Here is a 57,671-nt window from a genome sequence, read left to right as displayed (position 1 = left end):
GTGGCGCCGCCCAACAAGGTATTACCGTCAAACACACGCACGGTGGCGCCTGCCTCGCCAGTGCCGCTGAGCGTAAATGTGGTGGGCTGGTCGCCGCTGACCGCATTCACCACCGGTGCCTGTACTAGCGTATCGTAGTTCACCGTTTGCACCGCACTCAGGGCGCTACTGTTGCCAGCCACATCTACCTGGCTGGCGCGCACGTTATACACTTTGTTCGCTACCAGGGCATTGCTGCCAGCACCGGTATTGATACTCCAGACACCACTGGCGTTGGCGGTGGTGGTGAAAGTCTTGCTCACACCATCGTCACTGGTCGCCACCAGGGTGACAGTGGCGTTGGCTTCTGCTTTGCCTGTCACTAGCGGGGCAGATTTAACATAGCTGGCGATGGTATTCACTACCGGCGCAGCTGCCACGGTATCGATCACCAGGGCGTATGGGTCTGAGGTTTTCACCACCGTCACACCATCGGTGCCCAGCTCTTTAGCCACGATCCTATGCGCGACTGGAGCCAAAGGCATGGCGGCAGGAACCGTGAACGTCCACTGGCCATTCGCATCGGCAGTCACCTGCCCCAGCATGCTGCTGCCATCAAAGATCACCAGCTTGGCATTCGCAGTCGCGCCTGTGCCTTTCAGGGTCGGCGTGGTGTTACTGGTGATAGCATCGCCTTTCTGACCGCTGTCGCTAGACGTATCCAGCCCCGGCGCGCGCAGTTTGCTGGTATCTATGGTGAATTGATAAGGGGCAGAAGCCGCACTCACATTGCCCGCCACATCGGTCTGCTTCACCGTGATACTGTGGCTGGCATTGGTAGTCATGCCACTGGTCTGAAAGCTCCATGAACCATCGCCCTTCACCTGGGTGGTGCCCAGGCTTTTCTCACCTTCAAACAGTTCGACTGTGCTGCCTGGCTCGCCCAGGCCAGTTAGCAGCGGGTCAGCACTCAAGACCGGGGTTTGATCACCCACTGGTTTGCTGGGTTTGATGGTGGTGGTGTAAGCAGGTGTGGGCCCTGTCGTGCCCAGATGCACCGCACCACTTTCACCTGCTGTGAGCTGGGCATAGGTCAAGCTACTCAATGGCGTTTCGGAGACAAATACATCGATTTGAGAAGTCGCTGCAAGGTAATCACCCACGTTTGTATAAGCGGAGATCTTGATTTCCTCAATAGCGTAATAGCTGCCCAGATCTACCATTACCCAGTCATCAGTGGTTATACCTGTTGAAAGGTAGGCGTTATTAGTGTTATCCGCCAAATTACCATCCGTGACCCCGGATGCCGTAGAGCCCAAGACGAGGGCTAGTCCAGACCTACCTCCTGTGGCTGGTTTATTCAATGCGACATTGGTGCCGTTTGCATAGACTTCCACTTCGTTAACATACATTCTACCCGCCCTCTCGCCGTTTTGTTTTAACAGCACATAGCGGGCACGGGCGGTGACAGGTTGAACAATAGCAGGCGCACTCACGCTGGTATCCACAGTGATTGCCGCTGCCACACTGGCAGCACTCTCATTGCCGGCTGCATCCAATTGTTTGGCGGTAAAGCTGTATTTACCATCCGCCAGTGCAGCGGGGACTTTCAGGCTCCAGTTGCCGCTGGCATCGGCCTGGGCATTACCCACCAGAGTATCGCCTTGATATACATTGACCTGCGCTTGGGCATCCGCCTTGCCACTCAGGGTAGGCATGGCCACTTTGGTGATAGCATCCGTGGCACTGGCGCCACTGTCGCTCGCAGTGGTTAATGACAAGCTAGGCGCACTACCAGGCGCGGTGGTGTCTATGGTCAGCGCTGTTGGCTTGGAAGTACGGCCGGCACTGCCGTCAGCGGCTATTTCTTTGGTCACATAGCTGTGGCTGCCTTCTGCCTGGACAGTCAGGGTCAGGCTCCAGTTGCCTTTGCTGTCTGCAGTCGCAGTGCCGACTTTGATGCTGCTGCCGTTAAAGGTATCCCACACCTCAACCTTAGCCCCGGCTGCTGCAGTTCCAATAAAGCCAGGTCTGGTGACATTGGTGATGCCATCACCCTTGATGCCACTATCCGTAGCCACTGTTAGCACCGGGGCTGCAAGCAGTGTGATGTCTACAGTCACCGCTGTGCTGGTCTGGGTGCTCTGGTTACCCGCCCGGTCTATCTGCTCGGCCTTCAAGCTGTGTGCGCCGTTAGTTAAGCCCTGCACCACAAAGCCCCACTGGCCCTGCGCGTTGACCGTCGTGCTGCCCAGCAAGGTTTCACCGTCATACACACGCACGCTGGCGCCAACCTCGCCAGTGCCGGTAAGACTAAAGGTAGGGGCCTGGTCGCCGGTGACCGCATTCACCACTGGTGCCAGAGCAACCGTATCGTAGTTCACCGTTTGCACCGCACTCTGTGCGCTGCTGTTGCCTGATGCATCGACCTGGCTGGCGCGCACGCTATACACTTTGTTCGCTACCAGTGCATTGCTGCCAGCACCGGTATTGATACTCCAGGCACCACTGGCGCTGGCGGTGGTGGTGAAGGTCTTGCTCACACCATCGTCACTGGTCGCCACCAGCGTGACCGTGGCGTTCGCTTCTGCTGTGCCCGTCACTAGCGGGGCAGATTTAACATAGCTGGTGATGGTATTCACCACCGGCGCATATGCGAAGGTATCGATCACCAGGCTGTATATGTCTGAGGTTTTCGCCACCGAGCCATCCGCAGCCAGCTCTTTAGCCACGATATTATGCATGCCTGAGGCCAGAGGCTGGTCGGCAGGCACGGTGAACGCCCAGCGTCCGTTCGCATCGGCAGTCACCTGACCCAGCTTGCTGCTGCCAGCAAAGATATCCAGCTTGGCATTCGCCGTCGCGCCTGTGCCTTTCACGGTCGGGGTAGTGTGACTGGTGGCAGCGTCGCCTTTCACGCCGCTATCGCTAGACGTATCCAGCACCGGCGCGCTCATCTTGCTGGTATCTATGCTGAAGCTGTAAGGGGCGGAAGCCGTACTCACATTGCCCGCCACATCGGTCTGCTTGACCGTGATGGTATGGCTGCCATTGGTGATGCCACTGGTCTGGAAGTTCCATGAACCATCGGCCTTTACCTTGGTGGTGCCCAGGCTGGTAGTGCCATCGAACACTTCTATGGTGTTGCCTACCTCGCCCAGGCCGGTTAACAGCGGATCAGGACTCAAGGCCGGGTTATCATTAGCCAGTGGTTTGGTGGGTTTGGGCGTGGTGGTGATATAAGCAGGTGATGGCCCTGTAGTGCCCACAGCAACTGCACCACTGCCAACTGCCTTGAGCTTGTCAATGGTCAAGTCACTCAATGGCGTTGCAGTGACAAATATATCAATATTGGCACTATTTACAATATCTGCAGCCGCGTCTGACAAAGCGTAGACCTTGATCTGGTCTATGGTGTAAAAGCCACCCAGATCAACCATGATCCAGTTATCGTTGGTGGCTGTCTTTGCCGCGTAGCTGTTGTTATTGTTGCGTGCCAAATTACCATTGGTCACCGCGGCTAACGGGTGACCATCCCAGACGTCAGTCACCTTTGCGGTGACTGGTTTATTCAGTGCGACATTGACGCCGTTTGAATAGACTTCCACTTCGTTAAGCCACATCGTGTTCGTAGTATTGCCGTTTTGTTTTAACAGCACATAGCGGGCGCCGACAGCTTGAACGATAGAAGGCGCACTCACGCTGGTATCTATCGTCAACGGCAGCGCTGTAGAAGTGTTGCTGACAGTGCCGTCAGCCGCTAATTCTTTGGCCACATAGCTGTGATTGCCTTCTGCCTGGGCAGTCAGGGCCAACTTCCAGCCACCTTTACTGTCAGCGGTCGCAGTACCCACCTTGGTGCTGCTGCCGTTAATGGTGTCCCATATTTCAACCTGAGCCCCGGCTGCCACCACCCCGATAAAGGTCGGGGTGCTGACGTTGGTGATGCCGTCACCCTTGACGCCACTATCACTCTCAGTGGCCAATGCCAGCGCAGTGGTGACCACCCCTAAATCGAAGGTTTGTGTCACTGACAGGCCAGCTTTATCTGTCGCCTTGATCGTCACACTGACGGGGTCTTTATCCGCACCAGGCGTACCGCTGATCACGCCGGTGGTGGTGTTTAAGCTCAAGCCCGCAGGCAGCGTGCCCGAGGTGACCGCATAGGTGAGCACATCCCCTGCATCCATATCCTTAAAGAAAGGGGCGGCATCTAAACTGAAAGCTAAGTTCTTGATCGCCGTTTGGGCAGGGATGCTCCCTTTGGCGACCGGCGCTTCGTTGACGTCAGTCACATTCACTGTAAATGCTGCACTGTCCACGCCGCCCGCAGTCACTGTGGTTGTCAACGATTTGGTGTCACTCTCAAAATCAAGTACCACGCCGCTTTTAAGCCATAGCTCATATCTGCCGTTTACTACTTTCACCTCAAAATGGCTGGCGTCGCTCACCGTAGGCACAGTCCCTGCATAGCCATCAAGATCGACAATGACGATATCTGCCACTTTTTTACCGCCGGTGATGGTTGCTTCACCCAGGCTAGTCACAGTATTGCTAAAATTGATGGCAGTTGGCGGATCATCTGTCTTGTTCACATACACATAACGCTCAGTTAAAGCTGGGCTAGCAAAAGTGCTGCCAGCCAGTTTTACCTGAAACCTTTTACGCCATCGCTGAGGGCATTCAATTCGCTCGCTTCTGCGGCAGTCAGCGTGTAGGTAGCGGTATTAGTGGACGCATCAATGGTGATGGTGCCAGCCCCTTTGGTAGAGGCGCCAGGTAACCACATTTCAAAATCTCCGGCCAGCTTGCCTGGCGGCACTTTAAAAGTGATCTCTGAACCCAGCTTGAATTCGGGATCAACGGCATTGATGATGTTGTCACCGGCGATCTTATTGATACTGTAGCCATCACTGCTATTGGCTGCATTTAATAGATTCGACACTACATCGATAACACCCACTGGTAATAAGTCCAGCTTAACATAAGCCGCGGCCGCCCCCAGCATAAGCGCCTCAGCCAGGATACTTTTTTCAAGTCGGCCGCCCACTGTTTTGACCAGAGCATCTATCGTGGCCTGCATGCCGCCGTAGATAGCATCCATGCCGGAAAGTGCAGCCAGAACCGCACCAGCATCGTTAGGCGTTTGAAGACTACCATTCTTATCGACTGCCGTCGTCACATCCAGTTTGGTGACATCACCGCCCAAACCAAACGCTTTGGCAACCTCAGCATTTTTATCATTGACCTTGCTAGCATCAAATTTGGTGAAATCCAGCTTGTCATTCACCACCTCCAGACCCATCATTTTGGCGGCAATGGCTGTCAGCGGGTTGATACTCATTTTGTTAACACCACTGGCGATATTGATGACGGCAAGGATATTTGCATTCAGATTGGTAGGTACACCACTGACTTCATCCTGGTAATCAGCAGCGCCGCCTTTACCATCCACGCGCACAATAGCCAGGCCGGTATAACTGCCAAGGTCCATATTGAATGTGCCATCATCAAGCATCTTGGTACTTTTAATCAGATTGCCATCCTTGTCATAAATCGACACTTCCATATTCTGGCCGGCGACGGCGGGGCCTGCGGCAAATGCACCTAGCACGGTGTTTCCCGCTGGCGGCGTTGCGCCGCCGCTACCCGCACTGCTGCCACCGCCACCGCCTCCGCCACCAAAGGCCAGTGCCGCAACACCTATACCACCCGCAATCGCCAATGGCATGGCGTAGCTAGGCCATCCACCGGCAGTTGTATCTCCGCCGGCAGCAGGGCCCAGGGCTCCGGCATGGCCCATATAACTGGCCGATTGTCCTGGCAGCAGCGTATGCATGGCGTAAGCATCCGCGCTGCTAAACAGTAGCTGGCCACTGGGGCCTACAAACTCAACATCGGTCAGCCCTGAGTTAAAGTAACCATCCAGCACAAATTGCTGGGTACTATCATTAGCCGCTGCAACGGTTAAAGCCTGACCCTCGCGCGTAACCTTGATATTCTCGATCACTTCACCATCTGTAGTCTCCAGACAGAGACGGTCACCATCGGCCACCGACACCCGGGTGGCCTTGCCGGCCACCGCGTGATCAACTGATGAAAAGATTTCAACTTCACCATTTTTTTTGATTTTTACCAGACGTGTTTTTTTTGCAATTTCAGTCTTTGCCATTTCTATTGCCTTTCAGATTGACAGAATTCAGATTTAAAGATCGAGAATAACCACCCCAAATATGCATTTATTCTCATGCGCCTGAGGGCTACTAAGCTGACAATGACTGATAGGAAGATGAATTTTCTTGAAACTCCTTTCTCACGCAAGCCTCACGATCGCATGCAGGGCAATACCCAGCTCAAAGTCGCACTTACGCTGTCAGAAAAAAGTTCTGAGAAAAACTTATGAATTTGCAGCACTTAAGCAATACACCGGTCAGAAACATCAGCACTGCGTTGAACGAAGTGACAAAGGTGGTCACTTTTTGTAAGGGTCTGTCAGAAACCTGCGGGGTCTATAAAAATGATTTCACCAAGCAGGTTTTGATAAGCGACGATTACCTGATCGGAGCCCAGGTGCTGAAAAGCGAAAATAAACGGTTTTTGACGCGATTTTTTGATGCGTCGCCACTCGGGCGGCGGACTGGATGCCAGCGAGTTTGCCGACGTAAAATGGCGTATCAACTGAGAAACCGGGCCCGATTGCATGTCCGGCATACACTCATTCACTACATCATTTAAAACACTGTGTAGACTATCTGGCGTTAGATCCTGCTGCATAGCACACTCTCGATAAAAGCTTGCACACGCATGTGTGCAAAGGCATTTATTATGCGAGGGGATACGAGGCTAAACTGATATTTGCTGACAGATTGTAAGTGTTCATGCCAGAAACGGCTTATCATCCTAAATCAATTTAATCTTATTTAACTAAAACACAAAAAAGATTGAAATCAGACTTGCAAAATACTTGGTTACACTTTTCAACCACATGCTGCCAGAAGAATGAATATGAGCCAGGAACAGTAACTAACGAGGGTCAGGTCTTGCAAAATTGCCTTACCTCAAAGTTCAACTCGCGTCCTTACCGTTATTACCCTGGCTATCATTCAAATGAGATTTTGCAAGACCTGACCCCATCATTTGGGTGCTGAATTAGTTTCCTCAGAACTCGAACCTGGCGTTGGCGAATGCGCCGATGCGGTCACCACTGCCTGAATGCTCGCTATCGAGATTAAAGCCCACGGTGACGCGCTTATTCAAACTGGCGTTGACGCCGACAATCATCAGCGCACTGTTGCGGTTGGCCTCGGCACCAGTGACTTTGAAGCCAGCACCAGGAAGCCCGATTAGGCTTGCACTCAGGTCGGCATCGCGCTGAAAATAATGCGCCCAGGCCACCCGGGCAAACCCGGTGATAGGCAGGCCATCGAAAGGACTATCGGCATCGAGCTGAACCCCGAGTTCACCACGCGAGTTCGTCTCACTACGGCTTTTCAAAGTGAGTGCACCGGCTCCGTTCGCCTCGTTCACGTGCGGGCTGTACGCCCGAGTTGCCTGTAGCGCGACCAGTGGCGAGAGGCTCAGCCCGTTCCAGCTGGCAGCCTCGACGCTGCCCTGCAAACGTCCACTCCAAGCCGTAGTCACGTAAGATGAGGACAGGTTGGAGCCGAGCACCGGGATGGCGCGGCTAACATCGTTGTCGAGTCGAGCATAGCTGCCTGCCGCACCGAGCCGGACCTTGCCTAGCTGTGTTGTGCCGTAAAGGCCGGCCTGGAAGACGTCAGCGTCTATCTTGCCACCGGATCCGGCCAGCGAGGCGTGCGCGCTGCCGCCAGAGACTGCAAGGCCGACGATGGTGCCCGGCTTGATCTGGACATCGACGCCGGAAGCGATATAGGTGTCGCTGATCGTACGTCTAGCCGAGCCTACCGTGCTATCGCCGCTATTGCGACCATCGGAGCCGAAGGCCGAAGCCCAGATTGAATAGACAGGCTTGTCAAACACCGGCTGCTGGTTGATGCCTAGCCGCCCTGCTGCCATGGGATTAAGCATTGCACGCAGAAACTGATCGGAGGCACGATAGGCCAGCGCTGGCGCGGCGGTGTGGAGTTCGCCGGAGAGCTGATTGACTGACGCCGGGATCGCCGCCGCCGGCTGGTTGAAAATCGCGAACAGCGAGGACGGATCGCCCCCGTCCGTGACCGCACGGTCGATCGCCGAGGCGATGATAATGCCATTGTGCGGGGCGTCGTCCGTAACGAAGGTCGTCAGCTTACCCGGCGTCAGGGTCAGCAGCACGTCATTGCCGGTATAACTCACCTCGCTGTTGACAGCACCGCCGAAGGTTCCGGCAGTATCGATCTTGTTGAAAGTTCCGCTTCGCCCGCCGGCCGCAGAAAGCAGCGTGTATGGGCTTTTAAAAACATAGGGCGCGCCGCGCGGGATGAGCTTGAGCGTGCCAGCGAGTGTAGCAGTGCCAGCAACGTTGATGCGATCCGCCATCGCACCCCGCACCCTGGCCTCATAGACCGAGTCAGCACTCATGGTCAAGTTTCCGCTGATCCCGAGCGACGTCCCCGGCACGCCGTACAACGCCATAGTGCCGTTCATCACAAGCGCAGGCATACGGCCTGAACCAGTCAGCACTGCCCCTGGTGCAATTGTCACCCTTGAGGACGAATCGATCGAGCCGTCGACCTGCAAAGTACCCTCAGCGATGATGGTTGAACCGGTATAGGTATTCATCCCGGACAAGGTCACGACCCCCGAGCCGGCCTTGACTACGTCACCGGTGCCGGAAATGACCCCGCTGAACGTAATGTTGTCCGAACGATTGAAGATCAGGGCACCATTGTTGTTTACGTCACCAACGATGGAACCTGTCGTTCCACCATTGCCAACTTGCAGCGCACCAGACGAAATATTCGTTCCGCCCGTATAGGTGTTGGCGCCCGTGAGAGCCGTAACGCCAAAGTCTGATCCAATCTTATTTACGCTGCCATTTCCCGTAATCGGACTATTAAAATTTAGAAAATCTGTGTGATTAAAATTCACCTTAGCCATGTCATTAAGGCTGACTTCTGGAACATCGAGAATCCCAGCCTTGCCGCCCACCCCTACATTCAGGACGCCCGCTTTTCCTTCGTTACTACCGAGATAAATCCCTTTAGCCTTGATCTTCCCTCCTTCGGAAACTGAAACGCTTGCACCATAACTGATAAGGTTAGCCGTACTCACCTCCACTACAGACAAAGGCCCCGAAACATTCAAGCTTGTTTGACCGTAAAGTTCAAAAAAAGTAGCAACACTTAGAGAGCCGCCATTTCTTATATCTAAGGACGATTCTCCCGTCCCAGACAGAAAATGAGTAGTCATTTTCGACCCGGAGCCATCTATCAGCAATTGGCCGTAGCCTGATCGAAAGCCGGCAGCCGCGTTCAACTGCCCACCATTAGTGATATTTATTATGCCCAATCCACCAAATCGGCCGCTGTTAAGTTCTCCAGCAATATTGACCGACGAACCTATGCCGTCGACAGTAAGCACTGTTTTTGAATTAAGACCAGAGCCTAAAATCACATTATTACTAGAATTCCAAGTACCGCCATTTGTTATATCCATGCGACTATCGTTAGGCCCAGGCGCTCCCCGCCCGAATTGGGCGACGCCAGGTGTATTCAAAGTCGAACCAGCACCGTCGATTTTCCAACGATACACTCCGATAGGCTCCGTCAGAATTGACCATGGTCTGTTCAACCCACCCGGCCCCAGCGGCTGCGTCTTACCATAGGTAAGTTGAGCACCGTTTAGAACTTCATAAGTTGAAGGAGCCTGGGGAATTGCGGGAAGCTCTTGAGAGACTTCCAGAGTATAAGACGGCCCATAATCAACCCCATTGATAATCACCTGCGCCCCTGCCATGGACGGCACCAACCCCCACGCAATGCACAGCAGCGCGCTTCCGATCCGCAACGAAAACTGTCGCGTTTGAGCCGTCGGGCGGGGCCTATAATGAACACTCATACTATAGCCAAATGTATGCATACTGTAGCCTTTCAGATTTCAAGATTGAGAAACAACATCAAAATATGCATGCATTCTCATGTGCCTGAAGGCTATTAAGCTGACAAATACTTATAACTGCAGGGTCTATAAAGAGGATTTCGCCAGTCAGGTTTTGATAAGCGACGATCACCTGCTCAGAGCCCAGGTGCTGAAAAGCGACAATAAACAGTTTTTGGCGGGATTTTTGATGCGTCGCCACTAGTGCGGCGCACTGGATTTCAGCGTATTTGCCGACATGAAATGGCGTATCAAAAAGCTTGCACACGCAGCTGCCTTAATTTTTACCGGATGCAGAATGAAATCGCATTCCTGGTGTCACATCTGCATGTTCAATCATCAAGATGAGTTATGGATCTAGTTATCGCGCGCCCGGAGGGCTTGTATTGCCCGCCTGGCGATTTTTATATAGACCCCTGGCGCCAGGTGGAGCGGGCGGTGATCACGCACGGGCATGGCGATCATGCACGCACTGGCCACAGCCATTACCTGGCAGCGGCAGCTGGTGAAGGCATATTGCGCAAGCGCCTGGGTGAAGATATCAATCTGCTGACACTGGAATATGGCGAAACGATCAACCATCATGGGGTGAAGCTTAGCCTGCACCCGGCCGGCCATGTGCTGGGTTCTGCCCAGGTGCGCCTGGAATACCAGGGGGAGGTGTGGGTGGCATCTGGTGATTATAAGGTGGAGCCTGACGGCACCTGCGCGGCGTTTGAGAGTGTGCGTTGCCACACGTTTATCACCGAATCGACTTTTGGCCTGCCCATTTACCGCTGGCAGCCGCAGGACGAGATTTTTGCCGATATCAACCAGTGGTGGCAGGCTAATGCGGATAACAATCGTGCCAGCGTGCTGTTTTGCTATGCTTTTGGTAAAGCGCAGCGCTTATTGTCCGGGCTGGATCCGCGTATCGGGCCTATCCTGGTGCACGGTGCAGTGGAGCCGCTCAACCAGGTCTACCGCGACGCCGGCGTACACTTGCCTGCCACGCAGTATGTCAGCGAGATGCAGGATAAATCGCAGATAGGCAAAAGCATAGTGCTGGCGCCCCCTTCGGCGCAAGGCACGCCGTGGATAAAACGTTTTGGCGATTATTCGGATGCGTTTGCCAGCGGCTGGATGCAGCTGCGCGGCACACGCAGACGCCGTGGGGTAGACCGTGGTTTTATCATGTCCGACCATGCCGACTGGCCAGGTTTGCAGAGTGCGATACAGGCCACAGGTGCCCAGCGCGTGTTTGTCACGCACGGGCAGGTGCACCCCATGGTGCGCTGGTTGTGCGAGCAAGGCCTGGATGCACAGGCATTTGTCACCGAATACGGTGAAGAATCGGCCGAAGCCGAGACCGGCCTGGCCGCTGACGCTGAGCCACCAGCACCGGTAGCCGAGCTTCCGCCTGAAACCGAAGGCAGCGAGCAGATGACCATGGCAAAGGTGACCGTTTGAAAGCTTTTGCCGACCTTTATAGCCGGCTGGACGCGACCACCAGCAGCAATGCCAAGCTGGCTGCGTTGCGCGATTATTTTTTCGCCGCCAGCCCTGAAGATGCCGCCTGGGCGGTGTATTTTCTGGCCGGTGGGCGGCCGCGCCAGTTAGTGCCCAGCAAATTATTGCGCGAGCTGACACTCACGCTAGCCAGCCTGCCGCCATGGTTGTTTGAAGAGAGTTACCACGCCGTGGGCGACCTGGCGGAAACCATGGCCTTGCTGTTGCCGCAAGCCAGCCATACTTCAGAAGATGGGCTGGCGACCTGGGTAGAAGATAAATTACTGCCCTTGCGCGGCCTTGCCCCTGACGTATTGCCGCTGCAACTGACCCCCTTGTTACAGCAACTGGATCAGCGCAGCAAACTGGTGTGTATCAAGCTGATCACCGGCAGTTTCCGCGTCGGCGTCTCGCGCCTGCTGGTCACGCGCGCGCTGGCTGCAGTGGCGGGCATAGACGCCAAACGCATCGCCCAGCGCCTGGTCGGTTATACCGACCTTGCTGCCCGCCCGACTGCGGCGGATTACCTGAAACTGATCGCACCGGTGACGGAAGCGGGTGACGAACGTAGCGAAGGCCAGCCCTACCCGTTTTTTCTTGCCCACCCTTTGCAACTGCCTACTGATGAGCTAGCCGCAGCCATAGGCAGCCCTGAGCAATGGCAGGTGGAGTGGAAATGGGATGGCATACGCGCGCAACTGGTCAAGCGTGACGGCCAGCTGTGGCTATGGTCACGCGGCGAAGAACTGGTGACAGAACGCTTTCCCGAATTACAGGTGCTGGCGCAATCATTGCCGGACGGCACGGTGATAGATGGCGAGCTGGTGGTGTGGAAACATGCGCCTGCGCCTGAAACTGCGGTGGACCCAGACTCGATAAAAGACCAGACCAGCCACGCAACCGCGCGCGAAAAAACAATTCGGTCAGCAAAAATGCAGGGAGAAGTGCAGCCGTTTGCCCTGCTGCAACAACGTATAGGCCGCAAGACCTTAACCGCCAAGATACTGCAAAACCTGCCGGTGGTGATACTGGCTTATGACCTGCTGGAATGGCAGGGGGAGGATTGGCGGCAACAGCCGCAATCTGCGCGGCGTGCACAACTGGAAAACATTGTTGAGCAGTGCATGCAGCCGCAGCTGCAGATATCACCCTTGCTCAGCGGCGAAAGCTGGCAAGCGCTGGACCACCAGCGCGCCGCCTCACGCAGCCTGGGCGTGGAAGGCTTTATGCTCAAGCGCAAAGACGCACTGTATGGCGTGGGCCGCACTAAAGATGTGGGCGTGTGGTGGAAGTGGAAGATAGAACCCTACACGGCAGATGCGGTGCTGATCTACGCGCAAACCGGCCACGGCCGCCGCGCCAGCCTGTATACCGACTACACCTTTGCGGTGTGGGATAGTGCAGCAGATAACCCTGAGCGCAAACTGGTGCCATTCGCCAAAGCCTACTCTGGTTTGACCGATGCTGAAATGCGCGCAGTGGATGCCATCATACGCAAAACCACAGTGGAGAAATTCGGCCCGGTGCGTAGCGTCACCCCGACCATGGTATTTGAATTGGGGTTTGAAGGCATCGCCCTGAGTGGACGCCACAAAAGCGGCATCGCGGTGCGCTTTCCGCGCATGCTGCGCTGGCGGCAGGATAAACCAGTGAACGAAGCCGATACGCTGCAGACCCTGCAGGCCTTGCTGCCGCAAACTTCGCGCCTGGAGAATGGCCCAGAGAAACAGGATGCGGCCTAACCATGACCTCGCAGCCTGACCCGCAATTGCCCTTTCCTGATGAAGCCGCTGACACGCCACAGCGCAGCGACTTTAGCTGGAGCCGTCACTGGTTCGCTGCCCGGCAGTGGCAGCCGTTCCCTTTCCAGCAGCAGGTGTGGCAGGCGGTGGCCGACGGCCGCTCTGGCATGCTGCACGCCACGACCGGCGCCGGTAAAACCTATGCGGTATGGCTGGCGGCGATAGAGCGTTTTGCCGTGAAAAAGCCGCGCGCAGCCAGCAAAAAAACCGCAAATGCTGAAAAACCTGCCAAACGCAAACCGGTGACCCAGCCACTGACGGTGCTTTGGATCACCCCCATGCGCGCACTGGCGGCGGATACCGAGCGCGCCCTGCTGGCACCCATAGCAGAAACCAACCTGGATTGGAGCATAGGCTTGCGCACCGGCGACACCAGCAGTGCCGAGCGTACCCGGCAATCAAAACGCCTGCCGACCGCCCTGATCACCACCCCGGAAAGCCTGACGCTGCTGCTGACGCGGGCCGACGCCGCCGAAACATTCGCCAGCCTGAAAATGGTGGTGGTAGACGAATGGCACGAACTGATAGGCAACAAACGCGGCGTACAACTGCAACTGGCCCTGGCCAGGTTGCGCCGCTGGCAGCCGCAGCTGATCACCTGGGGCTTGTCGGCCACCCTGGGTAATCTGCCATACGCCATGCAAGTGCTGGTGCCGGCCGCAGATGCTTTACTGGTGCAAGGCATGCAAGCGAAACAGCTGCTGATAGACACACTGTTACCACCCGGCATAGAACGCTTCCCGTGGGCGGGCCACCTGGGTTTGCGCATGCTGCCGCAGGTGGTGGAGCAGATAGAGGCCAGCCCTAACAGCCTGATCTTCACCAACACCCGCTCGCAATGCGAGATCTGGTACCAGGCCCTGCTGGAGGCGCGGCCTGACTGGGCCGGTCTGATCGCATTGCATCACGGCTCACTGGACCGCAATGTACGCGAGTGGGTAGAAAATGGCCTGAAACAAGGCACGCTCAAGGCGGTGGTTTGTACCTCCAGCCTGGACCTGGGCGTGGATTTTCTGCCGGTAGAACGCGTATTGCAGATAGGCTCGCCCAAGGGTGTCGCGCGGCTGATGCAAAGAGCGGGTCGTTCTGGCCATGCGCCTGGCCGGGCTTCGCGCCTGACCGTGGTGCCTACCCACAGCCTGGAGCTGATCGAATCGGTCGCCGCACAAGATGCGATCGCCGCGCGCAATGTCGAGCCGCGTCTATCGCCGCAAAAACCGCTGGATGTCCTGGTGCAGCACCTGGTGACGATCGCGCTGGGTGGCGGATTTACGGCCGAGGATATGCTGGCCGAAGTACGCAGTTGTTATGCCTACCACCAGTTAAGCGATGAAGAATGGCGCTGGGCGCTGGCATTTGTGCAACATGGCGGCGAGTCGCTGACCGCCTACCCGGATTACCGCCGCGCCATCCCCGATGAGCACGGTGTCTGGCATGTGCCCGATGCGCAGCTGGCGCGGCGGCACCGCATGAGCATAGGCACCATAGTCAGCGACTCCAGCATGCAGGTCAAGTTTTGGAGTAAAGCCGCCTCTGGCAAAAGCCTGGGCTCGGTTGAAGAAAACTTTATTGCCCGCCTGAAACCCGGTGACCATTTCCTGTTTGGCGGACGCCTGCTGGAACTGGTGCGCGTGCATGAAATGACGGCTTTTGTGCGTAAAGCCAGCGGCAAAAAAGCGGCCGTGCCGCGCTGGAATGGCGGCCGCCTGCCACTGTCCACTGAACTGGCCAGCGCCATGGTGGCACGCATGGATGCCGCGGCGCACGGCCATTTTGACGGCCCGGAAATGCAGCTGATCAAACCGCTGTTGCAGGTGCAAAGCGCATGGTCTGCACTGCCGACCAATCGTAACCTGCTGGCAGAAGCCATGCACTCGCGCGAAGGCTGGCATCTGTTTCTCTACCCTTATGCCGGGCGTAGCGTGCACCTGGGCCTGGCCAGCCTGCTGGCCTGGCGCGCAGGCCAGCACCAGCCAAATACTTTCTCCATTGCCGTGAATGACTATGGCCTGGAACTGCTTTCTGCCACGCCGGTGGCATGGGAGACGGTGTTGACGCCGGAGATCTTCAGCACAGACCAGCTGTTAGCTGATGTGATCAGCAGCCTGAATGCGGGCGAGCTGGCGCAAAGGCGTTTTCGCGAGATCGCGCGTATTTCCGGGCTGGTGTTTGCCGGTTTTCCCGGTGCACATAAAAGTGCCAGACAAGTGCAGGCCTCATCCAGCCTGTTTTTTGATGTATTCCGCAAATACGACCCGCACAATCTATTGCTGACTCAGGCCCAGCAAGAAGTGCTGCAGCAGGAGCTGGAGATCGCGCGTCTGACCGCCACCTTGCAACAGTTGCAAGGCAGACAGATACAACTAATGCAGATCAAACGACCGACGCCGTTTGCATTTCCGCTGCTGGTGGAACGTTTTCGTGAAAGCAGCAGTTCAGAAAAACTGGCTGACCGCATTGCCCGCATGGTGGCCGACCTGGAAAAAGCCGCCGGACCCGGTGCCTACACCGCAGCAGAAACCGTCAACGCCCAGGCAAAATTCAACGTGCAGGAAAAAGTTTATAAAAAACGCGAACGTGTACGCAAAAGTGGCTTACCCAGCATAGAAACCGATGAAAATGCGTCAACAACCAAACGGCGGCGTAGCCGCATCATCCCGCCTAAGGCGCGGCAAGGGTTTTGAAAGAGAGATGAATAGACACCGCCATGCATAGTGAATACCCGCTCACCATAGGCAACCATGAGCTGTTGTTGCTTGCCGACAAAGCCATCTACTGGCCGCAGCAAAAAGCATTGTTGATCGCCGATGCGCATTTCGGCAAGGCAGCGGCCTATAGGGCGCTGGGGCAGCCAGTGCCGCAGGGCACCACCAGCCAGAACTTGCAGCGCCTGAACGCGTTGCTGAGCAGATACGCTACCGAGCAACTGATCCTGCTCGGTGATTTTCTGCATGCGCCCAAGTCGCATGCACCGGCCACCCTCGCTGCCTTGCGGCTATGGCGGGCGCAGCATGCAGGCATGCGCTGTATATTGGTGCGCGGCAATCATGACAAACACGCAGGTGACCCGCCCGCAGATTTACACATCACCACCGTGGATGAGCCTTATCTGCTGGGCAATCTCGCTTTGCAGCATATGCCTGCAGCGCATGCGACCCATCATGTGCTTGCCGGGCATATACACCCGGCCTACCGCTTGCTGGGCAAAGGGCGGCAGCGGCTGGTTTTACCGTGTTTTTACCACCAGGCCGGCATGACCTTGCTCCCTTCTTTCGGCGATTTTACCGGCGGCGCAATACAAGAAAATACGCCAGGCAGTTTTATCTGCGTCACTGACGGCCATTGCGTGTGGCCGGTCACAGTTGCAGCCGCTGCCGCTGAGCTGCCAGCCACGCAACATCGCTGAACAGTGACCAGAGCGTGCCGCGTCAACCGGCTCATAATTTCTCCAGGTGAAATAATCTATTGCGGCCAGCCAGGTTTTTCTCAAAGCTGTGCAGCACTAGAATGCAGTTGTGGTTCAACACATTGCGGAGAAATATCATGAATGCACATCTGGATCAGGTTTCAACTTTAGTTTCGCCCAGCGAAATCGCCTTCACCCCGTCGGTCAAGGCACGGCAGCAAGAAAACGGCTCAAGAGCGGGCTATGCCAAATTTGAAAGCAGCCGCGGCTGGGAAGCGCGCGTGACACCGGTGCTGGCAGAGTTTATCGCTGAACAGACCAGCATGTATATGGCCACCGCCAATGCCGAGGGGCAACCGTATATGCAGCATAGAGGCGGCCCGCCTGGGTTTTTGCATGTGCTGGATGAGCAGACACTGGCGTTTGCCGATTATGCCGGCAACAAGCAATACATCACCGCCGGCAACCTGGATGACAACCCGAAAGCGCAGCTTTTCCTGATGGATTATGCCCATGCGCAACGCGTGAAGATCTGGGGCGAAGCAAAAGTGGTGACCGGCGACCCCGAGTTGCTGGCGCGTGTAGTGTCGCCGGATTACGCGGCACGCGTAGAGCGCGTGATCGTGTTCAGCGTGAAAGCCTGGGACGCCAATTGCCCTAAACATATCCCCAAATTACTGCGGGCGGAAGATGTGTTGCCAGCGATACAGCAGCGTGACCAGCAGATCGCCACACTGGAAGCGCGCATAAAAGCGCTGGAGGAGAGATTGCAAGCCTAGAACACAGCACAGTCGCGCCAGCGGCTGTGCTGTGGCTAGAGGCTAGTGGTAGCGCCTTAAACCTGCTGCTGTTGCGCTAAAACCCAGGCTTCAAACTCTGCCCTGGGCAAGGGTTTTGCATAGTAATAGCCCTGGATATAGTCGCAGCCTATGCTATCGAGCAATGCCAGCTGCGCTTCAGTCTCTACCCCTTCGGCCACCACTTTCAGCCCCAGTTTATGCGCCATCATGATAATGGCTTCAACCAGCGGGTAGTCGGTGGATTCGGCGGCGATATTGGTGATAAAGCTACGGTCTATCTTGAGGTAATCCACCTCTATGCGCTTGATATACGCCAGTGATGAATAGCCGGTACCAAAGTCATCAATAGCGACTTCTATGCCGGCTTCGCGGAAGCGCAGCAGCTGCTGTGCGGTTTTTGCCGAAGCATCCAGCAACACGCCTTCGGTGATCTCCACACACAGGCAGTTGTGGGTATTGGCAGCAGAAGCGATCAGGTTGAACCAGCGCTCAAAATATGCCGTATGCTTGAATTGCACCGGTGACAGATTGACGCTGATCTGAAAGTCGGGGTGTAGCTGGCTGCGCCACTTGAGCGCCTGGTCTAGGCATTCTATAAATACCCAGCTGCCTATCTCGTGGATCAGGCCTGCGTCTTCAGCCAGCGGAATAAACTCGGCCGGACTCACCATGCCCATGCTGGCATGCCGCCAGCGGATCAGCGCTTCGGCTTTGGTGACTATCCCGGTCCTGAGATTGACCAGCGGCTGGAAATAGATCTCAAACTCATGGTTGAGCAAGGCATTGCGTAATTCGCGCTTTTGCTCGGTGCGGCGGTTCGCTACATACTGCATCTCTTGCGTGTAAAACGAATACTGGTTGCGGCCCAGCTTTTTAGCCTGGTACATAGCCTGGTCTGCATTCTTGATCAGGCTGGAGGCATCGTCAGCATCGTCCGGGTAAACCGTGATGCCTATGCTGGCCGAGATATAAGTGGCATGCGTATCTACCATGATAGGTGCCTGCAATAACTCGAGGATAGAACTGGCCACTTTGGTCGCCGCCTGCGTATCATGCACGTCCAGCAACGTCACTGTGAATTCATCGCCACCCAGGCGCGAGGTGCAATCAGTCACACGTACTACTGCATTGAGGCGGCGGGCGACTTCTATCAGTAACTGATCGCCACCCTGGTGGCCCATGGCGTCGTTCACCTCTTTAAAACCATCCAGGTCCAGGTAAAGCAGTATGACTTTGGTGCCCAGGCGGTTGGCGCGAAAAACCTCCTGTTGCAGCCTTTCCTGAAACAGGCGGCGGTTAGGCAGATGAGTCAGCGCGTCGTAATTGGCTTCATACCAGATGCGCTCTTCATGCTTTTTCTTCTCGGTGATATCAGAAAACAGCACTACCCGCCTGAATGGCTGCCCCTTATCATCATTGGTGGTATTGACCGTCACCCAGTTGATGTATTCTTCGCCGGTTTTTTTCACGCCGCAGATCTCGCCGCGCCATGAGCCCCTTTCCTGCAGGTCTTTGCGTATCGCGTCATAAAAATCCCTGTCATGCCGTGGTGAGCCGAAAGTGACAGGATGGTGACCTATGACTTCTGATGATTGATAACCGGATATTTTTGTAAACGCCGGATTGGTGGCGATGATCATGCCATTGATATCCAGCACCAGCATGGCTTCACTGGTGTTTTTGAATATGGAGTCCGACAGCCGCAGCTCTTCGGCGGTACGATGGCGCTCTATGGCGATGCGCGCCAGATTGGAGAGATACTCCATCTGCTCTAAATCTGCCTGCGCCGGCGCTTGCGGGTAGCGGTGATAAATGGCGAAGGTTCCCGCCACATCATTATGGTCGACGATGATAGGCACCGACCAACACGAAGCCAGGTCGTACTCGGCAGCCAGTGCATGGTAATCTCGCCAGCGGCTATCGGCCTGTATATCGGCGACGATCACGGGCTTGCCTTCAAACGCCGCTGTGCCGCATGAGCCTACATCAGGGCCTACCTTCAGGTTCTCTATCGCCGCGGAATAACCTGCCGGCAAGCTTGGTGCCGCGTAGTTACGCAGGAACTGCTTGCTGCTATCCAGCAGATGGATAGAGCACAGCCGCTCGGGATTTTCTTCCTCTACCCCACGGACCAGATAAGCTAATATCTCTTTCAGCGGTGCGTTATGCGCCACCAGGTCCAGCACATGGTTCTTGATCTGTTCGCGCTTTTCGGCACGTTGCCTGTCCACCATGGGGCGTATGATGGCGCAGTTATATTCCAGGCCATGGTACTCAATATAATTGGAGTTGATCTCAACCGGTAAAAAAGTACCGTCTTTTTTGCGATGTTGTGTTTCAAAGCTACGCGAGCCCAGCGCTTTCAGCCGCTGCAGATGCGTGGCCCACACCTCAGGCGTAAAACTCAGGTCGATATCGAAGATCTTCAGCGCGTATATCTCTTGCTTGCTGTAACCCAGTGCCGTATAAGCGGCTTCATTCGCATAGACAATGTCGCCGGCCGCGTTGATCCAGGTGATCCAGTCCTGGATCTTGTCCAATGAAAAACGCGAAAATAACGTGAAGTCCAGAAAGTCTTCATGATCGGCAACTGGCATGTCATCTCTCCCCTGATTCCAGGTCTGCTGTCTACGCAGCTGTGCTCACACACAGCCTATTTGCAGCCATATTTTTACTAGACCATATTTATGACGATATAGTTGTGTGTAGTTTGATCAGTGGTCTATTCAGCGTTGGAGTAACCATGCTGTGGCGCGAGGGATCAATCAGGCATAAACGTCGATCTGGCCCTGATGCCGGCTGTGCACAGCAGCGGTATTTGCTGCCGGTTTTTCCTGCTGTTTGCTGGCTTTTTCCGCCTGCTGCTGAATCAGCAGCTCAAGCTTGGCTTGTGTGATCTGAATCTGCATCTGTATGGCTTTCGCCTTTTGCATGCCAGCCTCGCTAGACTCGTTCAAAGCCTCGCGCAGGTTTTTGTTGAGTGCGGCCAGCTTTTGTTTCAGCCCGGCGATGCTGCTGTCATTGCCCGCGGATTGGCCCCCGGCGCTCGCCGTTGCCAGCGAGCCGGTATTGATGCTGACTGAAGTCATGGTGTGTACTGCCTGATGATGTCCATGACTCTTTAACCGCCTGAATCAGGATTTCTTTAGCGTTTTAGTCTGCAGACTATAGAAATAGTTACTAAAACGCATATTCAAGCTAAATAAGAGACTGCCTGTGCCTGACCGGCGTTGCTTAAGGCTTTAAAGCTGCCTTGTCTGCGACATCATTGATTAGCTTGATCAGCACATCAAAATCCACCGGTTTGACCAGGTGGTGATCAAACCCGGCGGCAAAGGCCGCTTTTTTATCCTCGTCCCTGCCGTAGCCGGTGACTGCGATCAGGGTGGCTGCACGCATGGCCGGGTTGGCCTTGATACGCTGCGCGAGTTGATAGCCATCCATTTTGGGCAGGCCTATATCGAGCACGCACACCGCGGGCAAGGCAGTTTCAACCAGCTGCAAGGCTTTCAGCGAGTCATGTTCCACCAGCACTTCATGACCATATAGCTCTATAAACATGGCCAGGGTGGTCGCGGCGTCTTTATTATCGTCCACCACCAGCACCGAAAGCTTGTGCGCCTGCGTTGCCAGCGGCTCAGGCGTGGTTTCTGCTGCAGATTTTTCGGCCCACAGCGGCAGAGTGATGGTGAACTGGCTGCCTTTATTCAAGCCTGCACTAAAACAGGTGATGCTGCCATCATGCAGTTTGAGCATGCTTTTCACCAATGCCAGGCCTATGCCCAGCCCGCCCTGCGAGCGGTCTGAGCTACGTTTTGCCTGCGCAAACAACTCAAAGATGGATTCCTGATCTTCAGGCAATATACCTATGCCATTATCGGCGACAGTGATAATGACATTGCCCTGTACCACCTGCATGGTCAGCGTGATCTTGCCGCTGTTTTCTATATATTTGGCCGAGTTATTGAGTATATTTGAAACCACTTGCACCAGCCGCTTGTGGTCACCCAGCACCAGGGCAGGTTGCGGCGGCAGCTCGACGATCAGTTCATGCTGGCGCGATTCAATGAGCGGGCGCACTTGCTCCAGCGAACTGGCGATCACCGCCGCCATATCCTGCGGCAATTTCTCGATATTGACCAGGCCGCGGGTGACGCGCGAGACATCCAGCAGATCATCCACCAGGCCGACCATATGTTTGACCTGCCGTTCTATGATCTGGCTGGATTCTTTCACCTTGGCTTGTTCGTAATTGCTTAGCACCATGATCTGGGTCGCAGCGCTGATAGGCGCTAATGGGTTTCTCAACTCGTGCGCCAGCATGGCAAGGAACTCATCTTTTTTCAAATCGGCCTCTTGCAGGGCTTCCTTGTTCTGTTTGAGCATCTCCTGCGCATCATGGCTTTCAGTCACGTCGCGCGTGGTGCCTGCGACTGCCACCACTTCACCATGACTGTCGAATACCGGAGCAAAGATATAGTCGTAGATCCTGCGGCCAAAGGTGCCGGTGAAAGCCACTTCGCCACGTATCGGTTTCTTGGTAGCGCGCACGATGTCTATTTCTTTGTGATGCATCTCTGCATGCCAGTCTTCATAGCCTAGCTCTCTGAGCGTCTTGCCGACGATCTGGTTGAACGGCTTGCCCAGCATCTGCACCAGGCCTTCATTGACATAGGTGAAGCGCGGTTCCGGCACCGAAAAATCAAAGTTGTAGATCAGGTCTGGGGTGGCAGAAAGTATGGTTTCATACAGCTGGGTCAGCTGCTCGGATTTTCTGACGGTGCTATCTTTATCCTGTTCCAGCTGGCGTAAACGTGCTGCTGTCTGTTCCAGTTCGGCTGCCAGCGCTTTGCGCTCCTGGATCACCTCACAACTGCCGACAAAGCCGGTGAACTCGCCTTGCGCGGAATAGGTGGGCGCGGCTTTGTCCACTACCCAGTGAAAGCTGCCGTCATGGCGTTTCAACCGGTACTCAATGCTATAAGCCTGTTGCGCAGCAAACGCCTGCGCGGCGATATTCCGGCAGCGTGCTATATCTTCAGCATGCACGCTGGCCGCCCAGTCTGCATCACCCGCCTGTGCTGACTCGCAGCCAGTAAACTCACGCCACTGTTTATTAAAAAACGCGTCATCGCCAGACCGCCACATCATCACCGGCAAATATTCAGCCATGGCACGAAAGCCGGTTGCAGCATCATCTGATTTAAAAGGGATCGCTTCAGAGGTCTTGGTTGGCATGGCAGCTCTTGTTAACAATAATGGCTGAGTCTAACGAATAATTTATGGCTAACGGATTGATCGTGTGGTTAGCTTTCAAGTTTTCACTATAGCACTTTTGCTCGAGAATCATGGCTCAGCCAGCGCTAAAAACATGCTGAGACCACGCTAAAAACAATGCGCTTTTATATCACTGCTGCCGCCATCCTCCATGACGGCTGACACTGCACGGGCGAATAAAAAACTGTACTACCTGGGACTTTCACCATTTATTTTTTATTCCAAATCACTACCGTGCCAGCCAGCTTGTCATGCCATCCCTGCTTGCGCTTATCGAAGCCCGCCCAGAAAAAGCCTAACCCCAATGGGAGGAGTGCAATATAGTAAGCCAGGTACCGGCCTATGGCCTGGCCTTTGCTCAACCTGTTACCGGTCTCAGCATCTACCACTTTGGCAGAAATCAGCATCTTGCCGGGCGTGGCTTCTTTGGTCACCCAGAACACGATCACGACCACCGGGAACAGCAACCAGGAAATCACATTCTCAACCGGCCCCAACTCAAATCCCGGCGTCAAAAACGCGTCGCCATACACCAGCTGGATAAAAGGCCAGACAACCAGTGTCGCTAAAATGGTATCTACCGCAGAAGCAACAAAACGTGCCCAAAACCCTACATACTCGACTTCATCTGCCTGCATAACCCACCCCTGTTTGTTGTTTAAATTAAGTGAAAGATCCCAATTTGAATATTAAGCCGCCCTGATCAATTCACACCTGCATTCTACCTCTGTGGCTAGCAAAAAGTCGCTGTGACCCATGAGTAATCTAAAAAGCCCCTGTGGAACAGGGGCTTTAGGGGGGCATATTACTCACTGACTAAGCTGGCTGGCATTAACCCCTATGGATGATGGCAGTATTCAACGCCCGTATCACGCGGTCTATATCGTGGCTGTTTTCACTGCTGAATGCCTGGTGCTCGCCGCTGGGGGTGTGGATGACTACGGCATATTTGGTCTTGGCGCTGAACCAGGCCACAATGCCCATGGCGATGGCAAAGCCACCGACGTACATGAAGATATCTTCAAACAGAAATAGGAATACACCTGCCAGTATGCAGATGGTGGCGAAGGCGCGGCTGGGTTCTGTCATGCCGTGCTCTACGGCGATCACGTCTTGCAAGGCATAGCTGAGCCCGTCAGCAATAAACTGGATATTGCTGACTTTGATGCCTTCCAGGCTGAAGAATATAAACTCTTCCATGACAGGTCCTTTTCAGTTTGCCTTCTACAGCTGGTCTCGCTGCAGAAGGTGTTTATTGCAGTGCCAGGGTGATCTCGTTCAGGTTCTGCTGATGATAGCCGTATTCAGGGCGCGGATGACCCTGTCTACATCATGACTACTGGCGCTGGTCAGCGCCTGTTTTTCACCTTCTGCGGTATGGATGACCACAGAATACAGCGTTTGCGCGCTAAACCACGCCAGCATGCCCAGAGCGATGGAAAAGCCACCGACCAGCATGAACACATCCTCAAATATCATCAGGAACGAGCCTGACAACATGCAGAAGGTGGAAAAGCCGCGCTTGGGCTCTATCAGGCGGTGTTTGACTGAGGTGACCTCTTCAAGAGGATAGGTTTGCCCCTCGGCAATAAACTGGGTGTCACTGACCTTGATGCCCTCAAGGCTAAAGAAAACTTGTTCTTGCATCATGTAGTTCCTAAACAGGCGCGCATTGCATAGTGAACGGGAGATGGGTTACACCAACATACTTTACTACAAATTAATATTTATTGACATCAAGATAACCATGACTTTACCGCTTAATTCAGCTAATGATAAAGCGGTGCACAAAAACAGCGAAACGCCTGACATTTAACTTGTAATGTGTATGATTGACACAGTGCGGTTGCGCTGTGGGCGCAGGCATAAAAATGGCTTACAAGGGATTTCTAGTTATGCATGAAAAAGAATTTGTCGCGAAAGACGGTTTGACTTACACCATCACTATCAATGCGACGGGGGAAGAGATCACGGTTGCGCAAAGCGGTGTAACACTGGGCGTGATAGACCTGAAACGCGTGAGCAATCCGCGCGGCCCAGACTATTACCTGATCACGGTGCTGGACCTGGAAAAATGCAAACGCATAGGGTTGGGCGAAGCCAGCCTCAGGCATCATCAGCAGGTATTCAGGCTGCCACTGACCGCCAATGGAGATGTGCGCGAAGGCCGGCGCTCAAACGAAAGCCAGCTGACTAGGGAAGGCATACTGTTTATCCAGAAGATGCGTGCCAGAGAAGTGGTGGCCGCGGAAGATTTCCACGATGCTTTTAATGAGGATGAATAAAGCCAGCCAGCTTAAAGGCGGTCTGTTTTAGCGCCGGCCAGCATGAATCTCACGCTGACTATCAATCCGGCCCCGGCTGGCCGGTTAGTCAGGCGCACCTCGGCATGGTGTTTGTGCGCGATCTCCCTGACGATAGCCAGGCCCAGTCCTGAGCCTGGTGAGGCGCTATCCGGCCCGCGATAAAAGCGGTCAAACACTTTATCCAGCGCTGCTTCTGCTATGCCGGGGCCTGAGTCTTCAACCTCAAACAGCACAGCGTGGTCTTGTTGCACCAGTTTAAGGTTGATGGTGCCCTGCGGCGGGGTGTAGTGTATGGCGTTGATGATGACATTATTGAGCAGAATCTCTATTTCTTCTGCCACGCCTGGTATATGCACCTGGTCGCTGTGGGTAAAGCCTATATCGAGTTGCTTCTTGAGATAGATCGCTTTCAGCTCATTGAGCACTTTGATCACCAGCGGGTTGAGGTGTAGCGTTTGTTGCGCCTGGGGCAAGGCATCCGGGTCCACGCGCGCCAGTGTCAGCAGTTGCTGTACCAGGCGCTCCATACGTGCCACACCCGCATTCGCCAGGCTGACCCACTGATTGAATTCTTGTTTGCCGGCTTGGGCCATGGCGCTGATCTGCAGTTTGAGCGCGGTGACCGGGGTGCGCAGCTCATGGGCGGCATCACAGGTGAAGCGCTTTTGCATGGCCACGGTCTGCGCCACCTTGTGCATCCATTGATTGAGTGCCTGTACTATAGGCCTCAGCTCGCTGGGCACTTTTTCAAGGGCTAAGGGCTGCAGGCTTTCCGGGCTACGCGCTGCGATCGCACTGGATATTGCCAGCAACGGCCTGAAGGTCTTGCGTATCAGCAACAGGGCGATCACCACCAGCAAAGGCACGATCAACAGTTGCGGAATGATCAGGTGTATGGCGGTTTCACGTATGGTGCGCCGCCTGAGCTTGTCATCCTGCGCCACGATCACCGTCAATGCCGCACGTTTCACCACATAGACCTGCCAGCGCTTGTGGTTGAGCCACTGGGTAGAAAGCCCGGCTGGTACAGCACTGGCATCAAACACCTGCTGGTGCGAGCTATAGACTGCGTTATCGCCATGAAAGATTTTGATCAGATAATCTTCCTCACCCTGGATCTTGCTGTTGGCCGGGGCTGCCGCCGGGGTCCCCGCTGATAATAGCCACTGGCCGTCATTGGCGGCGATCACCGTTGCCAGCTGCTGCAAATTGGCATCATAGAGTTCGCCCAATTCTTCTGCCGCCGAGCGATAGGATAAAAATGACAGCAGGCCGATCACGCCCACAATGGCGATGGTCAGGGTTATCGCCAGTTCAGCGCGTATAGATTGCGTCATGCGTCGTGCTGCTCGGGAAAAGCGTAGCCTATGCCACGTATGGTTTGTATCAGCTGGGCACCGAATTTTTTGCGCAGATGGTGTACATGCACTTCCACCGCATTGCTCTCCACCTCGTCGCCCCAGCCGTAAAGCCTTTCTTCCAGCTGTGCTTTGGAGAATATCATGCCGGGTTGCGCCATCAGGGTATGCATGATGGCAAACGCTTTACTGGATAAGCGCTGGCTGACTGCGCCCACGGTCAGTGTATAGCTTGCCGTATCCAGCACCGTATCGTGCACCCTGATCTGGTTGGAGCGGCGCTCTTCTTTTCTGCGGAAGATGGCGCGCAGGCGTGCTTCCAGTTCTTCGATCGAAAACGGCTTCAGCACGTAGTCATCCGCCCCGGCATCCAGCCCTTGTATGCGGTCTTGCACCGCATCCCTGGCGGTGACTATGATGACAGGGGTGAGGTTGCCGGACTGCCGCAGCTGCAACAAAAAATCCAGCCCGGACTGTAGAGGCAGGCCGAGGTCGAGAAAGATCGCATCATAGCTTACACCCGCCAGCGCAGCTTTTGCTTGCAAGGCATCGGTCACCCAGTCAATGGCGTGCGCGCGCATGGCATGCTGCAAGCTCTCGCCTATCATCACATCATCTTCTATTAACAACAGTTTCAAACCGGTTTCCCTGTCATGCATCACAGCCATTGTTGCTGAGTGACCTTAAGGCAAACTTAAAGCCGGTTTAAGTTTGCCTTAAGAATAGCCGCGCAAGATACGGGCTATTCCATCGCACGGTCATTTACATCATGCATTTTCGATTACAAAAGCTCAGCCTTGTCATTGTGACATTAGTGCTGGCCGCTTGCCAGAGCGCACAAAAAGTCAGCGATCCTGCGCAGCTGGTGCAGTCGCTACAGCAGACACTGCCGCAGCCAGCTGATGCAGGCACGCCGGCACCGGCTAACTATTTATCCGAACAGGACGCCGTGCTATCTGCGCTGGCGCAGAATCCGGGTTTTAAGGCACAGCTGAGTGACCTGAACCTGGCCAATGCCGACATAGACCAGGCCAGCCAGCTGGCGAACCCATCGTTATTCTACGCTTTTGGCGCAGCCAACAAGCCTTACCGCTATGCGATCGAGTTTCCCATTGAGGCACTGTGGTTACGGCCTATACGCACCAGACAGATGCAATACCAGGCGCAAGCCACGCAATACCAGTTGCTACAGGCCGGCTTTAATCTGATCCGCGACACCCGCGTCGCCTATGCCCAGGCAGTGATCGCCATGGAGAAACAGGCCAGGCTGCAGCAGGCGTTGCAACTGAACCAGGCCATCGCCGACCTGGTTAAAAAACGCGAACAGCTGGGCGACATCAGCACGCAGGAGGTATTACTGGCTGAAAACGAAGCCCTGCTGTCAGGCCGCGATGCACAGCTTGCCAGCCTGGATAGCCGGCTGGCGCAGACACAGCTGATGCACCTGATAGGCCAGGCTGAAACGAGCAAGCACTTAGCCCTCAGTGACGCGCTTATCCCGGCCTGCAGCACAGTGGATATAGCGCAACTGAAAACACAGGCACTGAGCAGCCGGCCGGATATTCTGGCAGCAGAAGCGGCGGTGGCCGCCACCCGGCAAAAACGTCAGTTGACCGGCCTCAACTGGCTGAATGCCGCGGTGATCGCCGACGCCACCAGTGGCGAAACCAGCGGCCATACGCTGGCACCCGCCATACGTGGCAGCCTGCCGTTATTCAACCAGAACCAGGCGCAGATCAGCCGTGCCGATGCCGAGCTGGTCAAAGCGCAACAAACGCTGGCCGCAGCCAAAGTGCAAGCCTCGCTAGAACTGCACAGTGCGCATCTCAAATATCAGCGTGACTGCCTGGAATGGCGCCAGTTGCATGAGCAGTTACAACCCAATCTCGCACAGACGCAACGCGCGGCTGAACAGGCTTACCAGCATGGCGAGATCGCCTACCTGAATGTGCTGGAAAGCAGCAAGCGCTTTATAGCGCTGCAATTACGTGAAACGCAATTAAAAGCAGACCTGGTAGGCAGCTGGTCAGAGTTGATGCGTAGCAGCAGCCATAGCCCACAGCAGCAGACCCGCTAACGTACAGAACACTTAGGAAATCCCCCATGTCAGCCCAATCATCTGTTTTATCTTTTGCCCTGCGCCGCAGCTTGTTGCTATGGTGGTCACCGTTACTTGTGGCCATCACCCACCCAGGCATCGCCGCTGAAAACAATAGCAAAGCGCCTGCCACACCAGCTGTTGTGCAAACGACCACTATTGCAGAAGCACAGCTCAACCAGGTCAGCCTGCCTTTTGAGACGGTGAAGAAACTGGGCATCAGCAGCAGCAAAGTCACAACGGCCAGTGTGCAACCCTATCAAAGCTATCCGGCGGAGGTGAGTGTGCCGCCTGCCGCGCTGGCCGCCTACAGCACGCCGGTCAGCGGCACAGTGCAGCCAGCGCCAGGCTTGCACATAGGCAGCAAAGTGCAAGCCGGGCAACGTTTGTTCACCATCACGCCCATCGTCTCACCGGAAACGCGTTTGAACCTGATGACCAGCCTGGCCGATGCCAGTGGCCAGCAGCAGGCAGCCGAGAAGCAACTGGCGGCGCATACCCTGACCCTGAACCGCTCCAGCCAGTTACAGGCTGAGCGCGTGGGCAGTCAGAAAGCAGTGGATGAAGCACAAGCCAATGTCGCGCTGGCGCAGGCCAACCTGCATGCCATCCAGCAAAAACGCCATTTATTACAACAAGCGGTAGAACAAGGTGCTACCGGCAGCTATTACGTGACGGCAGCCGGCACTGGACTATTGGGCAATCTGTATTTCACGCCCGGCCAGTTGCTGGTGGCTGGTGCCAGGCTGGCAGATGTAGTCGACCAGCAGACCTTGTGGGTGACAGTGTCGCTGCCGCACGCCCATCTCAACCGCATCGACCTGAAAGCCGATGCCTGGCTAGATCAGCAGCCGGGCGACAGCCAGGCGGCATATAGCCTGAAGCCGGTTTCCAGCATGCCGGAAGGCGACGTGCTGAGCGGCACGCGCAAACTGATATACGCGGTGCAAGCCAAAGGCGACTTGGTGCCCATGCAGCGGCTGACAGTACAACTGCCCTTGCGCCACACGCCGCGGCCACGCCTGAGCCTGCCGTGTGCGGCCACCATCGTCGATATTTATGGCAATACCTGGGTCTACCTGCAGCAGGAAACGACCCGGTTTACGCGCCAGCAGGTGTTTATCAGCCTATCTACTGCGCAGGGCTGTGTGCTCGCTGACCAGCGCCTGGCGGGCAAAGCGGTGGTCACCCAGGGCGCGCAGGAACTGTTCGCCATTGAAACCGGCTATACACATTAATCGGAAACCAGCCATGCTAAAAAAATTAACCATGCGCGCCATCCAGGCGCGTTACCTGGTGATCGCCTGTGCCGTGATCCTGATGCTGATTGGTTTTAAGACCATACCGCAAACGCCTATGGATGTATTTCCCGAATTCGCCCCGGTCAAGGTCGAGATACAGACCGAAGCGCCCGGACTCTCCAGTGTAGAAACCGAGCAGCTGATCACTATCCCGGTCGAGCACGCCATGAACGGCTTGCCACAGATGAAGACTTTACGCTCCAAATCTGTGCTGGGCCTGTCGTCTGTAGTCATGCTGTTTGAAGAAGGCACCAGCATCGCAGAAGCCAGGCAGGCAGTGCAGGAGCGCCTGCTGCTGCTGGCGCAAAAACTACCTGCCGTTGCCAGGCCACCGGTCATGCTGCCGCCCTTATCCTCATTGTCCCGCGTGCTGAAGATAGGCCTGAGCTCCCGCCACGATACCTTGGCAGAATTAAGTACCAAGGCACTGTGGACGGTGAGGCCTCGGCTGATGTCTATCCCCGGGGTGGCCAATGTCGCCATCTGGGGCCTGCGTGAACAGGAATTGCATGTGCGGTTTGACCCGCTGAAACTAGCGCAGCACCAACTCAGCGCCAGCCAGATCAGCCAGCAACTGGGCAACGCCCTGCAGCCGGATGGTGCTGCCTACCTGGATACTGCCCAGCAAAGAATGGCAGTCAGCTATGACAGACCCACCCTGAATGCCGAGGATTATTTACAACTGACGGTGGGCTACTCCAAAGCGACGCCTGTCAAGCTGGGCCAGGTGGCAGAGATCAGCTGGGGCCATGCGCTGCCTATAGGCGATGCGGTGGTGAACCAGGGCGATGGCTTGCTGCTGATCGTGGAAAAACACCCGCATGCCAATACCTTGCGCGTGACGCAACAGATAGACCAGGCATTGCGCGAGCTGAAACCTGCGCTGCCGCATATCAATGTCGATGCCACTATCTTCAGGCCGGCCACATTTATAGAGACGGCTTTGCACAATCTGCAGAGCGCTTTGCTATTGGGTGCCTGCCTCGTCGCCGTGATCCTGATCCTGTTTTTACGCAATTTCAGGGCGGCGCTGATCAGCCTGGCGGCTATCCCGCTTTCCCTGGTGACTGCTGTGTTATTGCTGAGCTGGCTGCAAGTGAGCATTAACACCATGGTACTGGCCGGGCTGGTGATCGCCCTCGGCGAGGTGGTGGATGACTCCATCATAGACCTGGAGAATATCCTGCGTGCGCTGCGCGCTAACCGTTTGCTGGCGCAACCGAAAAGCCTGCTCAAAGTCATCACCCAGGCTTCGTATGAAGTACGCGGCGCAGTCATTCATGCCACGCTGATCGTGATGGCGGTATTTATTCCGGTATTTTTTCTGCAGGGCATCGCCGGGGCTTTTTTCAAACCGCTGGCCTATGGTTATCTGCTGGCGATCTTTGCCTCATTGCTGGTGGCGCTGATAGTCACACCGGTGCTGGCCTACTGTTTGCTCAAACGCGAGGGTGATCTGCCGGCTATCGTGGATCACACCGCGCCACCGGCATGGACACTGCAGCTACTGGCGCAGCCAAAAGCGGTGATCGCAGCTGCCGCGCTGCTGTTTTTCAGCATGCTGGCCAGCCTGCCTTTTCTTGGCTCTGAATTTCTGCCTGCGTTTAAAGAAACAGATTTTCTCATGCATTTTGTAGAGCGCCCCGGCACCTCTATCGCGCAGATGAAAGCCATGTCGCTGCGCGCAAGCCAGGCGCTGATGCATATTGAAGGCGTACGCAACCTGGGAGCACATATCGGTCGTACCGAAGTCGCGGATGAAGTGGTCGGGCCTAACTTTGGCGAGCTGTGGGTCAGCATTTCACCTCAGGCCGACTATGAAAAAACCATGGCCAGGATACAGCAAAGCATCAGTGGCTATGCCGGCATATTCACCGATGTGCAGACTTACCTCAAAGAACGCAGCAAAGAAGTCATGTCTGGCACCAGCGCCAGTATCGTGATCCGGCTATTCGGCAATGATGTGGACACCTTAAGGGAGGAGGCTGAACGCATACGCCTGGCGATAGCGGATATCCCCCACCTCAGCCATTTGAAGGTCGAGTCACAAGCGCTGATCCCGCATATCCATGTGCGACTGAATACTGCGCTGGCAGACCGTTACGGCGTGACTGAAAAAGAGGTGAAACAAGCGCTGAGCCTGATGACACTGGGCCAGATACAGGGCGAAGTGTATGTGGGTCAGCAGCGTTTTAATGTGCGGCTGATCAGTGCTACACCGGCACGCGACAGCCTGCAGGCCTTGCGGCAGATCAGCATACAAAGCCCGTCCGGGGCCGTGGTCGCCCTGGCGGATGTCGCCACAGTCATAGTGCAACCCACGCAAAATGAGATCAAGCGCGAAGCGGCATCACGCAAAATCGATATTTCTACCGACGTAGAAGGCACGGATATCGGTAGCGTGGCGCAGGAGATTGAATCCAGGTTAAACCGGCTGACCCTGCCGGCCGGCTACTATGTACGCATGCTGGGCGAATACACCGAGCAGAAAACCGCCACCCGCACCCTGGTCAGCTACAGCCTTCTGGCGTTATTGCTGGTGTTCTTGCTGATGTTCATGAGCCTGAGATCGCTGCGCCTGACCGCCATGCTGTTCGCCGTGCTGCCGTTCGCAGTGGCAGGCGGGGTGACAGGCATCTGGCTGACAGGTGGCGTCATCTCGCTGGGGGCCATGATAGGGCTGATCGCAGTGCTGGGGATTGCCGCCAGAAGCGGCATCTTGCTGATCTCGCGCTATCAGCAACTGCGGCACAGCCATGCCTATGACGGGCCTGCATTGCTGGCGATGGCGGTCTCTGACCGTTTGCGGGCGATCAGCATGACCACGCTGGCGACCAGCATGGCGCTGGTGCCTATCATCCTCAAAGGGCCGGTGTCAGGCTACGAGATCGAATACCCGCTCGCCGTGGTGGTGGTCAGCGGCCTGCTGTCATCGGTAGCGGTGAACCTGATGCTGCTGCCGGCACTGATATTGCTGTTTGACCAAGGGGATAATGACACTGACTATGTCAGATAATCACTATCTGCCAGCGAGCCTGCCATGCTTGCCGCTATCGCCAGCACAGCGGCTGTGTGACAGCCCTGCCGGCCATTTCAGCTGTCGCCGCCAGCCGGTGCCGGCTTGCGCTTTGCTTTTGTGCATTGTAGGCGGTTTCTTACCTGTATTGCAGTTAATGCCCTATACGCAAAGCGCAGGCTGGCTTTTATGATTTAGCTACACTTACTGACATTTAAGGGGTCAACAAATGCTTTATTACGCATTGGTATTTTTAGTTATTTCCATCATTGCCGGGGCCTTGGGTTTCCGTAGTGTTGAATCCGGCGCCGCCAAGATATCCAAAGTGTTTTTCTTTATCTTCCTGATCCTGGCTATCGGTGTCGCCATACTGGCCATACTGGGCATCAGCCTGTTTGCCTGAACCTAGATAATTATCACAGGCTGACCATCACCGGCCCGGAGCTTGCTGGCTCCGGGTGCCAGGTGATCTGTGCACCATTCATTCTACGACTTACTTAGGCAGACTTACTTAGGAGTTCTGCCGGGGAAGTCGTAGAATGACTGTCTTTACCTGAGAGTGCATGCCATGTCCTACCTTGACGATCCGCGCGTTTATTTTGCTGCCGAGCGCACCCTGCTGGCCTGGCAACGGGCGTCTATCGCCTTGATGGGCCTGGGTTTTGTCATAGAACGCTTTGGATTGTTTATCAAACTGATGGCGCACGACAACCCACTGTCTGAGTCACAAAGCACCTTGTCTTTGTATATAGGCGTAGGGTTTATCCTGATAGGCGCTGGCACTGCCCTGCTCTCGGCATGGCAGTTCGTGGTGTTCTGTAAAACCCTGGGCGCGCAAGAAAGACCGCGCGGCCATATCTTCTGGCTGCCACCGGCGGTCAATGTGTTTCTGAGTCTATCTGCGGTGGCGTTGAGTGCCTGGCTGATCTGCTCGCGTTGATCAGCGGCTCACCCATAAGGCTGATTATTTAGCCGCGTCAGGCGCGGTCGCGATATTGACTGCATCGCCATCCACCACGCCATCCGGCGGGTTTTCTATCACGCGGTCACTGGCAGTCAGGCCGGATTGTATCTCCAGTGTCTTACCCATATCGCGCGCAATGGTGATGGTTTTCAGGCTGACCTTGTTGTCGGCATTCACCGTTGCCACTTTCAAACCGTTCTGGTCAAAGATCAGCGCGCTGGCCGGGATAGTCAGAATGCCTGTGGCTTCCTTGAGTTGCAGGCTGACGTTGGCAAAACCGCCAGGCAGGAACCTGCCGGCCGCATTATCCACCAGCAATTGCACCAGTGTAGTACCCGACGACGCATTGATAGCGCCAGAAGTGGATTGTATGGTGGCTTCAAACCGGCCGTCCGGATATTCCGGCACGCTGAAACTCGCTGTGCTACCCGCGCGTATAAAGCCGACGTAGTTCTGCGGCACATTGATATACAGGCGTAATTTGCGCGTGTTGGAGATCTCAAACAAGGGCTGTGCGCTAGTGCCGCTGTTACCGGCGTTGATCAGCGCGCCGGTATCGGTATTACGTGCAGTGACAGAACCGTCAAATGGCGCGACTATGCTGGCAAAACCTTTCAGGGCCTGCAAGCGCTGCACATTGGCTTCGGCGGCTTTCACCAGTGCCTGTTTGCTTTGATAGTCCCCCACTTTTTCGTCCACTTCCTGGCGGGCGATTGATTGCGTTTTCAGCATATCCTGCCAGCGTTTGGCGGTGGTTTCTGCCAGGCTGACATTGGCTTGCGCGCTGGCCAGGTCGGCTTTGGCCTGCAATAGCTCCTGGTCCAGGTCTGGGGTTTCCAGCTCGGCCAGCAATTGACCGGCTTTGACGGCGCCGCCGATATCGACTTTCCACTGTTTGAGGTAGCCGCTGACGCGGGCATAGATAGGCGCACGCGAATAGGCTTCAAACCGGCCCGGCAAGATCAGCTGATTGCCTTCGGCTACACTGCCAGGCTGGTTGACGCTGACGGTGGGCACTGCTTGCTGGTCGGTCCAGTCCTTGAGTTTGGCGTGCTGGCTGGCACGCGTGGTCATGCCTATGATGACGATGGCTATCGCCACCAGCACCAGCAGCAAGCCAGCCAGTTGCAAGCGGCGGGAGGGGCGTGGGGAATTATTGGTCATGAGTCTCTCCTGTAGAGCTGCTGACAGGGGTTAAAGTCGTTTTCTTGTGTATGCTGGCAAACACCACCGGCACAAAGAATAAGGTGGCGATGGTGGCAAAGATCAGGCCGCCGATCACGGCGCGCCCCAGCGGCGCATTCTGCTCACCGCCCTCGCCCAGGCCCAGCGCCATAGGCGTCATGCCTATCACCATGGCCAGCGCTGTCATCAGCACCGGGCGGAAACGCACGAATCCGGCATCGATTGCGGCGGCGGTCGCATCCTGCAGTTCTGCCAGGCGTTCACGCGCAAAGCTGATCACCAGCACACTGTTGGCAGTGGCCACGCCCATACACATGATGGCGCCGGTCAGTGCCGGCACCGATAGTGGCGTATAGGTCACGAACAGCATCCAGACTATGCCTGCCAGTGCCGCTGGCAAGGCGGTGATGATCACAAACGGGTCACTCCAGGATTGCAGGTTGACCACGATCAGCAGGTAGATGAGCACGATGGCACCGAGCAGGCCGAAGAATAAGCCGGTGAAAGCATGATCCATGGTGTAGGCTTGCCCCAGCATCACCACACTGGCCGCTTTAGGCACTTGCGGTTTTGTTTCATCCAGGATCTGGCGTATATCGGCCGCCACCGCGCCCAGGTCTCTATCCTGAGTGCTGGCGTGGATCTGCACCATGGGCTGTATATCGTACTGGCTGACCACGGCATTGCCGACATTGCGCTTAAAGCTTGCCAGGCCGCCCAGGGTCTGGGTTTGCCCGTTGCTGCCGCTGATAGGCAGGTTGGCCAGTGTATCCAGGCTATCCAGCTGGTATTGCGGGGTTTGCAACACGATGGAATAAGTCACGCCGTTGGCCGGGTTCAGCCAGTAGGTGGGCGACACTTGCGAACTGCCCGCCATATTGATCACCATGCTATTGGTCACATCGCGGGTGCTGATACCTAACTCCTGCGCGCGTGTCCTATCCAGGGTGATATCGAATGCCGGACGGCTGCGTGACTGCTGGATACGGGCATCGACCACGCCAGGCACAGTACGTATCCTGGCCAGCAAGTGGTTGGCGTATTCAAAGTTATCCGCCAGCTTGCCACCGCGGATCTGGATATCTATCGGTGCCGGTGAACCAAAATTCAGGATCTGGCTGACGATATCGGCAGGCGGGAATGAGAAGGTGGTATCCGGGAACTGCTTGGGCAAGGTCTCGCGCAAGGTGCGGATATAGCCGGCGGTCGGCCCATGTTCGGGCTTGAGCGCGATCTGGATATCACCATCCTGGGTGCCTATCAATCCGGTATTGTTATAGGTCATATTGATACTGCTGATAGGGATGCCTATATTGTCCACTATGGTCAGTATCTCGTCGGCAGGAATGACTTTTTTAATGGCGGTCTGGATATTGGCAAAGCGGCTGGCGGTGTCTTCAATACGGGTCCCCACCGGCACGCGTGCGTGCATGAGTATCTGCCCGCTATCCACCGCGGGGAAGAAGTTGCTGCCCAGCATGGGGGTGAGCAGGAACGACAGCAGCACGATAGCCATAAAGCCGCCCATAAACAGCCGGCTATGCGCGAGCGCCAGTTCCAGCAAGCCTTTATAAGACAGGCGCATGCGCTCGAAGCCAGCTTCAAAACGGCGCTGGAAACGCACCAGTGGGTTACGGCTGGCAGTGGCATGGGGCTCGCCGTGCACATGCGGTTTGAGCATGTAATTGGCCATGGTAGGCACCAGCGTACGCGACAGGATAAACGAGCTGACCATGGCGAACATCACCGCCTCGGCCATGGGCACGAACAGAAAGCGCGACAGGCCTTCGAGGAAAAACATAGGCACGAACACGATACAGATACACAACAGCGAGACAAACGCCGGCGTCACTATCTGTGCCGCACCATCGAGTATGGATTGCTCCACCGGCTTGCCTTGTTCCAGGTGCCAGTTGATGTTTTCTATGGTGACGGTGGCTTCGTCTACCAGTATGCCCACCGCCAGCGCCAGGCCACCCAGCGTCATGATGTTCAGCGTCTCGCCGGTGATGGACAAGCCTATGATGGCGCCCAGGATAGACAGCGGGATAGAGGTGGCGATGATCAGCGAAGAGCGCCAGCTGCCAAGGAACAGCAATATCATCAGACTGGTGAGTATCGCCGCCAGCACGCCTTCAAACACCACACCATGTATAGCCGCGCGCACAAACAATGACTGGTCGTTGATGGGGGTGGCGACCAGCGTATCCGGCAGGCTGGGTTTGATCTCTTCCAGTTTGTCTTTAATGCCTTCGACGATGGCCAGGGTGGAGATGGCGCCGTTTTTGAGTATGGTCATCAACACTGAGCGGTTGCCATCCACATGCACGATATTGGTCTGCGGCGGATTACCGTCGCGCACCTGGGCGATGTCGCGCATATAGATGGTGGCGCCATTGACCACCTTGACCGGGATATTGGCCAGCTCATCCACCCCGGAAGCTGCGTTATTCAGGTTGAGGGTGTATTCAATGCTGCCTATCTTCTGCGTGCCTACCGGCACCACCAGGTTGTGCGCCGCCAGGGCGCTGGACACATCCTGCGCCGACAGCCCGCGTGCCTGCAAGGCAGAAGGATTAAGGTCTATCTGGATCTGCCGGCTTTTACCGCCATAGGGGAAAGGCACGCCTGCGCCTGGCACCGTCACCAGCCTTATACGTACCGCGTTCAGGCCCAGGTCAGCCAGGTTCTGCTCGGTCAGCCCTTTGCCAGACAAGGCGATCTGCAGGATAGGCACGGTAGAAGCGTTGTAATTCAGGATCAGCGGCGGCGTGGTGCCGGTAGGCATTTGCCGGGTCACGGTCTGCGAGATCGCCGACACCTGCGCATTGGCGGTCGCGATATTGACACCGGGGTGGAAGAATATCTTGACGATAGAGATACCGTTGATCGAATTGGCTTCTATATGTTCGATATCATTGACGGTGGTGGTCAGCGTGCGCTGGTACAGCGTGGTGATGCGGCCGGCCATCTCGTCCGGTGGCAAACCGGCGTATTGCCAGGCCACCGCCACGATAGGGATACGTATCTCGGGAAAGATATCCACCGGGCTGCGCAGCGCAGACAAAGTGCCGGCGATCAGGATAAGCAGGGCCATCACCACAAAGGTATAGGGCCGCTTGAGTGCGATGCCCACTACATTAAACATGTGTTTCCTTTGCTGGTGCTGCGGCGTCTGCAACCTGCACGCTGACCACTTCAAAGCCGGCATCGCGCCAGGCGTCTATGCCGCCGGTGAGTGGCCGGATATTGCGATAACCGCGGTTGATCAGTTTTTTGGCGACTTTGGCAGCGGTGACTTCGTTAGGGCAGGAACAATACAGCACCACGGGCGCATCCTGGTCTATATCCAGCACCAGGCTGTCCACGTCTTCCAGCGTGATGAATTGTGCGCCGGGTATCCAGCCGTCATCCACCAGGTGGGCAGCACGCGTATCGAGTATCACCGGTGCGGCACCGCTGTTCAGCATCTCGTTGAGTTCTTCTATGCTGATGCGCGCCATACGCAGGCTTTTGATAAAGCGCTGCCTGTCCCACCATTTATAGGCGATAAACGCCGCCAGCAACACCAGTACCAGCAAGGTGCCCCATTTGCCCATTTGCACCAGGGTGAGCATGAGCTCATCAATGGCAGAACTGAACAGATTACCCAGCCACAGGGCAGAACCGGCCCACAGCATGGCTCCCAGGCCATCCATGAGTACGAATACCAGGTAACGCGTGCCGGAAGAGCCGGCCAGGGCGCTGGAGATAGAAGCAAAACCGGGAATGAACTTGCACACCAGCAATGCCGGCGGCCCGAACTTCAGGTATAGCGATTCGGTTTGCCTGACACAGGTATCCGGCGACAGCGAGATCTTGCAGAGCTTGCCCATCACGCGTTTGCCGTATTTGCGCCCGGCCATATACCAGATGGAATCAGCGATCAGGGCGGCGATCACCGCCACTGCCAGCAGCGTGCCCAGACTGTATTGACCGTTGCCTATCAATACGCCGGAAAGCAATAAAGTGGGATACGCTGGTAACGGCAAGCCCAGCTGTTCTAGCAGCACATTGGCAAACACGATCAGCAGGCCGAATTGTTGCAATAATTCCAGAATAGTACTCATGATTCACTTCTACATCAGCCAGTTACTGGCTGTAGGTCTTAATAAAGCGCAGCTGTGGCCTGAAAAAACCCAGCTGCGGTGCGCTATCACGCCATGCCTGGCGGTCACATGCCTAATGTGGCCAGCATGGCAAATGCCATAAACAACACAAAATGCGTCATGCCTTCTATGGCATTGGTTTCGCCATCATGCAGATTGATGGTGGCGACCACCAACGTCAAAAACGTCATCACCATCTGCGTCGGTGACAGGCCGACGATCAGCGGCTTGTTCTGTATCAGCGCGATCGCCTCTATCACCGGCACGGTCAGTATCACGGTGGATAAGGTCGCGCCCAGCGAGATATTCACCACCGTCTGCATGCGGTCGTTGGTCGCGGCCTTCAGCGCAGTCAGCACTTCAGGGCTGGCGGCGATGATAGCCACCACGATGGCAGCCACGATAGGTGGCACGCCACTACCGGTCAGACCGGCATCCATATGCATGCTCATCTCTTCCGACAGCAGGCCTATGGTGATGATACCCACCAGGATATAAACGATCGCCAGCCTGACATCGACTATGGTCTTGCGCGTGGCCACTTCGCCCAGCAGCTCTTTGCTGTGCTGGTTGCTGTAACTGAAATAGTTACGGTGTCTGCCGGTTTGCATTTTGAGGAACAGCCCGTAAAACACACTCATGGTGATGATGGTAAACATCGAATACAGTCGCCAGTGCTCGGGCGGCAAAAACGCTGGCAACACCATGGAGATGCCCAGCGCAGTCATGATCATCACAATATAGGTATTGCCGGAGTTGACGTTATATTCGACCTCACCGTATTTGATACCGCCAACAATGGCACACAGACCGAGAATACCATTCATATCCAGCATCACCGCCGAGTAGATCGCATCCCGCGCCAGCGTGGTTGAAGAGGTATGGCTTAACATCATGACGATGATCACCACTTCAATAATCACCGCGCTGATAGTCAGTATCATGGTGCCATACGGCTCTTTAAGCCGCTCTGCCACATACTCCACCTGGAACGAGAGCTGAAAAGCCAGGTTGATGATCAGCAATACAAACACTATGGAAACCACCAGCGATTCCTGCTGGCCGATGTGCATCACCTTGTCGATCTGGGTGAGGGAAAGATAGGCAAGTATCGATATCACTAGTGATATCAGGCCCTGGGGAGGTTTTTCTGCAAGCATGCGCTAAGTGAAAAATGAACAGATAAGCATCTTAACACCGACCTCTGGCTTGTGCCTTTAAAGCGGCCAATTTGTAGCGCATTTCATACCCGCCTGACAGATTAAAACCTGCACCCGGTGCTTTTTTGCCACACCAGCATGGCTTTTCCGCCAGCCCTGTTGTTGCTACCCGACGTTGCACAGTGCGCCAGCCCGGGTCGTGCGTCAGCCAACCCCGGCCAGCCACTGTCTTAGGCGTCTGCCGTAGACCTCAGTGAGGCGATATCGATCACAAAGCGGTATTTCACATCGCTGCTCAGCATGCGCTCGTAAGCCTGGTTGATATAGCTGGCATCTATCATCTCCACATCGCTGACGATATTATGCTTGCCGCAGAAATCCAGCATCTCCTGGGTTTCTGCAATACCGCCTATCAGTGAACCCGCCACCTGGCGGCGTTTCAGGATCAGGTTGCCGCCATGCACATCCACCGGGTCCAGCGGGCCGACCAGCACTATGGTTTTATCGCGTTTAAGCAAACCAATATAAGGGTTGAGGTCATGCGCGACCGGCACCGTGTCTATGATCAGGTCAAAACTGGCGGCGTGTTCGGCCATGGCATCAGCATCTTTGGAAATCAGCACTTCGTGCGCGCCCAGCTTGGTGGCATCAGCAGCTTTGCTGGCTGAGGTCGTGATCACCACCACATGTGCGCCCATGGCCGCGGCCAGTTTCACCCCCATGTGCCCCAGACCACCCAGGCCGATAATGCCGACTTTCTGCCCAGGCTGTACATTCCAGTGCTTGAGTGGCGAATACAGGGTGATGCCGGCGCACAGCAATGGCGCAACTGCTTTGGTGTCCAGATTTTCAGGCACGCTGACCACATAGTTCTCATCCACGGTGATACGCTCGGCATAGCCACCAAAAGTCAGGCCACCATGTCTGGGGTCTTTGGCATTGTAGGTGAACACCGAGCCATCACAATACTGTTCTTCACCGGCGGCACAGTCTGCGCAGTGGCGGCAGGAGTCGACCATACAGCCGACTCCGACCAGTTGCCCCAGCTTGAACTTGCTCACATGCGCGCCGACTTTGCTGACACGACCGACGATTTCATGCCCCGGCACCATGGGATATAAAGAACCACCGCCCCACTCGTTTCTGGCCTGGTGGATATCGGAATGGCAGATACCGCAATATTCGATATCGATCAGCACGTCGTGCGGACCAGGCTCACGCCGGTCTATGCTCATAGGCGCTACCGGGGTGGTCGCGTTTTGCACTCCGTAGGCGGCGGTTTTAAAGGTGATTGCCATAGCAGGTTCTCCATATCATTTTTGTTGCAGCAAAAAAATCCAGCATGCCGTGAGGGTGAGATTGAAACTCTGCCGGCATTAAGCACATCAGTCTAAAAGAATCAGCCGCAAAATAATTGCCAGCTTTTCTTGAATAATTGCCTAAAACTATGAGTTTGCCTGCCAGCCGTGTTTGCCGGTGGCGACCTATTGTTGCGCCTTATTTCTGCAACCTATTGCTCCACCGTGACATATTTCGCCGCTGACTCACTCGGCGTGGTGATCAACGCACTGCGCACGGCGCTGACTTCTTCCATAGGGCTTTTCCCGAACATGCGCTTGAACTCGCGGCTGAACTGCGAGGCGCTCTCGTAACCGACTTTATTGGCGGCCAGCGTGGCACTCAGGCCATCTTGCACCATGAGCAGGCGCGCCTTGTGCAAGCGCGTCATTTTCAGGTACTGGATAGGTGAAGTGGCGGTGACATCCCTGAACGCTGCATGAAAAGAAGGCACACTCATGGTCGATTCCGACGCCAGCTTGTCTACGTTCAGCTCTTTGTCATACTCGGCATGGATCAGGCGCAAGGCCTTGCTGATCTTGCCCATATTATTGTGCGTACTATGCGCAGCCAGTATGGCCGACGCCTGCGAGGTCTGCAAGATGCGGTAATGGATCTCGCGGATGATGGATTGACCCAAAACGGTAGCATCCGCTTTAGACTGCAGACACTCCAGCAGCCTGACCACGGCATTGGATAAACGGGCGTCCAGCGGCGTGGAGGTGATACCGCTCCTGCCATTGATCTTCATGGGCGTGTCATGTTCCACGCTCAACAGCAATTCCGAGATCATGGAAAGATTGATACGGATGGAGATCGCCAGCAAAGGTTCTTCTATCGAAGCAATGGTCTCGCTCTCGAATGGCAGTGGCACCGACAGGATCAGGAACTGCTGCGGATTGTACTGATAGACCTCGCCGCCCAGATAACCTATCTTTTTGCCCTGGCAGACAAACACGATGCTGGGCTCATAAAACACCGGGCTGCGCGGAATAGCACGATTCCAGCGCATCAGCTTGACGCCCTCCAGCGCCGTGAGGGTAAAACCCTCGTTAGGCGTCTGGCTGGATAGCAGCGCTATGGTTCTATCCCTGTCGTGGGCAGACCAGCAATCAAGGTTGCTCATATAATATATATACCAAAGTAATTAGGCACAAATAATACACCTGATTAGCTATTTTAAGCATTTATCAAATAGAAATAGGCAATCATTTCATATTTTTTAAACTTACCGCAGAACCCTACTCTGCGTAGACTACTCATACCAAACTTGCATGAGTCATCATTTTTTGGAGTAGAGGATAAGCTTAATGAAAAATCAATTGATAAAAAGTCTGATCGGTTCCATATTCGCCACCCTGTCTGTCAGCGCCTGGGCAGATATACAGGATGTACGTGACAACCTGAGCAAACTGCGTGTGCCGGACGGCTTTCATGTCGACATATACGCTGAAGTGCCGGGCGCACGCCAGATGACACTGGGCACTAACGGCAACGTCTATGTCGGCACCCGTGGCAACAAGGTATATGCCGTGGTTGATAAAAACAAAGACCACAAGGCCGACCAGGTCGTCGCCATTCTGGATGACCTCACCGTAGGCAATGGCGTCGCCATGGTAGACGGGCATTTATATGTGGCCGAACAACACCGTATCACACGCTATGCAGCGCCAGACTTTGACCTGACTTTGCCGTTTAAAGCCATGCGTGAAGTGGTGTATGACAAATTGCCGAACAAGGCCCATCACGGCTGGCGTTATATAGCTGCCGGACCTGACAACAAGTTATATGTGACCATAGGCGCGCCATGCAATATCTGCGACCCTAGCGGTATCGAAGCTTCCATCATCCGCCTTAACCCGGATGGCAGCCAGGTAGAAACCTTTGCCAAAGGCGTGCGTAACTCAGTCGGCCTGGATTTCCAGCCCGGCACCAATACCCTGTTCTTTACCGATAACGGTGTGGACCTGCTGGGTGCGGATATTCCGCATGACGAGCTGAATGCGGCACCTAAAGCCGGCCTGCACTTTGGTTTCCCTTTCTTTGCCGGTGGCGATGCACGTGACCCGAACTGGAAGAACAAGACTCCGCCAGCAGCAGTGACCAAACCGGTGGCCGAGTTCCAGGCGCACAGCGCCAACCTGGGTTTCAAGTTTTACACCGGCAAGCAGTTCCCCAGTGAATACCAGGGTAATGCTGTGATCGCGCAGCATGGCTCGTGGAACCGTAAAGAGCCGGTCGGTTACCAGCTGGTGCGCGTCACGTTTGACGAGCAGAAACAGGTCAAGGAAACCAAGGTATTCATAGACGGCTGGCTGAGTGCCGAAGGTGAAGTGTGGGGACGCCCTAACGATGTGCTGCAATTGCCGGATGGCTCATTGCTGGTGTCGGATGACTACAATGGCGTGATCTACCGCGTCAGCTATGATGGCAAAGCCGCAAGCAAAGCGGCGGCCAGTGCAAAGCCGACCAGCAGCGCTGACCAGACACTGAGCGGATTTGCCATGCCGGAATCTGTATTTGCCGCACCCGATGGCACAGTGTATGTGTCAGAGATAGGCGAGTTTGGCAAAGCCGGTGATGGCAAGATCACCCAGATTGCTGCTGACGGCAGCCGCAAGACACTGGCGGATGGTTTGAACGACCCTAAAGGCCTGGATCTGTTCAATGGCCAGCTGTATGTCGCCGATGTAGACAGAGTGGTGCGTATAGATGCACAAAGCGGTCAGCAGACCGTGCTGGCTGACAGCTCGGCTTTTCCACGCAAACCGGTGTTCCTCAACGATGTCGAGATAGACGGTTTGGGCAATGTGTATATCTCTGACAGTGGCGATGACAATGGCAAAGGCGCTGGCATCTTCAAGATCGCAGCCGGTAAAGTGACTGAAGTGCTCAAAGGCAATGCCGGCATCAAACGTCCGAATGGCTTGCTGATGGATGGCCAGAACAGCATGCTGGTCGCCGATTTTGGCACTGGCAAACTGTTCAGGGTACAACTGGGCGCTAAAAAGGCCACCGTCACCCTGCTCAACCAGGGCTTTGGTGGCGCAGACGGCCTGGTGCGCGATGCACATGGCCACCTGTATGTGAGCGACTGGGCCGGCGGCAATGTCTGGCAACTGGCTGAGCCTAAAGCCACACCGCAACGCATCATCCAGGGTTACCAGTCGGCGGCGGATATCAGTCTGTCTGCCGATGGCCAGTCCCTGCTGGTACCGGATATGAAAGCCGGCACCCTGCATAGCGTGCCTATCCAGTAAAACATAGACACAACCATCCCTGAAAGCCCGGTACTCACCGGGCTTTTTTGTTGAGATTTTTTGTTCAGCTATTTGTTTAGCTATTTGTTAACCCGGGCTTACTGCTCTGTGTCAGAATATCAGTGACAGGCCCGCACCCGGCGTGCCTGCATCACACTATCATCCGTTTACTTTTTGTTTGGAGACTTTCATGAAAAAACTGGTTCTTGCCCTGCTGCTGTCCTCTGTCTGTCTGTCAGTATCTGCAGGCCCGCAACAGGAAAAAATGAAAACCTGTAATGCCGATGCCAGCACCAAAGCGCTGAAAGGCGATGAGCGCAAAGCCTTTATGAAAACATGTCTATCGGCCGATAGCGCATCTTCCGGCCTGACTGCGCAACAGAATAAAATGAAAACCTGTAACGCCGATGCCAAAACCAAGGCATTGCAAGGCGACGAACGCAAAGCGTTTATGAAGAGCTGTTTGTCCGGCAAATAATGCCGGCCAGCAGTCTCTGCTCCACCTGATAAACACCTGCAGCCACGCTGCAGGTGCCACTGCAAAAAAATCCGTTTTCCCCCTTAAGTTTTTCATCGGCCTGCCGTTAACCCAGTTAGCTCTTGGTGTGGGGTGGCGCAAGCCTGCAGCGGGTAAGACCGGCCGCCCTGATACCAAGCCATCATTGCACGCAACGCAAAGATAGAATGGTATGCACAACCCACTCAGAACATCATCTGCAAGACTGTTATTGATAGTATCAGCATTGTCAGCGGCACTGGCGCCGCCAGCCTGGTCAGCGACACTGGCACAACCTCTAGCTGCCAGTGAACCGGCATTGGTCAGCCGGCTGGCCATAGAGGCCGGCCTGACAGTACTGACATTAGCCTGCGTATTTCTCGTCTATCAGCTGTGGCGCTTTTACCAGCGCGCACAACGCCGCGAAACCGAGGTGCGCCAGCAGATCTGGCGCCAGGCCAATTATGATTACCTGACACAGTTACCCAACCGCTACCTGTTACAGCAATGCCTGGAGAGCGCCATTCTCGACTGCCAGCAGTCGCAGCAGCAACTGGGTTTGCTGCTGATAGACCTGGATGGGTTTAAAGATGTGAATGATATTGCCGGGCATGCGGTCGGCGACCGCCTGCTGCAGAATGCGGCCCTACGCATACAGTCATGTGTACGCGACGGCGACACCACCGCCAAGCTCGGCGGTGACGAGTTCGTAGTGGTGATCCCCAAACTGAAAGATGCCAGGCTGTTGCATGAAATAGGCGCCAAGATCGTAGAGACGGTGCGCTCGCCTTTCCACATTGACGATAACCAGTATTTTGTCACCGCCAGCATAGGGATCGCCGTGTTCCCCGACCACAGTGATTCGGCCGAAACGCTGATGATGTATGCCGATCAGGCCCTGTATGCCGCCAAACGCGCAGGCAAGAACCAGTACCAGTTTTTTACCCAGACCATGCAGCAGGAGATCAGCGAGCGCATTTCACTGACGCACGACCTGCGTTCGGCGGTTGATAATGGCGAGTTGCACCTGGTCTACCAGCCTATCTACCGGCTGCACGACATCACGCTGATCAAAGCCGAGGCGCTGATACGCTGGCAGCATCCTACGCGTGGCAATATCCCGCCGGGCACGTTTATCCCGCTGGCAGAAGAATCCGGCTTTATCATAGAGATAGGCAAGTGGGTGTTTAATGAAGTGCTGCATGATTTATCGACCATAGACCCGCTGCGCCTGCAAGGCGTGCAGATCAGTCTCAATATCTCGCCGGTGCAGTTCGCCCATCCGCAACACCTGATGGCATTTATCAAACGCCTGGAGCGTTCGAATATCCCGTGTGAGTTATTCTGTTTTGAGATCACCGAAGGCCTGCTGCTGGAACCTTCACGCGTGGTGCAGGACACTTTGAAAACCCTTAAGCAGGCAGGCATCAAGCTCTCTATAGACGACTTTGGCACCGGCTATTCGGCACTGGGTTACCTGAAGAAATACCATGTCGATTACGTCAAGATAGACAGGTCATTTATCAGCAACCTGGGTGAGGACAACTATGACTTTATCCTGTGCCGCTCTATCATACAGATGGCGCATGAGCTGAATATGCAGCTGATCGCCGAAGGCGTGGAGAACGCCCAGCAGGAGAATATCCTCAAGGTGATCAACTGTGATTTTATCCAGGGCTTTTTGCACGGCAGACCGGCATTGTTCAGCACGCTGTTGCAGCAGATAGACCAGCAGACGCTGGAGCAACTCTCGCAGCCATTACTGATCGCAGAAACAAAAATGGCAGCATTGCAACATGCTGCCACCAAGTTATCTTAAGCAGGTGTGCTTGAGATGGCCTGAGCGCTAGATCAGATGCTAGATCAGATAATGATCCAGCAATAAAGCGGCAAAGATCAGGCTCAGGTAAAGGATAGAGTATTTGAAAGTGGTTTTGGCCAGTGCGTCAGAGTAATGGCGGTAAAGGCTGACCACATAGTAGAGGAACACCGCATTCAGAGCGACCGCCGAAGCCAGGTATAACCAGCCGCTCATGCCCAGGCCATAAGGCATGAATGAAACCACGATCAGGATCACGGTATACAGCAGTATATGCAGCAAGGTGAAGCGCTCGCCGTGCGTCACCGGCAACATGGGCATGCCGACTTTGGCGTACTCTTCACGGCGGTATAAGGCCAGCGCCCAGAAGTGCGGTGGCGTCCAGGCAAAAATAATCAGGAACATCACCAGCGCTTCTGGCGAGACGGTGTTATTGACTGCGGCCCAACCCAGGATAGGCGGCATGGCACCGGAGGCGCCACCGATCACGATATTCATAGGCGTGGCCGGTTTGAGGAACACGGTATAGATCACGGCATAGCCGACAAAGGTGCCCAGGGTCAGCCACATGGTGAGCGGGTTCACCCAGTAATAGAGGATACTCAGGCCCAGGCCACCGAGCACACTGGCAAACAGCAGGGTCTCCATCTGTGACAGTTGCCCGGTCGGGATAGGCCGCGCCCGCGTGCGTGCCATCATGGCATCTATCTTGTGCTCTATCAGGCAGTTGAATGCCGCCGCAGCGCCCGAGGCAAAAGCGATGCCCACTGTCGCGGCCAGCAATATCTGCAGTGACACCATGCCCGGTGTGGCCATGAACATGCCTATGATGGCAGTAAAAACGATCAACGCCGTCACCCGCGGCTTGCACAAGGCATAAAAATTGCGCAAGCTCATCTTGGCCGATGTCAGTTGTGTAACCCAAATACTTTGCATGACTAATCCCCCAACTTTTCTAATAAGACGTATCAATTAATCTCGCATTCACAGTCACCAGGCAGATGCCCAGCAACGCAGCGCCAGCGTTATGCAATACTGCCAGCACCAGCGGCAGTTGCAGCAACAGGTTGCCTATACCGACGCTGATCTGTAACAACAGCACCACCAGCAGTGCCCATGCCAGCGGCCTGGCGGCTTTGCGTTGCCACAAAATCTTGAAACTCACCACCCCCCAGGCCAGCACCAGCAATGCCCCCAACCGGTGTACCCACTGGATGGCAGTCAGCGCATCCAGGTGCAGTTGACCGCCATCACGGCTCTCACCGAGTGCACGGGTCAGGTGAAAAGCATCATACATATCCATGTTTGGCCACCACAGGCCATGACAGGTGGGAAAATCGGTACAGGCCAGCGCCGCATAATTACTGCTGGTCCAGCCACCCAGTATGACTTGCAGCAACCACACCAGCAACGCCAGCCGTAACCACTTTTGCTGGGCTGAGGGCAAGGCGATGGATGGCTGGGTAGTATTGCGCACGGCTATCCAGCATAACAAGGCCAGTGTGCTCATGCCGCCCAGCAGGTGCAGGGTGACTATCACCGGCTTGAGCAGCAGGGTCACTGTCCACATGCCCAGCAATGCCTGCAAACCTACCAATACCACCAGGGCAGCGGATAACTGCCAGCTGCTGCGTATAGTTTGCCTGTGCCGGTAGGCCAGCACGGCCAGGGCCAGCACCACCAGGCCCAGGCTGCCGGCCAGGTACCTGTGCGCCATTTCTTTCCAGGCTTTGGCATGTTCCAGCGGCCGGTCAGGGTAGGCCTGCTGTGCCGACTGTATGGCAGCCTCGCTTTGCGGGACGGACAATTCGCCATAACAGCCAGGCCAGTCAGGGCAACCCAGGCCGGCGTCAGACAAGCGCACATAAGAACCCAGCACCACCACACAAAACGCCAGCACCACTGCAAAAACACTTAACGGTTTAAACATCATCAACCCGCCCAGGAAGCCTTAAGCAATTTCACCAGGTCCTTGCGTATCCATTTGGCTTCCTGCTCAAGGTCATACTGCATCATGATATTGCCGAGTGGGTCTATGAAATAAACGCGTTGCGCCGCCAGCGTATTCTGCCCGCCGCCGCTCAGCATGCGCCCCACGGTGTCTATCTGTTCTGTCTCGCCATTGATGATCAGCAGGTCAGGATATTGATCGCGTATCTGCCGGGTGTCGGCCTGCTGCGTGATCAGCACGCGCTGCACGCGTATCATGTCTTTATACAGCGACACATACACCTGCCTTAAATCGTGCAGGCGCTGCATGCAACGGGCGTCACATTCGCCGGCAATCAGCACCATGCTCCATTTATCTTGCCAGAAGGCAGGCACAGCCTGCTTGTCATCCGTCAGCCAATGGCTGGTGGATGCAATCGAGACCGGGGGTTGTATCAGCTGGCCATAGCTTTTGCCACTGGGGCGCCAGTCAAACTTGATCATGGCCACCACCACGACCAGCGGCACGGTGAAGAAGATCGCCAGCAGTAAAAAGATCATGCGTCCTTTGCGCTGCTGTGCGGCATTCAAACTGGCGTGCGTTGTTGTATCTTCTTGCATGAACCTACCTGACTAACTATTTTCTGGCCGATTTACTGGCTTGTTTACTGGCGTTTTTCCAGCATTTGATACACACCTATCAGTATGCTTGCCAAAGCAAAACCAAACCATTGATAGGCATAACTTAAATGTTTCTCCACCTGCCCGGCCGGCACATCCCAATGGCGGACAAAGCCATCTTGTGCCACTGCCGGGTCCAGCTTCAATATAGCATGCGGCAGCAAAGGGTAACTCAGCTGCTGCTGCAAATAATCAAAATCTATCACCTGCTGTACTTTATTCCAGCCTGTTCCCGGTTTACCCAGTTGAAAACCGGTTTTGGTCTGATGCCACAACATGCCGGTCAGGGCCTGTTCATCAGTATGCGTCTCTACCACCGGCAACTGCTGGTGATCATTAAACCCGGCCACCCAGCCGCGATTGACCAGGATCACAGTGTGGCCGTCAGCGAGCAGAAACGGCGTCAGCACATGAAAGCCTGCCTGCCCCTGCTCTACCTGGTTATCGAGGAAAAAGCTTTGCTCAGCCAGGTAATGCCCGCTCAGTTTCACCGTGCGCGTATGCATTGCTTCTACATGTGCTTCATCCAGCTTGCCCTGAGCCGCCAGCTCCAGCACATTGAGTTTGCCCTCGGCCAGGGCGTGGGTGATCGCCTGCTTTTGTTCGGCTTTGTGCCACTGCCACATGCCCAATTTCAAACAGCCAAAAACCATGACTGCCACCACCAGTATCACCAGCGGCCGCAGCCGTAAAACATACGATCCTAAAGGTATTTGCATTTTCCTACTTACAGCCCATAATGTGCCTTCACTAATTGCTTACACTTAGCGCAGGATCACACCATGCTTATTAAAATTGCAACGGTTCTTATACTACTGGTCATCATAGGCAGTCTGTTTTCCGCCCTGGTATTTTTACTTAAGGACAAGCAAGGTTCTGACCGCACCGTGAAAGCGCTCACCATGCGCATAGGCCTGTCTATCGCCCTGTTTCTGCTACTGATTATTGCCGCCCACTTTGGCTATATAGGCCATACACTTTAACTGACCTGCGATTAGGTGAAATAACTGCTGCTGTAGCCCTGTTCAGGAATGCTTGTTTTCAGGAGTGCATCCTGATGATGATCAGCTCACAGCAGTGAAAGAAAAGGGCGCTTCTGGCGCCCTTTTTCATATTGCTAGAGCATGTAGACAAAGATATACAGGCCTAACCACACCACATCCACAAAGTGCCAGTACCAGGCGACGCCTTCAAAACCGAAATGATGCTCAGGCGTGAAATGGCCTTTGATACTGCGCAGCAAGATCACGATCAGCATCAGCGTACCAATGGTGACGTGGAAACCGTGGAAACCGGTCAGCATAAAGAAGGTGGCACCGTAAGCGCCTGACTTCAGCGTCAAGCCCATCTCGGTATATGCGTGGTGATACTCAGCTGCCTGGCAGATCAGGAAAGTGATACCCAAAGCCACGGTCAAAGCCAGGCCCACAACCAGTTGTTTGCGGTTATTCTTGATCAGGCCCCAGTGCGCCCAGGTGATGGTCGCGCCCGAGCTTAACAACAGCAGCGTATTGATCAGCGGCAGACCACTCCAAGACATGGGGTGAAAGTCAGGATTAGGTTTGAATGTCTCACCCAGCACTACCCCGCCCGGCCCCTGTGACGGCCAGCTGTTAAGAAAGTCTTTATACGGCGTAATATCCGGCGCATATGAAGCCAGGTCAGGCACCGATAGTACCCGCATATAAAACAGCGCACCAAAGAACGCGGCAAAGAACGCCACCTCGGAACAGATGAACACTATCATGCCGATACGGAATGATTTGTCTTCCCATTTTTTATACTGCCCGGTCAGGCTCTCGGTCACCACATCACTCAGCCATTTGAACATCATGAACAGAATGATGGCCAGGCCTATATACATCATGTATTTGCCAGGGGTGGCCAGATAATCGAGTGATGGATTCTTAAGCGATCCATCACCGCGCAGGTCGGAGCCCGTCACATTGAACACAAAACCGCTGGCCATAGACAGCAGGCCTACAGAAATAAATGCGGGATAAATACTGCCATGTGGTACGAAATAATGGTTATCTGAATGACTTGCCATGCCTAACTCCCAATCATTTGATTTTTATAATGTCGCAAGCTCTGCTTAAGTCCATCTTCGCTGCCACCCCCTGCTGCTGGTAAAACATTGCGCTATCGTTCACTACATACCGCGTCAATATTTCCTGCACTTGCCAGGCCTGGCTTAGAAGTCACACTTGATTAGAGCCTCCTTGAATCACACATCACATTAATTTGCATCATCAGTCGCCGGAAAGAATGAGTACGACAAGGTCAGCTCATTCACATCTGGCGGCAGATCCGCGCTGATAAAAAACCTGAGCGGCAGCTGTTTTACCTGGCCGGGATTCAGTGATTGCCGCACAAAGCAGAAACACTCAATCTTTTTCAGGTGGGCCGAGGCTTTACCCGGTGTCACACTGGGGATCGCCTGCCCGGCTACCACTTCACTCGTAGTATTTTTCGCTTCAAACATCACCACTGTCACTTGCCCGGGGTGCACCTTGACACTCGTCTGCATGGGGTAGAAATTCCAGCCCAGGCCCGGCATCACCGCCGAAACGAACTGCACTGTCACCTCACGCGAGGTATCCACCTTTTGCTTGCCGGCCGTCTGAGCAATATTGCTGGTTTTGCCGTTCAAGCCGGTGACAGAACAGATCACGTCATACAGCGGCACCAGGGCAAATGCAAACAGCAAGGCACCGACGATGATCCAGACTAATTTCAGGGCCAGTTTTTTATTGGCCTGCGACTGCTGTTCGTTCACGACTGCATGCCTTTAACAATATTATTTCCACATGGTGAACATTGAAATCACATACCATGCGATCGCCACACCCGCCAGAATCCAGGCGATCTTTCTATTGTTGCTTTGCTTAGGTTCGTTGCTCAAAATCTTTTTCCTGTAATTCTCTGTGTCAGCGTGAGTCGGTGACCAGTGCCATTTGCTAGCCTAATATGACACTGGCGCCTATCAATAGTGACTCACCGTAACGTTGCCACTGCTATCATTTGACGACAGGTTGCTCGGTAAAGCTGTGATACGGCGGTGGTGAAGGTAATGTCCACTCCAGGCCGATCGCGCCATCCCACACTTTGTCTGTCGCCTTTTGGCCGCCACGGGCACAACTGATGATGTTGTACACCAGTAACAACTGTGACAAGCCCAGTACAAAAGCACCCACGGTCGAAATCATATTGAATTCGGCAAATTGCAGTGCGTAGTCAGGGATACGGCGTGGCATCCCGGCCAGGCCGACAAAGAACTGCGGAATGAAAGTGACATTGAATGAAATGGCAGTCAACCAGAAGTGCAGTTTACCCAGCTTTTCGTTGTACATATGACCAGTCATTTTTGGCAACCAGTAATACACACCAGCCATGATACCCATGATGCCACCGGCAAACAGGGTGTAGTGGAAGTGCGCCACCACGAAGTAGCTGTTATGGTATTGCGCATCGGCTGCCACGTCGGCCAGTACCAGACCGGTCAGGCCACCGACACCAAACAGTATGATCCAGCCCACAGAGAACAGCATAGGCGTTTCAAACGTCATCGCGCCTTTCCACATGGTGCGTATCCAGCAATAGAACAACACCGCGAGTGGCAGCGAAATAGCCATGGTGCTATACATGAAATACAGCAGCGCCGGCACTGGCATACCCGCAGTAAAGAAGTGGTGCGCCCACACGACTACAGACAGCGCGCCTATAGACCACAGTGAATACACCTGCGCCTTGTAGCCATACATAGGCTTGCGGCTGAATGTCTGCAGGATCTGAGGAATGAAACCCCAAACCGGCAACAGCAGGATATACACTTCAGGGTGACCGAAGAACCAGAACAGATGCTGGAACATGATAGGGTCGCCACCACCGGCAGCATCAAAGAAGTGGGTACCAAAATGGCGGTCTGTCAGCAACATGGTCACTGCACCGGCCAGCACAGGAATGGTTGCGATCAGCAGGAAAGCCGTGATCAGCCAGCCCCAGGCAAACAATGGCATCTTCATCAGGGTCATGCCCGGGGCACGCATGTTGAAAATGGTCACGATGACGTTGATGGAACCCAATACTGAAGAAATACCCAGCAAGTGCACGGCAAAAATGGCGAAGTCCACACCTATACCACCTTGCACAGACAGCGGCGGGTAGAAAGTCCAGCCGGTCGCCAATGCGCCATCACCTATGCCGAACAATGCCAGGGTGAAAGGCAGGGTCAGCAGAATGGCTGAAGGCGGCAGTATCCAGAAGCCCCAGTTATTCAAACGCGGCAAGGCCATATCCGGCGCGCCCAGTTGCAACGGCAACATCCAGTTGGCGAAACCGGTCGCGGCAGGCATCAGCGCCGCAAAGATCATGATCAGCGCATGCACGCCTATCAGCTGGTTGAAAAACTCGGGGTTCATCAATTGCAGACCAGGCTTGAACAGCTCGGCACGGATGCCAAGAATCATACAGCCACCGACCAGGAACATGACCAGTGAAAAAGTCAGGTACATGGTGCCGATATCCTTGTGGTTGGTGGTGGTCAACCAACGCATGATCCCGGTAGGATGCTCCTGGTGCTCGTCGTGATGTGCTACGGAAGTAGTACTCATCGTTGCTCTCCTAAAAATCTCTTAAAGTATTATTCACGTGCTGCTTTGACTTGAGGCGGTTGCACCAGGGCATCTACCGATGCGGTATTGCCCAGCGCATTACGCTCATAAGTGATCACAGCAGCGATTTCAGTGTCATTCAGGGTAGCTTTCCACGGTGGCATCACGCCTTTACCGTTGAGCACTCTATCCAGATGACTGTCTTTTTGGTATTTACCATCCGCGCCGAAGATAGGCCCGGTGGCGATCTTGCTGCCAGTCAGCGCCGGGAAAGCCGGAGGCAAACCAGCGCCACTAACCTGGTGACAGACCGCACAGTTTTTCTCGTAGACGACCTTGCCTTGCGCCAGCAATTCTTCCTTGCTCAGCTCTTTGACATCACCGGCCGCTTTTTGCTCATCCTGTTTTTTACCAGCCCAGGCAGCGAACTCTTCTTTGGAAACCGCATTCACCACCACAGGCATATAACCATGGCCTTTGCCGCATAACTCTTTACACTGGCCGCGATAAACACCGGCTTTTTCAACCTGCACCCAGGTTTCACGGATAAAGCCAGGCACCGCCACGCGTGAGGAACCGAACTGCGGCACCCACCAGTTATGCAATACGTCAGAGGCCGTCATCAGGATGCGCACTTTTTCACCCACAGGCAACACCAGCGGATTATCTACTTCGAGCAGATAGTTCTCGCCCTTGTCTTCCTTGTTATGCATCTGGCTGTCAGAAGTGGCCAGGTTGCTGACGAACTTGATGCCTTTGGCATCACCGTCCAGATACTCATATTGCCAGCGCCATTGCGAACCGGTGATCTTGATCACCATGGTCGACTGGTCGCGGGTGTCTTCCATCATCACCACACTGTGGTAAGCCGGGATACCCATGATGACAAAGTCGATCAGCAGCAGGATGACGAACGGGATCAGGGTCCAGAAGATTTCCATAGAGGTGGAAGGTGCTTTATCAACCACCGCCTGGTAGCCTTTGTCGTGGCGGTGTTTGAAGATAGAGTAAATCATGATGGCCAGCACCACCACAAAGATCACGGCGGTGATCAGCATGAACTTGTTATGCACATGCAGCGTGTCCAGCGCCATCGGTGTGACCGGGTCCGGGAAGTTGAACGTGTAGTCAGCGCGTGCGCTTAATGAATAAAACAGTGCAAAAGCACTAACCCCGAGTTTCTTCATTCCTTGCATCTAATCTGCTCCAAAATCTAGTTATTTAGTTTTGAGAAGTGTCCGCCTGAGATGTGAAGCCAGTTCAGCGCGTTGCGCGTTGTTCATGGTGTCACGACCAAACTCGACCTCTTGATTATGGGACCCTATCCACAGTGACGTTTTACCGTTCTCACCTTCCCTGAGCGTTACCCGGGTCCAATATCGTTGAAAGCGAACGTGTTTTATTTTGCCCAGCACACTTTGTTCTATCTCAACATGATCCTCAGCGACCGTGACTTTTTCGTAATCACTGCTGTGCCGCAACACCAACACAAACGCCAGAACCACTAACACTATTTCCAAGCCAGCAAATGGCAACACCATCCAGGCACCGATATGCAAAAAAGCAAAGGCGATCAACCCTGTCAATACGCCTAAACTCAGCAGCAATCTCCACACACTTTCAGCAGAAGCGGAAGCATTTGGCTTTGCAATGCATTGTGTTTCGCAGATGGATAACATGTTTGCCAACCCGGAACTGAATCTGTAGCAACTAAATTACGTTTAGTTACAAATTTGTTACACATTGAAAGGTAGCATAAGACGACCTGAGTGACAAGAAAAAAGAATACGCTCAGCGTGAAGAAAGTGGACTATTCGGCTATGCGGCGATTTTTAGCGCTACTGGCAGAATGGCGTGCCTATTGGGCATGGCGCCACAAAAACTAAAAAAATCAGTGACATGCAAAAGATTTTCTTTACAACTGCAAACTGGCCATGGCAGGTTTAGGTTAGATAGTCCGGACCTAGGCCAGTTTAAATCTGGCCCAGTCGCGGGACCTTTTAGCCATTAGGAATTTTCCCGCGTCTTCGTGGGATGTTAATCCGGCACAAAATGCCAGTTCAGACTGAACCAGACACCGCGTGGCGCACCTGGTGCGATAAAGTTGGTACTCAACCAATCGCTAGAGTTATGGTTGTAGCCATCCGGACCAATCGCGCCCAAAATACTTGGTGAAAAAGGATTACGCCCTAATCGACCTGCGCTGAAATATTCTTTGTCAAAAACATTGTTTACAATCATTGTGGCGGTCCACTCTTTATTGATTTTGTAGCTGGTTTGAAAATTGAATGTGGCATAGCCAGCTAGCGTTCCTGGATTGTTTGTTTGCTGACGAGGAACTTCTACTGTACTTCCTATCCCCGTGGCTACGGTCCGATACATTATTACGCCTTGCTTGTGCTCATTGTTCTCGTTCCCTCGCGCATAACTATCAGAGTGCATAATTGCTGTCAGGCCCACCACCCACTTGTCTGTCAAGTCATAGTTCAAATTGGCATTCAGGTTATGCAATGCTGTGCCTGGCATACGATTACCAGGTTTTACTCTGATTACACCGCGGCCAATAGCAGGGACATAAAACGAGCTACTGTTATCATTACTGATCATAAGAAACTCGTCCTCAAAGGTTGCGTCCGTCAAGCTATAGTTAAGACCAAATCCGAGCCTACCTTCTTTGCCGGAGAAGCCAGCTTCGATCCCTCTACGGCGTGTTTTGCCGACGGTGTCAAAGAAACCCTGCCCGTTACCGACAGCTACAAAATAGATATCATCTTTCAAGTCGGTTTGAAATGCGCCAAGATTCCAGCGCATGTTTTCACCAATCGTGCCGCGCATACCGATGTCATACGTAGTTGCTTTGATTTGAGGGAGATAAGGGTCACCTGAAAGTGTGGTTGGCAAAGTACACTGACGATTTTCTAAAATACTCTTCGGAATTTCATAGGTACCCCCTTGACCATCGGTATAAAAAACTCCGGATGGGCGGTGATCAAGTGCGCAGCCTAGTTCAATCACACTTGGCGTACGCGTCCCTTGTGCTACATTAGCGTATAGATTGAGATTCTCTTTTGCCTGCCAGGTAGCGCCTAGTGACGGATTGAGTGAGTAGTAGCTGAATTTTTCAGTTTCAGCAGAATCCAGTTGGTTGTATAAGCTGGGCAGCCTGAAGTTTAAAGGCACATTTGAAC

44 protein-coding genes (2 of these 44 cut by a window edge) are annotated in these 57,671 nt (G+C 54.7%); 15 read left to right on the top strand and 29 right to left on the bottom strand.

What is annotated here, in order from left to right; translation table 11 throughout:
- From ACFQ1Z_RS11925 to ACFQ1Z_RS11905, 5 genes are all read right to left on the bottom strand, one after another.
- Nucleotides 1-4,526: the 5' portion of an Ig-like domain-containing protein gene (locus ACFQ1Z_RS11925; RefSeq protein WP_379057864.1), read on the bottom strand. Its footprint begins 5,110 nt before the window's first position; only the first 4,526 of its 9,636 coding nucleotides appear in the window; its start codon is at nt 4,524-4,526; its stop codon lies off the left edge, out of view.
- A 101-nt stretch (nt 4,527-4,627) separates the two neighbouring features.
- Entirely contained in the window at nt 4,628-6,151 is a 1,524-nt protein-coding gene (locus tag ACFQ1Z_RS11920) for a hypothetical protein (RefSeq protein WP_379057862.1), read from the bottom strand.
- A 320-nt stretch (nt 6,152-6,471) separates the two neighbouring features.
- Nucleotides 6,472-6,753, bottom strand: a complete 282-nt coding sequence (locus ACFQ1Z_RS11915) for a hypothetical protein (protein WP_379057861.1) — start codon at nt 6,751-6,753, stop codon at nt 6,472-6,474.
- Nucleotides 6,754-7,137: 384 nt separating this feature from the next.
- Nucleotides 7,138-9,597 (bottom strand): autotransporter outer membrane beta-barrel domain-containing protein, encoded by a 2,460-nt coding sequence (locus ACFQ1Z_RS11910; protein WP_379057859.1) that lies wholly within the window; start codon nt 9,595-9,597, stop codon nt 7,138-7,140.
- Between the two features lie 460 nt (nt 9,598-10,057).
- Nucleotides 10,058-10,306, bottom strand: coding sequence for a hypothetical protein (locus ACFQ1Z_RS11905; protein WP_379057857.1), 249 nt, complete (start codon nt 10,304-10,306; stop codon nt 10,058-10,060).
- 83 nt (nt 10,307-10,389) lie between these two features.
- On the opposite strand from ACFQ1Z_RS11905, the gene ACFQ1Z_RS11900 reads away from it, so the two are divergent.
- From ACFQ1Z_RS11900 to ACFQ1Z_RS11880, 5 genes are all read left to right on the top strand, one after another.
- Nucleotides 10,390-11,487 carry a ligase-associated DNA damage response exonuclease gene (locus tag ACFQ1Z_RS11900; RefSeq protein ID WP_379057855.1) on the top strand — a complete coding sequence of 366 codons (1,098 nt, stop codon included), beginning with the start codon at nt 10,390-10,392 and terminating at the stop codon, nt 11,485-11,487.
- A complete protein-coding gene (locus tag ACFQ1Z_RS11895) occupies nt 11,484-13,268 on the top strand; it encodes an ATP-dependent DNA ligase (RefSeq protein ID WP_379057853.1) in 1,785 nt (594 codons plus the stop codon). Before ACFQ1Z_RS11900 ends, ACFQ1Z_RS11895 begins: the two co-directional genes overlap by 4 nt.
- Nucleotides 13,269-13,270: 2 nt before the next feature.
- Nucleotides 13,271-16,012, top strand: coding sequence for a ligase-associated DNA damage response DEXH box helicase (locus ACFQ1Z_RS11890; protein ID WP_379057852.1), 2,742 nt, complete (start codon nt 13,271-13,273; stop codon nt 16,010-16,012).
- A gap of 23 nt (nt 16,013-16,035) precedes the next feature.
- A complete protein-coding gene (pdeM, locus tag ACFQ1Z_RS11885; RefSeq protein WP_379057851.1) occupies nt 16,036-16,734 on the top strand; it encodes a ligase-associated DNA damage response endonuclease PdeM in 699 nt (232 codons plus the stop codon).
- 137 nt (nt 16,735-16,871) lie between these two features.
- Nucleotides 16,872-17,513, top strand: a complete 642-nt coding sequence (locus tag ACFQ1Z_RS11880; protein WP_379057849.1) for a pyridoxamine 5'-phosphate oxidase family protein — start codon at nt 16,872-16,874, stop codon at nt 17,511-17,513.
- A 56-nt stretch (nt 17,514-17,569) separates the two neighbouring features.
- Here ACFQ1Z_RS11880 and ACFQ1Z_RS11875 read toward each other — a convergent pair whose 3' ends face one another.
- The 6 genes from ACFQ1Z_RS11875 to ACFQ1Z_RS11850 form a co-directional block, all read right to left on the bottom strand.
- Nucleotides 17,570-20,131, bottom strand: a complete 2,562-nt coding sequence (locus tag ACFQ1Z_RS11875) for a putative bifunctional diguanylate cyclase/phosphodiesterase (protein ID WP_379057848.1) — start codon at nt 20,129-20,131, stop codon at nt 17,570-17,572.
- Between the two features lie 168 nt (nt 20,132-20,299).
- Nucleotides 20,300-20,623 carry a FlxA-like family protein gene (locus ACFQ1Z_RS11870; protein ID WP_379057847.1) on the bottom strand — a complete coding sequence of 108 codons (324 nt, stop codon included), beginning with the start codon at nt 20,621-20,623 and terminating at the stop codon, nt 20,300-20,302.
- 145 nt (nt 20,624-20,768) lie between these two features.
- Nucleotides 20,769-22,772 (bottom strand): PAS domain-containing hybrid sensor histidine kinase/response regulator, encoded by a 2,004-nt coding sequence (locus tag ACFQ1Z_RS11865; protein ID WP_379057845.1) that lies wholly within the window; start codon nt 22,770-22,772, stop codon nt 20,769-20,771.
- Between the two features lie 248 nt (nt 22,773-23,020).
- On the bottom strand, nt 23,021-23,449 hold the full coding sequence (locus ACFQ1Z_RS11860; protein WP_379057844.1) for an RDD family protein: 429 nt from the start codon (nt 23,447-23,449) through the stop codon (nt 23,021-23,023).
- 193 nt (nt 23,450-23,642) lie between these two features.
- Nucleotides 23,643-24,011, bottom strand: coding sequence for a DUF6232 family protein (locus tag ACFQ1Z_RS11855; protein WP_379057843.1), 369 nt, complete (start codon nt 24,009-24,011; stop codon nt 23,643-23,645).
- A 78-nt stretch (nt 24,012-24,089) separates the two neighbouring features.
- Nucleotides 24,090-24,458, bottom strand: a complete 369-nt coding sequence (locus ACFQ1Z_RS11850) for a DUF6232 family protein (protein ID WP_379057842.1) — start codon at nt 24,456-24,458, stop codon at nt 24,090-24,092.
- Between the two features lie 248 nt (nt 24,459-24,706).
- Here ACFQ1Z_RS11850 and ACFQ1Z_RS11845 point away from each other — a divergent pair, with 248 nt between their 5' ends.
- On the top strand, nt 24,707-25,096 hold the full coding sequence (locus ACFQ1Z_RS11845; RefSeq protein ID WP_379057841.1) for a hypothetical protein: 390 nt from the start codon (nt 24,707-24,709) through the stop codon (nt 25,094-25,096).
- A gap of 11 nt (nt 25,097-25,107) precedes the next feature.
- Here ACFQ1Z_RS11845 and ACFQ1Z_RS11840 read toward each other — a convergent pair whose 3' ends face one another.
- Together ACFQ1Z_RS11840 and ACFQ1Z_RS11835 are read right to left on the bottom strand one after the other, a co-directional pair.
- Complete coding sequence (locus ACFQ1Z_RS11840; RefSeq protein ID WP_379057840.1) at nt 25,108-26,454, bottom strand: ATP-binding protein; 1,347 nt, start codon at nt 26,452-26,454, stop codon at nt 25,108-25,110.
- Nucleotides 26,451-27,113, bottom strand: a complete 663-nt coding sequence (locus ACFQ1Z_RS11835; RefSeq protein WP_379057839.1) for a response regulator — start codon at nt 27,111-27,113, stop codon at nt 26,451-26,453. The genes ACFQ1Z_RS11840 and ACFQ1Z_RS11835 overlap by 4 nt, the downstream gene beginning before the upstream one ends.
- Nucleotides 27,114-27,244: 131 nt before the next feature.
- Between ACFQ1Z_RS11835 and ACFQ1Z_RS11830 the strand changes: the two genes are divergently transcribed.
- The 5 genes from ACFQ1Z_RS11830 to ACFQ1Z_RS11810 all read left to right on the top strand — a co-directional run bounded on the left by ACFQ1Z_RS11830 (nt 27,245) and on the right by ACFQ1Z_RS11810 (nt 33,830).
- Nucleotides 27,245-28,552, top strand: a complete 1,308-nt coding sequence (locus tag ACFQ1Z_RS11830) for a TolC family protein (RefSeq protein ID WP_379057837.1) — start codon at nt 27,245-27,247, stop codon at nt 28,550-28,552.
- A 26-nt stretch (nt 28,553-28,578) separates the two neighbouring features.
- Nucleotides 28,579-29,811 (top strand): efflux RND transporter periplasmic adaptor subunit, encoded by a 1,233-nt coding sequence (locus ACFQ1Z_RS11825; protein WP_379057836.1) that lies wholly within the window; start codon nt 28,579-28,581, stop codon nt 29,809-29,811.
- A gap of 13 nt (nt 29,812-29,824) precedes the next feature.
- Nucleotides 29,825-32,890: an efflux RND transporter permease subunit gene (locus ACFQ1Z_RS11820; RefSeq protein ID WP_379057835.1), complete on the top strand. Its 3,066-nt coding sequence runs from the start codon at nt 29,825-29,827 to the stop codon at nt 32,888-32,890.
- Nucleotides 32,891-33,119: 229 nt separating this feature from the next.
- Nucleotides 33,120-33,293, top strand: a complete 174-nt coding sequence (locus tag ACFQ1Z_RS11815) for a DUF1328 domain-containing protein (RefSeq protein WP_379057834.1) — start codon at nt 33,120-33,122, stop codon at nt 33,291-33,293.
- Between the two features lie 165 nt (nt 33,294-33,458).
- On the top strand, nt 33,459-33,830 hold the full coding sequence (locus tag ACFQ1Z_RS11810) for a YidH family protein (RefSeq protein ID WP_379057833.1): 372 nt from the start codon (nt 33,459-33,461) through the stop codon (nt 33,828-33,830).
- A 24-nt stretch (nt 33,831-33,854) separates the two neighbouring features.
- On the opposite strand, the gene ACFQ1Z_RS11805 is transcribed toward ACFQ1Z_RS11810, so the two are convergent.
- The 6 genes from ACFQ1Z_RS11805 to ACFQ1Z_RS11780 all read right to left on the bottom strand — a co-directional run bounded on the left by ACFQ1Z_RS11805 (nt 33,855) and on the right by ACFQ1Z_RS11780 (nt 42,811).
- Nucleotides 33,855-35,018: an efflux RND transporter periplasmic adaptor subunit gene (locus ACFQ1Z_RS11805; RefSeq protein WP_379057831.1), complete on the bottom strand. Its 1,164-nt coding sequence runs from the start codon at nt 35,016-35,018 to the stop codon at nt 33,855-33,857.
- Nucleotides 35,008-38,187, bottom strand: a complete 3,180-nt coding sequence (locus tag ACFQ1Z_RS11800; RefSeq protein ID WP_379057829.1) for an efflux RND transporter permease subunit — start codon at nt 38,185-38,187, stop codon at nt 35,008-35,010. The genes ACFQ1Z_RS11805 and ACFQ1Z_RS11800 overlap by 11 nt, the downstream gene beginning before the upstream one ends.
- A complete protein-coding gene (locus ACFQ1Z_RS11795) occupies nt 38,180-39,148 on the bottom strand; it encodes a VTT domain-containing protein (protein ID WP_379057828.1) in 969 nt (322 codons plus the stop codon). The genes ACFQ1Z_RS11800 and ACFQ1Z_RS11795 overlap by 8 nt, the downstream gene beginning before the upstream one ends.
- A 104-nt stretch (nt 39,149-39,252) precedes the next feature.
- A complete protein-coding gene (locus tag ACFQ1Z_RS11790) occupies nt 39,253-40,347 on the bottom strand; it encodes a calcium:proton antiporter (RefSeq protein WP_379057826.1) in 1,095 nt (364 codons plus the stop codon).
- Nucleotides 40,348-40,577: 230 nt separating this feature from the next.
- The gene (locus ACFQ1Z_RS11785) at nt 40,578-41,645 is read right to left on the bottom strand and encodes an NAD(P)-dependent alcohol dehydrogenase (RefSeq protein WP_379057824.1); all 1,068 of its coding nucleotides are present in this window, start codon (nt 41,643-41,645) and stop codon (nt 40,578-40,580) included.
- Between the two features lie 212 nt (nt 41,646-41,857).
- Nucleotides 41,858-42,811, bottom strand: coding sequence for an AraC family transcriptional regulator (locus ACFQ1Z_RS11780; protein WP_379057823.1), 954 nt, complete (start codon nt 42,809-42,811; stop codon nt 41,858-41,860).
- A 184-nt stretch (nt 42,812-42,995) separates the two neighbouring features.
- On the opposite strand from ACFQ1Z_RS11780, the gene ACFQ1Z_RS11775 reads away from it, so the two are divergent.
- The 3 genes from ACFQ1Z_RS11775 (at nt 42,996) to ACFQ1Z_RS11765 (ending at nt 47,260) form a co-directional block, all read left to right on the top strand.
- Nucleotides 42,996-44,945: an SMP-30/gluconolactonase/LRE family protein gene (locus ACFQ1Z_RS11775; protein WP_379057822.1), complete on the top strand. Its 1,950-nt coding sequence runs from the start codon at nt 42,996-42,998 to the stop codon at nt 44,943-44,945.
- Between the two features lie 190 nt (nt 44,946-45,135).
- Nucleotides 45,136-45,423 carry a PsiF family protein gene (locus tag ACFQ1Z_RS11770; protein WP_379057820.1) on the top strand — a complete coding sequence of 96 codons (288 nt, stop codon included), beginning with the start codon at nt 45,136-45,138 and terminating at the stop codon, nt 45,421-45,423.
- A 250-nt stretch (nt 45,424-45,673) separates the two neighbouring features.
- A complete protein-coding gene (locus tag ACFQ1Z_RS11765; RefSeq protein ID WP_379057819.1) occupies nt 45,674-47,260 on the top strand; it encodes a putative bifunctional diguanylate cyclase/phosphodiesterase in 1,587 nt (528 codons plus the stop codon).
- Between the two features lie 39 nt (nt 47,261-47,299).
- Here ACFQ1Z_RS11765 and cyoE read toward each other — a convergent pair whose 3' ends face one another.
- From cyoE to ACFQ1Z_RS11745, 4 genes are read right to left on the bottom strand one after another with little or no spacing between them, the layout of a single operon-like run.
- A complete protein-coding gene (cyoE, locus tag ACFQ1Z_RS11760; protein WP_379057817.1) occupies nt 47,300-48,196 on the bottom strand; it encodes a heme o synthase in 897 nt (298 codons plus the stop codon).
- Between the two features lie 19 nt (nt 48,197-48,215).
- Nucleotides 48,216-49,190, bottom strand: a complete 975-nt coding sequence (locus ACFQ1Z_RS11755) for a COX15/CtaA family protein (RefSeq protein ID WP_379058013.1) — start codon at nt 49,188-49,190, stop codon at nt 48,216-48,218.
- Between the two features lie 2 nt (nt 49,191-49,192).
- Nucleotides 49,193-49,810, bottom strand: a complete 618-nt coding sequence (locus ACFQ1Z_RS11750; RefSeq protein ID WP_379057816.1) for an SCO family protein — start codon at nt 49,808-49,810, stop codon at nt 49,193-49,195.
- A gap of 44 nt (nt 49,811-49,854) precedes the next feature.
- Nucleotides 49,855-50,589, bottom strand: a complete 735-nt coding sequence (locus tag ACFQ1Z_RS11745) for an SURF1 family protein (RefSeq protein WP_379057815.1) — start codon at nt 50,587-50,589, stop codon at nt 49,855-49,857.
- A 63-nt stretch (nt 50,590-50,652) separates the two neighbouring features.
- Between ACFQ1Z_RS11745 and ACFQ1Z_RS11740 the strand changes: the two genes are divergently transcribed.
- A complete protein-coding gene (locus ACFQ1Z_RS11740; RefSeq protein WP_379057813.1) occupies nt 50,653-50,853 on the top strand; it encodes a twin transmembrane helix small protein in 201 nt (66 codons plus the stop codon).
- Between the two features lie 134 nt (nt 50,854-50,987).
- Here the strand turns inward: ACFQ1Z_RS11740 and ACFQ1Z_RS11735 are convergent, their stop codons facing one another.
- From ACFQ1Z_RS11735 to ACFQ1Z_RS11710, 6 genes are all read right to left on the bottom strand, one after another.
- The gene (locus ACFQ1Z_RS11735; RefSeq protein WP_379057812.1) at nt 50,988-51,920 is read right to left on the bottom strand and encodes a cytochrome c oxidase subunit 3; all 933 of its coding nucleotides are present in this window, start codon (nt 51,918-51,920) and stop codon (nt 50,988-50,990) included.
- 189 nt (nt 51,921-52,109) lie between these two features.
- Complete coding sequence (locus tag ACFQ1Z_RS11730) at nt 52,110-52,649, bottom strand: cytochrome c oxidase assembly protein (RefSeq protein ID WP_379057811.1); 540 nt, start codon at nt 52,647-52,649, stop codon at nt 52,110-52,112.
- A 241-nt stretch (nt 52,650-52,890) separates the two neighbouring features.
- A complete protein-coding gene (gene ctaD / locus ACFQ1Z_RS11725; RefSeq protein ID WP_379057810.1) occupies nt 52,891-54,483 on the bottom strand; it encodes a cytochrome c oxidase subunit I in 1,593 nt (530 codons plus the stop codon).
- Between the two features lie 29 nt (nt 54,484-54,512).
- Entirely contained in the window at nt 54,513-55,679 is a 1,167-nt protein-coding gene (gene coxB, locus ACFQ1Z_RS11720) for a cytochrome c oxidase subunit II (RefSeq protein ID WP_379057809.1), read from the bottom strand.
- A gap of 21 nt (nt 55,680-55,700) precedes the next feature.
- The gene (locus ACFQ1Z_RS11715; protein WP_379057807.1) at nt 55,701-56,162 is read right to left on the bottom strand and encodes a DUF2244 domain-containing protein; all 462 of its coding nucleotides are present in this window, start codon (nt 56,160-56,162) and stop codon (nt 55,701-55,703) included.
- A gap of 358 nt (nt 56,163-56,520) precedes the next feature.
- Nucleotides 56,521-57,671, bottom strand: the 3' portion of a protein-coding gene (locus ACFQ1Z_RS11710) for a TonB-dependent receptor domain-containing protein (protein ID WP_449288890.1). 2,392 nt of this gene lie beyond the right edge of the window; 1,151 of the gene's 3,543 nt are visible here — the last part of the coding sequence; its start codon lies off the right edge, out of view; the stop codon is at nt 56,521-56,523.

The organism is Methylophilus luteus (genome assembly GCF_042676265.1).
Classification (GTDB): Bacteria; Pseudomonadota; Gammaproteobacteria; order Burkholderiales; family Methylophilaceae; genus Methylophilus; species Methylophilus luteus.
The sequence above is the reverse complement of the archived record's forward strand: the minus strand, read 5'-3'. Positions and strand labels throughout refer to the sequence as shown.

Bases quoted from the DNA above. Each gene is read 5' to 3' on its own strand.
- ACFQ1Z_RS11920 (WP_379057862.1), bottom strand. From the start codon at position 6,151: ATGGCAAAGACTGAAATTGCAAAAAAAACACGTCTGGTAAAAATCAAA.
- ACFQ1Z_RS11915 (WP_379057861.1), bottom strand. From the start codon at position 6,753: ATGCAGCAGGATCTAACGCCAGATAGTCTACACAGTGTTTTAAATGAT.
- ACFQ1Z_RS11910 (WP_379057859.1), bottom strand. From the start codon at position 9,597: ATGGATATAACAAATGGCGGTACTTGGAATTCTAGTAATAATGTGATT.
- ACFQ1Z_RS11900 (WP_379057855.1), top strand. From the start codon at position 10,390: ATGGATCTAGTTATCGCGCGCCCGGAGGGCTTGTATTGCCCGCCTGGC.
- ACFQ1Z_RS11890 (WP_379057852.1), top strand. From the start codon at position 13,271: ATGACCTCGCAGCCTGACCCGCAATTGCCCTTTCCTGATGAAGCCGCT.
- pdeM (WP_379057851.1), top strand. From the start codon at position 16,036: ATGCATAGTGAATACCCGCTCACCATAGGCAACCATGAGCTGTTGTTG.
- ACFQ1Z_RS11880 (WP_379057849.1), top strand. From the start codon at position 16,872: ATGAATGCACATCTGGATCAGGTTTCAACTTTAGTTTCGCCCAGCGAA.
- ACFQ1Z_RS11875 (WP_379057848.1), bottom strand. From the start codon at position 20,131: ATGCCAGTTGCCGATCATGAAGACTTTCTGGACTTCACGTTATTTTCG.
- ACFQ1Z_RS11870 (WP_379057847.1), bottom strand. From the start codon at position 20,623: ATGACTTCAGTCAGCATCAATACCGGCTCGCTGGCAACGGCGAGCGCC.
- ACFQ1Z_RS11865 (WP_379057845.1), bottom strand. From the start codon at position 22,772: ATGCCAACCAAGACCTCTGAAGCGATCCCTTTTAAATCAGATGATGCT.
- ACFQ1Z_RS11860 (WP_379057844.1), bottom strand. From the start codon at position 23,449: ATGCAGGCAGATGAAGTCGAGTATGTAGGGTTTTGGGCACGTTTTGTT.
- ACFQ1Z_RS11855 (WP_379057843.1), bottom strand. From the start codon at position 24,011: ATGGAAGAGTTTATATTCTTCAGCCTGGAAGGCATCAAAGTCAGCAAT.
- ACFQ1Z_RS11850 (WP_379057842.1), bottom strand. From the start codon at position 24,458: ATGCAAGAACAAGTTTTCTTTAGCCTTGAGGGCATCAAGGTCAGTGAC.
- ACFQ1Z_RS11845 (WP_379057841.1), top strand. From the start codon at position 24,707: ATGCATGAAAAAGAATTTGTCGCGAAAGACGGTTTGACTTACACCATC.
- ACFQ1Z_RS11840 (WP_379057840.1), bottom strand. From the start codon at position 26,454: ATGACGCAATCTATACGCGCTGAACTGGCGATAACCCTGACCATCGCC.
- ACFQ1Z_RS11830 (WP_379057837.1), top strand. From the start codon at position 27,245: ATGCATTTTCGATTACAAAAGCTCAGCCTTGTCATTGTGACATTAGTG.
- ACFQ1Z_RS11825 (WP_379057836.1), top strand. From the start codon at position 28,579: ATGTCAGCCCAATCATCTGTTTTATCTTTTGCCCTGCGCCGCAGCTTG.
- ACFQ1Z_RS11820 (WP_379057835.1), top strand. From the start codon at position 29,825: ATGCTAAAAAAATTAACCATGCGCGCCATCCAGGCGCGTTACCTGGTG.
- ACFQ1Z_RS11815 (WP_379057834.1), top strand. From the start codon at position 33,120: ATGCTTTATTACGCATTGGTATTTTTAGTTATTTCCATCATTGCCGGG.
- ACFQ1Z_RS11810 (WP_379057833.1), top strand. From the start codon at position 33,459: ATGTCCTACCTTGACGATCCGCGCGTTTATTTTGCTGCCGAGCGCACC.
- ACFQ1Z_RS11805 (WP_379057831.1), bottom strand. From the start codon at position 35,018: ATGACCAATAATTCCCCACGCCCCTCCCGCCGCTTGCAACTGGCTGGC.
- ACFQ1Z_RS11800 (WP_379057829.1), bottom strand. From the start codon at position 38,187: ATGTTTAATGTAGTGGGCATCGCACTCAAGCGGCCCTATACCTTTGTG.
- ACFQ1Z_RS11795 (WP_379057828.1), bottom strand. From the start codon at position 39,148: ATGAGTACTATTCTGGAATTATTGCAACAATTCGGCCTGCTGATCGTG.
- ACFQ1Z_RS11790 (WP_379057826.1), bottom strand. From the start codon at position 40,347: ATGCTTGCAGAAAAACCTCCCCAGGGCCTGATATCACTAGTGATATCG.
- ACFQ1Z_RS11785 (WP_379057824.1), bottom strand. From the start codon at position 41,645: ATGGCAATCACCTTTAAAACCGCCGCCTACGGAGTGCAAAACGCGACC.
- ACFQ1Z_RS11780 (WP_379057823.1), bottom strand. From the start codon at position 42,811: ATGAGCAACCTTGATTGCTGGTCTGCCCACGACAGGGATAGAACCATA.
- ACFQ1Z_RS11775 (WP_379057822.1), top strand. From the start codon at position 42,996: ATGAAAAATCAATTGATAAAAAGTCTGATCGGTTCCATATTCGCCACC.
- ACFQ1Z_RS11770 (WP_379057820.1), top strand. From the start codon at position 45,136: ATGAAAAAACTGGTTCTTGCCCTGCTGCTGTCCTCTGTCTGTCTGTCA.
- cyoE (WP_379057817.1), bottom strand. From the start codon at position 48,196: ATGCAAAGTATTTGGGTTACACAACTGACATCGGCCAAGATGAGCTTG.
- ACFQ1Z_RS11755 (WP_379058013.1), bottom strand. From the start codon at position 49,190: ATGTTTAAACCGTTAAGTGTTTTTGCAGTGGTGCTGGCGTTTTGTGTG.
- ACFQ1Z_RS11750 (WP_379057816.1), bottom strand. From the start codon at position 49,810: ATGCAAGAAGATACAACAACGCACGCCAGTTTGAATGCCGCACAGCAG.
- ACFQ1Z_RS11745 (WP_379057815.1), bottom strand. From the start codon at position 50,589: ATGCAAATACCTTTAGGATCGTATGTTTTACGGCTGCGGCCGCTGGTG.
- ACFQ1Z_RS11740 (WP_379057813.1), top strand. From the start codon at position 50,653: ATGCTTATTAAAATTGCAACGGTTCTTATACTACTGGTCATCATAGGC.
- ACFQ1Z_RS11735 (WP_379057812.1), bottom strand. From the start codon at position 51,920: ATGGCAAGTCATTCAGATAACCATTATTTCGTACCACATGGCAGTATT.
- ctaD (WP_379057810.1), bottom strand. From the start codon at position 54,483: ATGAGTACTACTTCCGTAGCACATCACGACGAGCACCAGGAGCATCCT.
- coxB (WP_379057809.1), bottom strand. From the start codon at position 55,679: ATGCAAGGAATGAAGAAACTCGGGGTTAGTGCTTTTGCACTGTTTTAT.
- ACFQ1Z_RS11715 (WP_379057807.1), bottom strand. From the start codon at position 56,162: ATGTTATCCATCTGCGAAACACAATGCATTGCAAAGCCAAATGCTTCC.